The sequence below is a fragment of the Hyphomonas sp. GM-8P genome (assembly GCF_003263315.1).
In the GTDB taxonomy this organism is placed as follows: Bacteria; Pseudomonadota; Alphaproteobacteria; order Caulobacterales; family Hyphomonadaceae; genus Hyphomonas.
Map to the genome: position 1 here is coordinate 1 of NZ_AWFE01000057.1, position 54,757 is coordinate 54,757.

60 protein-coding genes and 1 tRNA gene (1 of these 61 cut by a window edge) are annotated in these 54,757 nt (G+C 59.0%); 39 read left to right on the forward strand and 22 right to left on the reverse strand.

The features are described 5' to 3' along the window. The 8 genes from HY26_RS04695 to HY26_RS04725 all read left to right on the forward strand — a co-directional run. The coding region (locus HY26_RS04695) for a DUF3987 domain-containing protein (RefSeq protein WP_146740181.1) at window positions 1-893 on the forward strand (893 nt) is incomplete at its 5' end. A 220-nt stretch (window positions 894-1,113) separates the two neighbouring features. Continuing rightward, entirely contained in the window at window positions 1,114-1,587 is a 474-nt protein-coding gene (locus tag HY26_RS04700; protein WP_233351540.1) for a DUF5681 domain-containing protein, read from the forward strand. Then, entirely contained in the window at window positions 1,584-1,826 is a 243-nt protein-coding gene (locus HY26_RS04705; protein ID WP_112073046.1) for a hypothetical protein, read from the forward strand. The genes HY26_RS04700 and HY26_RS04705 overlap by 4 nt, the downstream gene beginning before the upstream one ends. Continuing rightward, a complete protein-coding gene (locus HY26_RS18985) occupies window positions 1,823-2,065 on the forward strand; it encodes a hypothetical protein (protein WP_158531422.1) in 243 nt (80 codons plus the stop codon). The genes HY26_RS04705 and HY26_RS18985 overlap by 4 nt, the downstream gene beginning before the upstream one ends. Then, on the forward strand, window positions 2,062-2,274 hold the full coding sequence (locus HY26_RS04710; RefSeq protein ID WP_112073047.1) for a hypothetical protein: 213 nt from the start codon (window positions 2,062-2,064) through the stop codon (window positions 2,272-2,274). Before HY26_RS18985 ends, HY26_RS04710 begins: the two co-directional genes overlap by 4 nt. A 144-nt stretch (window positions 2,275-2,418) precedes the next feature. After that, complete coding sequence (locus tag HY26_RS04715) at window positions 2,419-2,721, forward strand: hypothetical protein (RefSeq protein WP_112073048.1); 303 nt, start codon at window positions 2,419-2,421, stop codon at window positions 2,719-2,721. Between the two features lie 52 nt (window positions 2,722-2,773). Next, window positions 2,774-3,820 (forward strand): hypothetical protein, encoded by a 1,047-nt coding sequence (locus HY26_RS04720; RefSeq protein WP_112073049.1) that lies wholly within the window; start codon window positions 2,774-2,776, stop codon window positions 3,818-3,820. Between the two features lie 123 nt (window positions 3,821-3,943). Beyond that, entirely contained in the window at window positions 3,944-4,168 is a 225-nt protein-coding gene (locus HY26_RS04725; protein WP_112073050.1) for a hypothetical protein, read from the forward strand. A gap of 107 nt (window positions 4,169-4,275) precedes the next feature. On the opposite strand, the gene HY26_RS04730 is transcribed toward HY26_RS04725, so the two are convergent. Continuing rightward, window positions 4,276-4,365: transfer RNA gene (locus tag HY26_RS04730), tRNA-Ser, on the reverse strand. 183 nt (window positions 4,366-4,548) lie between these two features. Here HY26_RS04730 and HY26_RS04735 point away from each other — a divergent pair. After that, window positions 4,549-5,490 (forward strand): isopenicillin N synthase family oxygenase, encoded by a 942-nt coding sequence (locus tag HY26_RS04735; RefSeq protein WP_034767928.1) that lies wholly within the window; start codon window positions 4,549-4,551, stop codon window positions 5,488-5,490. A 31-nt stretch (window positions 5,491-5,521) separates the two neighbouring features. Here HY26_RS04735 and HY26_RS04740 read toward each other — a convergent pair whose 3' ends face one another. Both HY26_RS04740 and thiS read right to left on the reverse strand, forming a co-directional pair. Continuing rightward, complete coding sequence (locus HY26_RS04740; RefSeq protein ID WP_199288540.1) at window positions 5,522-6,292, reverse strand: thiazole synthase; 771 nt, start codon at window positions 6,290-6,292, stop codon at window positions 5,522-5,524. A gap of 48 nt (window positions 6,293-6,340) precedes the next feature. Next, window positions 6,341-6,553, reverse strand: coding sequence for a sulfur carrier protein ThiS (gene thiS, locus HY26_RS04745; RefSeq protein WP_034767926.1), 213 nt, complete (start codon window positions 6,551-6,553; stop codon window positions 6,341-6,343). 65 nt (window positions 6,554-6,618) lie between these two features. On the opposite strand from thiS, the gene aroQ reads away from it, so the two are divergent. Genes aroQ through aat form a run of 4 tightly spaced genes read left to right on the forward strand, consistent with a single transcriptional unit; the run spans window position 6,619 to window position 9,660 of the window. Then, entirely contained in the window at window positions 6,619-7,053 is a 435-nt protein-coding gene (gene aroQ, locus HY26_RS04750; RefSeq protein ID WP_034767923.1) for a type II 3-dehydroquinate dehydratase, read from the forward strand. Between the two features lie 15 nt (window positions 7,054-7,068). Continuing rightward, window positions 7,069-7,545: an acetyl-CoA carboxylase biotin carboxyl carrier protein gene (accB, locus tag HY26_RS04755; protein ID WP_034767922.1), complete on the forward strand. Its 477-nt coding sequence runs from the start codon at window positions 7,069-7,071 to the stop codon at window positions 7,543-7,545. A gap of 1 nt (window position 7,546) precedes the next feature. Further along, the gene (accC, locus tag HY26_RS04760) at window positions 7,547-8,938 is read left to right on the forward strand and encodes an acetyl-CoA carboxylase biotin carboxylase subunit (protein WP_112073052.1); all 1,392 of its coding nucleotides are present in this window, start codon (window positions 7,547-7,549) and stop codon (window positions 8,936-8,938) included. Window positions 8,939-8,991: 53 nt separating this feature from the next. After that, window positions 8,992-9,660, forward strand: coding sequence for a leucyl/phenylalanyl-tRNA--protein transferase (gene aat, locus HY26_RS04765; protein WP_034767918.1), 669 nt, complete (start codon window positions 8,992-8,994; stop codon window positions 9,658-9,660). Here aat and HY26_RS04770 read toward each other — a convergent pair. From HY26_RS04770 to HY26_RS04780, 3 genes are read right to left on the reverse strand one after another with little or no spacing between them, the layout of a single operon-like run. Continuing rightward, window positions 9,585-10,049 carry a DUF2155 domain-containing protein gene (locus HY26_RS04770; RefSeq protein ID WP_112073053.1) on the reverse strand — a complete coding sequence of 155 codons (465 nt, stop codon included), beginning with the start codon at window positions 10,047-10,049 and terminating at the stop codon, window positions 9,585-9,587. The two genes, aat and HY26_RS04770, sit on opposite strands and share 76 nt — an antisense overlap. Next, window positions 10,049-10,579, reverse strand: coding sequence for an outer membrane lipid asymmetry maintenance protein MlaD (gene mlaD / locus HY26_RS04775; RefSeq protein ID WP_158531423.1), 531 nt, complete (start codon window positions 10,577-10,579; stop codon window positions 10,049-10,051). Before mlaD ends, HY26_RS04770 begins: the two co-directional genes overlap by 1 nt. Further along, the gene (locus HY26_RS04780) at window positions 10,572-10,964 is read right to left on the reverse strand and encodes an NADH:ubiquinone oxidoreductase subunit NDUFA12 (RefSeq protein ID WP_034767912.1); all 393 of its coding nucleotides are present in this window, start codon (window positions 10,962-10,964) and stop codon (window positions 10,572-10,574) included. The genes mlaD and HY26_RS04780 overlap by 8 nt, the downstream gene beginning before the upstream one ends. A gap of 190 nt (window positions 10,965-11,154) precedes the next feature. Here HY26_RS04780 and HY26_RS04785 point away from each other — a divergent pair, with 190 nt between their 5' ends. After that, a complete protein-coding gene (locus HY26_RS04785) occupies window positions 11,155-13,425 on the forward strand; it encodes a hypothetical protein (RefSeq protein WP_112073055.1) in 2,271 nt (756 codons plus the stop codon). Further along, the gene (locus HY26_RS04790) at window positions 13,373-14,260 is read left to right on the forward strand and encodes a pentapeptide repeat-containing protein (RefSeq protein ID WP_158531424.1); all 888 of its coding nucleotides are present in this window, start codon (window positions 13,373-13,375) and stop codon (window positions 14,258-14,260) included. The genes HY26_RS04785 and HY26_RS04790 overlap by 53 nt, the downstream gene beginning before the upstream one ends. A 57-nt stretch (window positions 14,261-14,317) precedes the next feature. Here the strand turns inward: HY26_RS04790 and aspS are convergent, their stop codons facing one another. Continuing rightward, on the reverse strand, window positions 14,318-16,150 hold the full coding sequence (gene aspS / locus HY26_RS04795; protein ID WP_034767910.1) for an aspartate--tRNA ligase: 1,833 nt from the start codon (window positions 16,148-16,150) through the stop codon (window positions 14,318-14,320). Window positions 16,151-16,243: 93 nt separating this feature from the next. Between aspS and rnd the strand changes: the two genes are divergently transcribed. Continuing rightward, a complete protein-coding gene (gene rnd / locus HY26_RS04800) occupies window positions 16,244-17,410 on the forward strand; it encodes a ribonuclease D (protein WP_034767908.1) in 1,167 nt (388 codons plus the stop codon). A gap of 1 nt (window position 17,411) precedes the next feature. On the opposite strand, the gene HY26_RS04805 is transcribed toward rnd, so the two are convergent. Genes HY26_RS04805 through HY26_RS04820 form a run of 4 tightly spaced genes read right to left on the reverse strand, consistent with a single transcriptional unit; the run spans window position 17,412 to window position 22,838 of the window. After that, window positions 17,412-18,893: a hypothetical protein gene (locus tag HY26_RS04805; RefSeq protein WP_034767905.1), complete on the reverse strand. Its 1,482-nt coding sequence runs from the start codon at window positions 18,891-18,893 to the stop codon at window positions 17,412-17,414. Beyond that, entirely contained in the window at window positions 18,893-21,070 is a 2,178-nt protein-coding gene (locus HY26_RS04810; RefSeq protein ID WP_199288541.1) for an RNA degradosome polyphosphate kinase, read from the reverse strand. Before HY26_RS04810 ends, HY26_RS04805 begins: the two co-directional genes overlap by 1 nt. 23 nt (window positions 21,071-21,093) lie before the next feature. Beyond that, the gene (locus tag HY26_RS04815; RefSeq protein WP_051600142.1) at window positions 21,094-21,777 is read right to left on the reverse strand and encodes a DnaA ATPase domain-containing protein; all 684 of its coding nucleotides are present in this window, start codon (window positions 21,775-21,777) and stop codon (window positions 21,094-21,096) included. A gap of 38 nt (window positions 21,778-21,815) precedes the next feature. Next, complete coding sequence (locus HY26_RS04820) at window positions 21,816-22,838, reverse strand: hypothetical protein (protein WP_034767901.1); 1,023 nt, start codon at window positions 22,836-22,838, stop codon at window positions 21,816-21,818. 107 nt (window positions 22,839-22,945) lie between these two features. Between HY26_RS04820 and purM the strand changes: the two genes are divergently transcribed. The 3 genes from purM (at window position 22,946) to HY26_RS04835 (ending at window position 25,520) form a co-directional block, all read left to right on the forward strand. Continuing rightward, the gene (gene purM, locus HY26_RS04825) at window positions 22,946-23,971 is read left to right on the forward strand and encodes a phosphoribosylformylglycinamidine cyclo-ligase (protein ID WP_112073057.1); all 1,026 of its coding nucleotides are present in this window, start codon (window positions 22,946-22,948) and stop codon (window positions 23,969-23,971) included. Then, window positions 23,968-24,561, forward strand: coding sequence for a phosphoribosylglycinamide formyltransferase (purN, locus tag HY26_RS04830; RefSeq protein WP_112073058.1), 594 nt, complete (start codon window positions 23,968-23,970; stop codon window positions 24,559-24,561). The genes purM and purN overlap by 4 nt, the downstream gene beginning before the upstream one ends. A gap of 158 nt (window positions 24,562-24,719) precedes the next feature. Then, window positions 24,720-25,520: a GNAT family N-acetyltransferase gene (locus HY26_RS04835; RefSeq protein ID WP_112073059.1), complete on the forward strand. Its 801-nt coding sequence runs from the start codon at window positions 24,720-24,722 to the stop codon at window positions 25,518-25,520. A 100-nt stretch (window positions 25,521-25,620) separates the two neighbouring features. On the opposite strand, the gene ndk is transcribed toward HY26_RS04835, so the two are convergent. After that, a complete protein-coding gene (gene ndk / locus HY26_RS04840; RefSeq protein ID WP_112073060.1) occupies window positions 25,621-26,043 on the reverse strand; it encodes a nucleoside-diphosphate kinase in 423 nt (140 codons plus the stop codon). A gap of 146 nt (window positions 26,044-26,189) precedes the next feature. Between ndk and HY26_RS04845 the strand changes: the two genes are divergently transcribed. Then, window positions 26,190-26,525, forward strand: a complete 336-nt coding sequence (locus HY26_RS04845) for a zinc ribbon domain-containing protein YjdM (protein ID WP_034767891.1) — start codon at window positions 26,190-26,192, stop codon at window positions 26,523-26,525. Here HY26_RS04845 and HY26_RS04850 read toward each other — a convergent pair. From HY26_RS04850 to HY26_RS04860, 3 genes are all read right to left on the reverse strand, one after another. Next, window positions 26,522-27,478, reverse strand: a complete 957-nt coding sequence (locus HY26_RS04850; RefSeq protein WP_112073061.1) for an IS481 family transposase — start codon at window positions 27,476-27,478, stop codon at window positions 26,522-26,524. The two genes, HY26_RS04845 and HY26_RS04850, sit on opposite strands and share 4 nt — an antisense overlap. 84 nt (window positions 27,479-27,562) lie before the next feature. Beyond that, complete coding sequence (locus HY26_RS04855; RefSeq protein ID WP_034767889.1) at window positions 27,563-28,036, reverse strand: DNA polymerase III subunit chi; 474 nt, start codon at window positions 28,034-28,036, stop codon at window positions 27,563-27,565. Between the two features lie 3 nt (window positions 28,037-28,039). After that, entirely contained in the window at window positions 28,040-29,503 is a 1,464-nt protein-coding gene (locus HY26_RS04860) for a leucyl aminopeptidase (protein ID WP_034767887.1), read from the reverse strand. Between the two features lie 121 nt (window positions 29,504-29,624). Here HY26_RS04860 and HY26_RS04865 point away from each other — a divergent pair, with 121 nt between their 5' ends. From HY26_RS04865 to rpmG, 7 genes are all read left to right on the forward strand, one after another. Further along, window positions 29,625-30,767 (forward strand): LptF/LptG family permease, encoded by a 1,143-nt coding sequence (locus HY26_RS04865; protein WP_051600141.1) that lies wholly within the window; start codon window positions 29,625-29,627, stop codon window positions 30,765-30,767. Continuing rightward, window positions 30,767-31,888, forward strand: coding sequence for an LPS export ABC transporter permease LptG (gene lptG, locus HY26_RS04870; protein ID WP_034768076.1), 1,122 nt, complete (start codon window positions 30,767-30,769; stop codon window positions 31,886-31,888). Before HY26_RS04865 ends, lptG begins: the two co-directional genes overlap by 1 nt. 68 nt (window positions 31,889-31,956) lie before the next feature. Continuing rightward, complete coding sequence (gene topA, locus HY26_RS04875; RefSeq protein WP_112073062.1) at window positions 31,957-34,527, forward strand: type I DNA topoisomerase; 2,571 nt, start codon at window positions 31,957-31,959, stop codon at window positions 34,525-34,527. Window positions 34,528-34,620: 93 nt separating this feature from the next. Next, window positions 34,621-35,337 carry a M23 family metallopeptidase gene (locus HY26_RS04880; RefSeq protein ID WP_112073063.1) on the forward strand — a complete coding sequence of 239 codons (717 nt, stop codon included), beginning with the start codon at window positions 34,621-34,623 and terminating at the stop codon, window positions 35,335-35,337. 58 nt (window positions 35,338-35,395) lie between these two features. After that, window positions 35,396-37,666 (forward strand): ribonuclease R, encoded by a 2,271-nt coding sequence (gene rnr / locus HY26_RS04885; RefSeq protein ID WP_112073086.1) that lies wholly within the window; start codon window positions 35,396-35,398, stop codon window positions 37,664-37,666. Continuing rightward, complete coding sequence (locus tag HY26_RS04890) at window positions 37,663-38,424, forward strand: NUDIX domain-containing protein (RefSeq protein ID WP_233348824.1); 762 nt, start codon at window positions 37,663-37,665, stop codon at window positions 38,422-38,424. The genes rnr and HY26_RS04890 overlap by 4 nt, the downstream gene beginning before the upstream one ends. Window positions 38,425-38,511: 87 nt before the next feature. Further along, window positions 38,512-38,679 carry a 50S ribosomal protein L33 gene (gene rpmG, locus HY26_RS04895; RefSeq protein WP_027836255.1) on the forward strand — a complete coding sequence of 56 codons (168 nt, stop codon included), beginning with the start codon at window positions 38,512-38,514 and terminating at the stop codon, window positions 38,677-38,679. Window positions 38,680-38,733: 54 nt separating this feature from the next. On the opposite strand, the gene HY26_RS04900 is transcribed toward rpmG, so the two are convergent. Genes HY26_RS04900 through HY26_RS04910 form a run of 3 tightly spaced genes read right to left on the reverse strand, consistent with a single transcriptional unit; the run spans window position 38,734 to window position 41,765 of the window. Next, entirely contained in the window at window positions 38,734-39,957 is a 1,224-nt protein-coding gene (locus tag HY26_RS04900) for an MFS transporter (protein WP_112073064.1), read from the reverse strand. Window positions 39,958-40,011: 54 nt separating this feature from the next. Continuing rightward, window positions 40,012-41,379 carry a PleD family two-component system response regulator gene (locus HY26_RS04905; RefSeq protein WP_034767878.1) on the reverse strand — a complete coding sequence of 456 codons (1,368 nt, stop codon included), beginning with the start codon at window positions 41,377-41,379 and terminating at the stop codon, window positions 40,012-40,014. Beyond that, window positions 41,376-41,765 carry a response regulator gene (locus tag HY26_RS04910; protein ID WP_034767877.1) on the reverse strand — a complete coding sequence of 130 codons (390 nt, stop codon included), beginning with the start codon at window positions 41,763-41,765 and terminating at the stop codon, window positions 41,376-41,378. Before HY26_RS04910 ends, HY26_RS04905 begins: the two co-directional genes overlap by 4 nt. 133 nt (window positions 41,766-41,898) lie before the next feature. Here HY26_RS04910 and HY26_RS04915 point away from each other — a divergent pair, with 133 nt between their 5' ends. The 5 genes from HY26_RS04915 (at window position 41,899) to HY26_RS04935 (ending at window position 46,102) form a co-directional block, all read left to right on the forward strand. Beyond that, the gene (locus HY26_RS04915; protein ID WP_034767874.1) at window positions 41,899-43,173 is read left to right on the forward strand and encodes a DNA polymerase IV; all 1,275 of its coding nucleotides are present in this window, start codon (window positions 41,899-41,901) and stop codon (window positions 43,171-43,173) included. A 73-nt stretch (window positions 43,174-43,246) separates the two neighbouring features. Further along, window positions 43,247-43,708 (forward strand): RidA family protein, encoded by a 462-nt coding sequence (locus tag HY26_RS04920; RefSeq protein ID WP_112073065.1) that lies wholly within the window; start codon window positions 43,247-43,249, stop codon window positions 43,706-43,708. 2 nt (window positions 43,709-43,710) lie between these two features. Beyond that, the gene (locus tag HY26_RS04925) at window positions 43,711-44,445 is read left to right on the forward strand and encodes a glycerophosphodiester phosphodiesterase family protein (RefSeq protein WP_034767871.1); all 735 of its coding nucleotides are present in this window, start codon (window positions 43,711-43,713) and stop codon (window positions 44,443-44,445) included. A gap of 10 nt (window positions 44,446-44,455) precedes the next feature. Continuing rightward, a complete protein-coding gene (locus HY26_RS04930) occupies window positions 44,456-45,625 on the forward strand; it encodes a GNAT family N-acetyltransferase (protein ID WP_112073066.1) in 1,170 nt (389 codons plus the stop codon). Window positions 45,626-45,667: 42 nt separating this feature from the next. Then, the gene (locus HY26_RS04935; RefSeq protein ID WP_034767868.1) at window positions 45,668-46,102 is read left to right on the forward strand and encodes an HIT family protein; all 435 of its coding nucleotides are present in this window, start codon (window positions 45,668-45,670) and stop codon (window positions 46,100-46,102) included. Between the two features lie 3 nt (window positions 46,103-46,105). Here the strand turns inward: HY26_RS04935 and gatB are convergent, their stop codons facing one another. Beyond that, on the reverse strand, window positions 46,106-47,617 hold the full coding sequence (gene gatB / locus HY26_RS04940) for an Asp-tRNA(Asn)/Glu-tRNA(Gln) amidotransferase subunit GatB (protein ID WP_034767866.1): 1,512 nt from the start codon (window positions 47,615-47,617) through the stop codon (window positions 46,106-46,108). Window positions 47,618-47,819: 202 nt separating this feature from the next. Between gatB and HY26_RS04945 the strand changes: the two genes are divergently transcribed. Next, window positions 47,820-48,209 carry a hypothetical protein gene (locus tag HY26_RS04945; protein ID WP_112073067.1) on the forward strand — a complete coding sequence of 130 codons (390 nt, stop codon included), beginning with the start codon at window positions 47,820-47,822 and terminating at the stop codon, window positions 48,207-48,209. On the opposite strand, the gene HY26_RS04950 is transcribed toward HY26_RS04945, so the two are convergent. Beyond that, window positions 48,178-48,630, reverse strand: a complete 453-nt coding sequence (locus HY26_RS04950; RefSeq protein ID WP_112073068.1) for a hypothetical protein — start codon at window positions 48,628-48,630, stop codon at window positions 48,178-48,180. The two genes, HY26_RS04945 and HY26_RS04950, sit on opposite strands and share 32 nt — an antisense overlap. A 10-nt stretch (window positions 48,631-48,640) precedes the next feature. Then, a complete protein-coding gene (gatA, locus tag HY26_RS04955) occupies window positions 48,641-50,113 on the reverse strand; it encodes an Asp-tRNA(Asn)/Glu-tRNA(Gln) amidotransferase subunit GatA (protein WP_034767859.1) in 1,473 nt (490 codons plus the stop codon). 139 nt (window positions 50,114-50,252) lie between these two features. Between gatA and HY26_RS04960 the strand changes: the two genes are divergently transcribed. Beyond that, complete coding sequence (locus HY26_RS04960; RefSeq protein ID WP_112073069.1) at window positions 50,253-50,723, forward strand: DUF6491 family protein; 471 nt, start codon at window positions 50,253-50,255, stop codon at window positions 50,721-50,723. After that, window positions 50,668-51,141 carry an SET domain-containing protein gene (locus HY26_RS04965; RefSeq protein ID WP_081813176.1) on the forward strand — a complete coding sequence of 158 codons (474 nt, stop codon included), beginning with the start codon at window positions 50,668-50,670 and terminating at the stop codon, window positions 51,139-51,141. Before HY26_RS04960 ends, HY26_RS04965 begins: the two co-directional genes overlap by 56 nt. Before the next feature lie 3 nt (window positions 51,142-51,144). Here the strand turns inward: HY26_RS04965 and gatC are convergent, their stop codons facing one another. Further along, the gene (gatC, locus tag HY26_RS04970) at window positions 51,145-51,432 is read right to left on the reverse strand and encodes an Asp-tRNA(Asn)/Glu-tRNA(Gln) amidotransferase subunit GatC (protein ID WP_034767854.1); all 288 of its coding nucleotides are present in this window, start codon (window positions 51,430-51,432) and stop codon (window positions 51,145-51,147) included. 74 nt (window positions 51,433-51,506) lie between these two features. Between gatC and ruvX the strand changes: the two genes are divergently transcribed. The 4 genes in view from ruvX to HY26_RS04990 are tightly spaced (at most 55 nt apart) and all read left to right on the forward strand, a layout consistent with a single transcriptional unit that may run on beyond the window. Then, window positions 51,507-51,965 carry a Holliday junction resolvase RuvX gene (gene ruvX / locus HY26_RS04975; protein ID WP_034767851.1) on the forward strand — a complete coding sequence of 153 codons (459 nt, stop codon included), beginning with the start codon at window positions 51,507-51,509 and terminating at the stop codon, window positions 51,963-51,965. Beyond that, window positions 51,962-52,888 (forward strand): AEC family transporter, encoded by a 927-nt coding sequence (locus HY26_RS04980; protein WP_034767846.1) that lies wholly within the window; start codon window positions 51,962-51,964, stop codon window positions 52,886-52,888. The genes ruvX and HY26_RS04980 overlap by 4 nt, the downstream gene beginning before the upstream one ends. 55 nt (window positions 52,889-52,943) lie before the next feature. Further along, window positions 52,944-53,891 carry an aspartate carbamoyltransferase catalytic subunit gene (locus HY26_RS04985; protein ID WP_112073070.1) on the forward strand — a complete coding sequence of 316 codons (948 nt, stop codon included), beginning with the start codon at window positions 52,944-52,946 and terminating at the stop codon, window positions 53,889-53,891. Further along, window positions 53,888-54,757, forward strand: the 5' portion of a protein-coding gene (locus tag HY26_RS04990; protein ID WP_112073071.1) for an amidohydrolase family protein. 423 nt of this gene lie beyond the right edge of the window; only the first 870 of its 1,293 coding nucleotides appear in the window; it begins with the start codon at window positions 53,888-53,890; the stop codon falls past the right edge of the window. The genes HY26_RS04985 and HY26_RS04990 overlap by 4 nt, the downstream gene beginning before the upstream one ends.

Here is a 54,757-nt window from a genome sequence, read left to right on the forward strand (position 1 = left end):
GGCATTCGATGAAAGCAGAGAACCGCCTCGGTTCCCTGGCGGGGCTTTCAAAGTTCTGGGATGGCGGCCTGCAGGCTTACAAGCTGAGGGGCTCAAAAGACAAATCCGAGACGCTGACCGCCAACGATTGCCGCCTTGCCGTTCACCTGCAGGCCCAGCCCGTCGCCTTGCAGCCTTTCCTTGCTGACCCGATGGCAAAGGGACAAGGCCTCCTCGCGCGCTGCCTGATACACAAACCGGCTTCCACGATTGGCACGCGGATTATGACACTGGAGGAATGGCAGACGGATGGCATGACAGTCGAAGTGCAGTCGTTTGCCATGCGCGTTAAGGCCCTCCTTGGGCGGCCTGTGAGCCGCGATGACGGCGCTGTCGAGCGCGACCTGCTGCCCCTCACTCCAGATGCGATGCAAGCACTTGTAGACTACGCGAACGGGGTTGAGCGGTCCCTTGCCCCTGCAGGCGACCTGGAAGGCATGAGCGACCTGGTGAACAAGGTACAGGAACAGGCCGCCCGCATTGCAGGAACGTTTGCCGCCTTTGACAACCAGACCGAGGTGTCAGGCCGCACAATGGAAGACGCTATTCGCATCGCCCGCTATTTCCTTTCCGAGACTGTCCGGCTTGCAAGGATTGGCCCCCAGGATGTTACAGCAAAGGATGCAATTACCATTGCTGCATGGCTGCATGAGCGCGGCGGCAATGTACCCTGCAAGACCTTTTCCAAATGTGGCCCAAAATACCTGCGGAGGGTAACGGACCGCCGGGACGCATTCAGCCTGCTGAAGGATGCAAACTGGATGCGGGAAGCCAACGGCCTACTGGAACTCAATCCAAAATGTGCGGCGCGAGGTATGCTGGGAAGGCATCCATCAGGCGAACGGGGCGAATGAGGCGAACGATGAACAAATCGGAATCCTATCAACATCCTACTGTTCGCCCCATGCAGGCGAACGCTGGGCGAATGACTGCCCCATTCGCCCCTGTTCGCCCCGCGTTCGCCCTGAAGCATGCTGGCGACAACGGCAATAACTACGGGAATACTGGCGAACCGTTCGCCCTGTTCGCCCCATTCGCCCCCACTTCACGATTGGATACGAAAGGAGCCAACTCATGACTAAGATGGAAAAAGGACATCCCGAAAATACGGGAAAGAAACGGGATGCTGTTGGTCGCGGCAAGCCGCCCAAGGAACACCAGTTCAAGCCCGGCAATCCTGGAAGGCCCAGAGGCTCACGTCACAAGACCACCCTGGCCATCCAGGCCTTGCTTGATGGCGAGGGCGAGGAGCTAACCCGCAAAGCAATTGAAGCCGCAAAGGGTGGCGACATGGTGGCTTTGCGGCTTTGCCTCGAACGGATCCTCCCGCCGCGCAAGGATACGCCGGTATCATTTGATCTGACGCCTATGACAGGGGCGGAAAGTGCAGCCCAGGCGATGCGTGCGCTGCTGGAGGGCGTGGCGATAGGCAACCTAACACCCTCCGAGGCGGGAGCATTGGCCGGTATTGTTGAAGGCTATCGAAAGACGCTGGAGCTGACCGAGTTGGAAGCGCGCATTCAGGCATTAGAGGAGCGAAACCTATGAAGGGTATGAAACGCCGCCTGAAGGCTGTCGAGAAGGCCTCGACGGAGCGTGGGAACGAGGTTGCCCGGATGCGTGAGCGCAGCGAACGCCTCGCCCGCGCGAGGGAGCGGTCGGGACTTCCTGAGCGACCATCCATCTGGGAGAATGATCCGCCACCGCAGGGGTTGAACCTTGCGGAATTGATGGATCTTGCTCGGCGCAAGCATAAGGAGCGCGAAGCAGAGGAGCGGAAACAATGAACGGCTTTGCGCGCCGACTGAAAGCACTGGAAGGACAGACCGCGCCTCGCGGACCACAACCTGGCGTCATCTACATCTGTTCCGTTGCTCCGAGTCCGGACGGGCCGTTTAACCTGGGACCGAAATTGGCTTACATTCTCAAAGGGCCGCACGCCGGGACGCAGCAATCGTGCGGAGAGGGTGAAAGCGGCGATGCCTTTCAGGCACGCTGTCGCGCCATGGTGGAGGACAGCTTATGACCCTCAAGACCCGCTTGTATCGCCTCGAAAGCAAGACCCCATCTTTTTATGCCAGCGTAGACGAAATCCCGACGCCGGTGCTGGAGGCGATGGTCCGGACGGCTTACCGGGAAGGAAACTACACGCCGGAGGAGGCTGCGTTGTTTCGCCTGCTGGGGCAGGACGGGTTTCAAGTTTGCGGGTTGAAGGACCTAAACACTTCAAGCTAATGTGCAATCCATGCGCGAAAACAGGGGGGCTGGATGAGAATTTTAGCAATACTGGCAGTTGCCACGCTGACGGGGTGCGCACATCAAATTTCGTTGGTTCCCAGAGACGATGGACCAATTGGCAAAGGGACAGCCCCTGCAAGTATGGGTGATAGTGGCAAATTGAGTGTGGAACTGGGTGGGAAGACCTATACCGGCGAATGGGTGTTCGTACGGGATGGCGGATCCGTCGGCACAGCATTTGGCTCCGCCTGGTCGGGCGGCAGTTCTGCTTATGCCAATTCCACTTTCTTCGGCGCGAGTTCCACCGGTAACGGTCGGGCAATTCTGTCAGCCCCCGATGGCAGCCGTATCCGATGTGTGTTCCGATACAACGCCATGGGTGGCACCGGCGTAGGCGAATGCATCGATGATGAGGACCACCTGTATGACATGTTCATCAAATAAATCGGCGCCTTTCCCTCGATAAGAGGGACTGCATCGAACATCGGGAGCACTCATGTGGGTTGGGACGATATTTCGCTATTGGCAAGCTCTGACACGTTGGGCCGCATGCACGCTTATTGGCTACCTGTGGCTACTTAATCCACAAACGGTAAGCGCTGCAGAAGTTCAAATTGTTTCCTTTGACCCGAATGCCGACATCTTTGGAATCCCTTTCTCAGAACAAGCGGACAAAAATTTTGGCCAGCCATTTATTGTTATCAAAGGCGAAATCGTTCTAGGCGATTTTGAGCATGTCCAATCTGCCGCCCAGGAGCTCGCAAACGCCAATCGAGAAATCGTAATCGCCCTTGAAAGCCCTGGAGGAAACGTAGTTGAGGCGCTTAAAATAGCCCAACTCGTTCGAGAAAACTGGATTACAACTTGGATTTATGGTCGCACTGCAGGCGTGAATGACACGGATCGTTCGTTGATTGTTTGTGATAGTGCGTGTGCATACATCTTTTTTGCGGGTGTAGAGCGCCGGTACTCCAGTTCGAACATGTTGGCTTTTGCTCCCGACGACCCTCACTACATCGCCCCCGAAAATCGTGTGAGCAATGACTTCTCCACAGCGATGTTCGGCGCCATTCTTGGAACTCCTGTCGATCCCGAAAGCATGAACCGATACGAGGCCATTCCTCCATTAGGATTGCACCGTCCCTATTTGGACCCGTCATTAAACCGGACCTTATCTGGTTCTGAAGCACAACAAGCTTACAAAGAACTCGAAAGCATGGTCCGCAGCGAGCTTTCAGGGTTTGGCGTTCCCGCGTCCTTGATCGACCGGATGATGAAAGCCAGTTCGAGCCAAATTATCCGAATAGGAAGTGACGAATTGCGAGAACTAATGCCTTCGTATGATCCGTGGTTCGAGGAGTGGCAGCTTTCCAAGTGCGGAGTGTTGAGTTTAGACGAACGACTCGACCTGACGGCAATAAAAAACCCCTCAGATTCTAGATTCTCCGAGTCCTATCGGGCCTACCTTCTGGAGAAGGAAGCCTCGATTGAATCATGCGAAGTGGAATTAAGGCTGCAGCGGCAGAAGCAGATCGCGAAGTAGATCCGCTCCGCTTTAGAACTCTAGTATCGTGGTCGGCCTGAACTAGAAGGAATTGGGATAGAGAGGCTCTCTAGTTAAAACCACAAAGCCTTTTGGATCCTAGGCGAGAAAGAGAAAGAAGCCATGAGCATTAAAGCCCGCCTTGCTCGCCTAGAACGGAACGCACCCGAGTACCAGGCCGACGTGGACGCATGGCTTGCCGATGTGACCGCGCAAACCCTCCGGGCAGCTTTAGAGCTTTGGCCTGATTATGTGGTTGAGGGCCTGACCGATAGCGAGCGCCGGATCCTTAGCGAGAACGACCCAGCCTTGTTTGCAGAGATCGGCGCCCAAATTGTCCATGCCTGACCGTCCAAAAACGCCCTTCACCAGAACCCTTGGATGGGTACATGGGTGGGTAGAAAAGATCTATTAAGATAATATTTCAGTATTTTCAAATACATGACAGAATAAGCTGGCGGAGAGGAAGGGATTCGAACCCTCGATACGCGTTAACGTATACGCCCTTAGCAGGGGCGCGCCTTCAGCCACTCGGCCACCTCTCCAGCGCGGACTGCCGGTCTATTGAATGGATGAGATAACCGCAAGCCCCCATCGTCTTATAGGCTGCGGTTGTTGGGGTTTCGCCCTGATCGCCCGGCACCTGGAAGTGCCTTTGCCTGTATCAAGTCACCCGTCCTGTGGTAGTTACCTATTCCAGCATGAATCCAGCCGGTTAGGCAGAACAAATGACCGAATATTTCAAACCCGTCCCGTTCCCCCTGTGGGCAGAAGACAAGCTCGCATTCGCTGATGCACTTGGACGTTCGTTCCGCGAAACCGGCTTTGCTGTTATTTCCGAACATCCGGTTTCCCAAACCGTGATTGATGCAAACCTCAAGGCGACCAAAGACTTCTTTGCCTTGCCGGAGGAGACGAAGCTGAAATATGACGGTCGCGCCGGTGGCGGCCAGCGTGGTTATACTGCGTTTGGAACAGAGAATGCCAAAGGCAAAGCCGAAGCCGATCTCAAAGAGTTCTGGCACACCGGCCGGGCCCTTCCAGCCGACTCCCCCTACCGGGAAACCATGGCAGATACTCCGTCTGTTCCGGAGGTACCTTCGTTCGATACGGCAACCCGCGGGCTGTATGATGCGCTCGACACATTCGGCCGCCAGTTGCTGCGCGCGGTCGCGCTTCATCTCAAGCTGGAGGAATCCTGGTTCGAAGACAAAGTGAATGTCGGAAACTCGATCCTTCGTCTGCTCCATTATCCGCCCCAGACCAACCCACCGCCGGAAGGTTCCGTGCGGGCTGGCGCGCACGAAGACATCAATGTCATCACTTTGCTGCTGGGCGCCGAAGAAGCCGGCCTCGAGGTCAAGCATCGCTCCGGAAAGTGGCTTGCCGTCAGCCCGCCGCCGAATGCGCTGGTGATCAATTGTGGAGACATGCTGCAGAGGCTGACAGCGGGCGTGCTGCCATCGACAACCCACCGGGTCGTGAATCCGTCGCCGGAACGCTCCCGGTTCCCACGCTACTCAACGCCCTTCTTCCTGCACTTCAATCAGGATGTCATGATCGAAGCATTGCCCGGCTGTGTCGCGGAAGGCGGCAAGGCCGAACCGCCGGTCACCGCGCAGGACTACCTGATGGAACGCCTCCGCGAGATCGGACTCGTGAAGGCCTGACTGGCCTGGTAGTTCGCAAACTGAACTTGTCTCAGATGAGGCCGGCGAGCGGTGAGCTCGGATCGGCATACATTTTCTTCGGCATGCGTCCGGCGAGGTAGGCTTCACGGCCAGCGATAACGGCATGCTTCATGGCGGACGCCATCAGGATAGGATCCTTGGCCGCGGCAATGGCCGTGTTCATCAGAACGCCATCGCAGCCGAGCTCCATCGCGATCGCAGCATCAGACGCCGTGCCGACACCGGCATCGACGATCACCGGTACACGGCTCTGCTCTACGATGAGCCGGATGTTGACCGGGTTCATGATGCCCAGTCCTGAACCGATGAGGGAGCCAAGCGGCATGATCGCGCAGCACCCTGCCTCTTCCAGCATTTTTGCGTAAACCGGATCATCGGAACAGTAGACCATGACCTCGAACCCATCCGCGATGAGCGCCTCGGCAGCTTTCAGCGTCTCCGGCATGTTCGGATAGAGCGTTTTCTGATCCGCCAGCACTTCCAGCTTCACCAGATTCCAGCCGCCCGCCTCACGCGCGAGCCGTAGGGTGCGTACGGCTTCATCCGCGGTAAAGCAGCCCGCCGTGTTGGGCAGGTAGGTAAATTCGTCAGGCTTCACAAAATCGGTAAGGCGTTCCTCATTCGGATTCGACAGGTTTACCCGCCGAAGCGCGACCGTGACGATCTCTGCGCCGGCCGCACGAGCGGCGTCCGCATTCTGCTGGTAGGAGGCGTATTTCCCGGTGCCCACGATAAGGCGCGAGGCATAGGATTTTCCGGCAATGATCAGTGGGTCGTTCAAGAGACTGTTCCAATTCTGCAGAGGGGCCTTTCGTACAGGACAGCCTTGTCAGCCGCCACCAACAAACTGCACCACTTCGATGCGGTCGCCGTCTTCAATGACGGTCGAGGCGTGCTCGGATTTGGGAACAATTTCAAGGTTCCGCTCGATGGCGACACCGCGCGAATCCCGACCGTCGTCCGCTGACACCATGGCGACAAGCATCGCCACAGTCGTACCGGCGTCAATTTCGCAGGCTTCCCCGTTCAGCGTTATATTCATCCACTGCAACTCCGCGCATCAGCAGGCCTTGCCTTGCCCGGCGTTACAGCGCAAGACAACACCCCATGGTGAAGCCGATATATGTCCTCGGGGGCCCGAACCTCAACCTGCTCGGAACGCGGGAACCGGATATTTATGGCCGTGACACACTTGAAGATATCCACAATCGCCTGAAGGCACGGTCTGGTGATACGCCGATCGAGGCGCGTCAGACCAATTCTGAAGGCGAATTGGTGACCTGGATACAAGAGGCGTCCCGAGAGGCTTCGGCCGTAATCCTCAACGCCGGTGCCTATACGCACACATCCGTCGCGCTTCATGACGCGCTGCGGGCCTGTAGCGTGCCGGTTGTCGAAGTACACTTGTCGAATCCCGCCGCGCGCGAGTCATTCCGGCATGTGAATTATGTCGCGCCTGCAGTGAACGCATCGATTGCGGGCCTTGGCGCCTATGGTTATGAGCTTGCCCTGATGGCCGCGCTAAAGCTGTCGGGAACATAAGGGACGATAGAATCCATGAGCACTGGCAAGAACAAGCTTGATACCGGACTTGTCCGGGAACTCGCCGCCATCCTGCGTGAGGCAGATCTTGGTGAAATTGAAGTTGAACATGAGGGCCTGCGGGTCCGCGTGAGTAAACCCGCACCAACCGTGGTGCAGGCCGCTGTTGCCGCTCCGGCGCCCGTGGCCACAGCAGCCGCGCCTGCAGCGGCTGCTCCCGCTGCTGCAGCCCCTGCTGAAGCTGCCGTGGAAACGCCCGACAATGCCATCAAATCGCCGATGGTGGGCACCGCTTACCTCTCTCCGGAACCCGGCGCCAAAGCGTTCGTTTCAATTGGTGACAAGGTGAAAAAGGGCGACACGCTGATGCTGGTCGAGGCCATGAAGACCTTCAATCCAGTCGAAGCAGACCGGGCCGGCACGGTGAAGGCAATTTATGTCACCGATTCCCAGCCCGTAGAATTTGGCGAGCCGCTCATTCTGATCGAATAGCATGACCGAACAACGCACCATCCAGAAGGTCCTCATCGCGAACCGCGGTGAGATCGCACTGCGCATTCACCGCGCCTGTAAAGAAATGGGCCTGTCCACCGTTGTCGTGCACTCCGAGGCCGACCGGGACGCCATGGCCGTCCGGCTGGCTGACGAAAGCGTCTGCATTGGACCTGCGCCCTCCTCACAGAGCTATCTGAAGAAGTCTCAGATCCTGGCCGCGGCGGAAATTACGGGCGCTGATGCCATTCATCCCGGCTATGGCTTCCTTTCGGAAAATGCCCAGTTCGCCGAAATGGTGGAAGCACATGGCCTCGCCTTCATTGGACCAACGGCTGAGCATATCCGGATCATGGGCGACAAGATCGCTGCCAAACAGGCCATGATCGATGCGGGCGTGCCCTGCGTGCCCGGCTCGGACGGCGCCATCACGTCCATCGCTGACGCCAAGAAATCTGCCAAGAAGATCGGCTTCCCCGTGCTGGTGAAAGCGTCAGCCGGCGGCGGTGGCCGAGGCATGAAGCTGGCCAAGACCGAGGCGGATCTCGAAAACGCTGTCCGCACCGCAAAGACAGAGGCGAAAGCCGCCTTCGGTGATGATGCGGTCTATCTGGAAAAATACCTTCAGGGTCCGCGCCACATCGAAGTTCAGGTGATCGCGGATACGCACGGCAATGTCGCCCATCTCTGGGAACGTGATTGTTCTTTGCAGCGCCGGAATCAGAAAGTCTTCGAGGAAGCCCCCTCACCGGAGCTCAATCAAGCCCAGCGCGAAGAGATCGGCATGATCTGCGCCAAGGCCATGGAAAAGCTGGGCTATCGCGGCGCCGGCACGATTGAATTCCTTTACGAAGATGGCCGGTTCTATTTCATCGAGATGAACACGCGTCTTCAAGTGGAGCATCCCGTCACGGAGATGATCACCGGGATTGACCTCGTCCGCGAACAAATCCGCATTGCCGAAGGCAAGAAGCTTTCCTTCAGCCAGGAAGATGTCCTGCTCGTCGGTCACGCGATCGAGTGCCGTATCAACGCCGAGCATCCGGAAACCTTCGTGCCCTCACCCGGCCTGATCTCTGACTTCCATGCCCCCGGCGGCCCGGACGTGCGTCTCGACAGTGCCGCCTATGCCGGATACCGCATCCCGCCGCATTACGACTCCCTGATCGGTAAACTGATCGTGCATGGCCGCACGCGCCGGGAATGCCTGATGCGCCTTAGACGTGCGTTGTCCGAAATGGTTGTTGGCGGCGTGCACACCACCCTCGACCTGCACCGGCGACTGGTAGAGAACGAAGACGTCCAGAACGGCAACTACAACATTCACTGGCTGGAAAAATTCCTCGCGGACAACAAGATCGTCGAGGAAGACGCAGCTGACGAAAAAGCCTGACGCGGCGCACCGTCCAATAGACAGCCGACCTGCTCCGTCTCCATATAGGGGCCATGTCTGCACGGTTCGGTACAAATGATCTTCTTGCCTGCTATCGCCGGGGTGTATTCCCCATGGGCGATGCGCGGGATGATCCGAACCTGTTCCTGGTTGACCCCGACATGCGGGGCATCCTGCCTCTGGATGACTTCCACATACCAAAACGGCTGAGACGCAGGGTGAAGCAGGAGCCGTATCGCGTATCCGCCGACACGGCTTTCACACGCGTCATGGAGATGTGTGCGGAGAGTTCCGATGGGCGTGAGACCACCTGGATCAATTCGACAATCCTGAACCTCTACAGCGCGCTTCACCGCGAAGGATACGCACATTCGATTGAATGCTGGGACGAAACTGGAGCCCTGGTGGGCGGACTGTACGGTGTCGCCCTTGGTGGGGCGTTCTTTGGCGAAAGCATGTTCTCCCGCGCGACCGACGCTTCAAAAATTGCGCTTGTGCACTTGGTGGCAAGATTGATCGAGGGCGGCTTTACCCTGCTGGACGCGCAGTTTCATAACCCGCACCTGGAACAATTCGGCCTGATCGAAATCCCACGGGCTGACTTCAAGCGCCGCCTCAAGGCCGCACTGGAAGTGAAAGCGGACTTTTACTGCGGGCGTTCCGGGCCGTCTGGCAGCTTCACCGGGTCTGGTGCGGTGCACCGGATCACCCAGATGTCGTAAACGGGGTGCTCTAGCGCGCTCAACCCCGGCGACGAGGCGAACATCCAGCCGGAGAACAGTTCCGGGTTTTCCTCGCTCACCGTGTCCACATCATTCGCGTCCACCGCAGCATCCATGGTTTCAACGGCGACGGGTTGGGTGGAGAATATCTTGAGGAAAGCAGCGCTTTCGGGGGCCTCTTCAGGGGGCGTCTGGTAGCAGACTTCCAGCTCTACCCTGAGCGATCCGAATACAACCGGCTGCCCTACGAAGACTTCAATATCAGTAGACCGGCCGGTGATCTTGTCGAGCGCGCGCAGGGTCGCCTTGTCTTTCTGGACATAGGTCGCAGCATGCGCCGCCCCTACCAGTCCGGCAACAAGGGCAACCGCAGCAAGCGCTCGAAACATCACTGATCTCCATCCAGAGGGTATGCATCCTCCGCGGCGGTATCGGGCTCAGACGCCGCTGCGGCATCTCCAACACCATTGCCACCGCCGGAGGCGAAGGACGCGAACAGAGTCAGCAGGTCCACGCTACCGCGTGTATACTGGATCTCACCTGAACCATCTTGCGGAATGTTGTCGAAGCTACCGCCTGGTTCCAGGGCCACATAGGCACCACCGAGCAAGCCGTCCGTCGAGATGCGCGCATCCGTATCATCCGGCAGTTGCCACTTTTTATCGAGGCTCATGGTCATGACCGCTTCGAAGCGCTGAGGGTCCCCCTCTATCGCTTTGACGACGCCGGCCTTCACACCTGCGATACGGACATCGGACCCACGCTCAATACCACTGATATTGTTGAAACGGGCTGTCAGTTCATACCTGTCAGGTCCGGCAGATGCTTCCCCGCCGCGCGCGATCGCGAACCAGAGGAAAACACCGGCAACGGCAACGACAAGCGCGCCAACCAGGGTTTCAAACATCGACTCACGCATCAGGAGACCACGCCTCATAGTCGCCCGCCGCTTTCTGGCGATGGCTGTGACCTGAAAGGCTTCCCTTGGGCTTGGTGGCCCAAGGCGTCCCGGTCATGTTCGGCTTGTGATCGGTTTCCCATTCCCGCCGAGTGAGCGGGGATTTGGTCGGTGGCTCATCGACCGTGTGATGCAGCCACCCGTGCCAGTCGGCCGGTACCTTGGACGGTTCTGCGAGGCCTTTGTACATAACATAGCGGCGGCGGCGGCCTTCGATCGACGGTTTCCGTTCCTCGAAGTAACGGTTGCCGTATTCATCCGTGCCGACGAACGTGGAGCGCCGTCCGATATCGAACGCCGCGCCGAGCGTGTGGCCGCTCCACCAGGTAAAAAGTGTCTTCAGCATCGTAAGGCCTGTCCTGCCGTGTGTTGGTGGCCGCAATATGGCGGCTCAGGGGCAACTAATCCATAGCCCCGCCGCAGGCAATGCGCCGCAATTTCCCTTATGCGCAAAGGACCGCAATTGCTTCGCACCGCTTGCCCCAAACGGGTTCAAAGGTCACGCTTGTTCAAGTGATTCGCTGGGGAGACACGGCATGGATAAGACGCGGGCAACCGAAATCCTGACTGCGGCCGAATCGGATGGCCTTTTTTCGGAGCAGACCACACTGTCCGAGCTGTTCCGGGGCGCTGGCAGGAAAGCCCGGCCAATGACACCGGAATCACTAAAGGCCACAGCAGCTGCCTGTTCGGCTGCAGCACTGGTTAGCGTGTCACAACTCGCGTCTGCGGAGATTCTTGAGCGATTCGGCGATGCCCCTCGTAATGCCGATCTGGCTGAAGCACTTGCAGCTGGATTGCCTCAAGATGTGCTGGAGGAGGCTTTGAGGCAGCCGGGCGGTTTCCAGCGGACAGCGGATGCCCTGCGCGCAGCAGCAGTGGGTGGCGCAGCGCCCGCGCCCGCCGTGTTCCACCCCCAAACGCTTGATCCGGTGCTGGAACAGCTCATGGTTGAAGCGCTTTTGGAGGGGGCGGAGATCATTCTCACGGAAGAAGCGCCCCTTCCGACCGGCACTGCAGCCCGAATTGTCGATGTCGCCATGGCCGTCGGTCCAGACGGAATTGAAGCGGACTATCTCTGTGAAGCACTGGAAGCGGCTGCTGAGGAGATGCCGGATGGTGCGGTCATCATTGCCGGCTTGTCTGCCGCAATCATGTCGCTGGGGGTCGATTACGCCTCTTCCGACGGCGCCGCCATTGCGGCAGCACTCTGCGGACTGGTCCGTTCTGGTGTGACCGGAGCGGCTTTCACGGCCGCTCATGCGAAGGCTCTGAACCTCGCGGCACGAAAGGCATCGGGCAAGCGAACCTGCAATGTCCTGCTGTTGCCTGTCGCGGATCTTGGCGCGTTTCTGCCCGATTGCGAAAGTCATGGCACAGCACCCTTGGCGACGGTGCTCGCCTATGGTGACGAAACCCCAACCCTGTCACGCGCCGCACGTCTTGGTATTGCGCATCATGCTCCCGAACGCCTGCCGATGGCCTTGCAGCGTATCGCGGCTTCGGCCGAGTCTGATCTCGACCGCGCGCTCGGACTCGACCGGCTGCGTGATCGCGGTTTCACCGATGACGCGCTCGACAAAGTCTCCCGGGCATTGGGTGAAGGCCTGCCGCTGAACGCTGCTTTTTCACGCTGGGTACTGGGTGATGAGATCATATCGAGCGATTTGAAGCTCGCGCCGGAAGAGTTTGACGCCGATGGTGGCGGCCTCCTCTCGGCCATCGGCTTTTCGCGCAAGGACATCCTGGCAGCCGAGACAACCATTTCTGGAGAGAACGGAGATGCCACCGCCGAAATCATGGCAGATTGCGGCCTTCAGGTAGGCGCATCTCCGAAAGCGGAAGTCGCTTTGGCTGCTGCATGCGCCAAAGCGCTTGGCGGACATGTCATGATCTCGGTGGACGGCCGGGGTGGACTGGACATGGCTGAAGCCGCGCTGTCTGCAGGGCTTTCGGTTCAACTGATCGGACACCGCGCGCCGCCGGACGATGACGTGCAGGACCGCATGGAGCATATTACGGCTCTGGCGGAAGAAATTGCAGCAGAGGCAGATGCACCCCCGGTCCCCACTCAAAACATCATGTCCGGGGATGGCGCTGCCCGAACCCGCCTGCCCGATCGCCGGAAAGGTTACATCCAGAAAGCGTCAGTCGGTGGCCATAAGGTCTATCTGCACACGGGCGAATTCGAAGACGGATCGCTGGGCGAGATTTTTATCGACATGCACAAGGAAGGCGCCGCTTTCCGGAGCCTGATGAACAATTTCGCAATCGCGACCTCCATCGGTCTGCAATACGGCGTGCCGTTGGAGGAATTCGTCGATGCATTTGTGTTCACCCGGTTTGAACCAGCTGGGGCTGTCACCGGGAATGACCGCATTACACGCGCCACTTCGATTCTCGACTATATTTTCCGCGAATTGGCCGTCTCCTATTTGGGACGCGACGATCTGGCCGAAGTCGATGTGACTCATGACGGCCTTGGCCGGGGCGCAGCTGATGGAACCCGAACCGAACCCGCTCCCTTCACCGAAGAAGCTGCTCAGATCATTTCTCGCGGTTTCTCCAGGGGGCAATTGCCGGACAATATCGTGATCCTGGACAGGAAACGGGCTCAAAAACTTGCGGACGAAGAAGCCGAAGCCGCGGAAGCCGCAGCGGAATCAGAGGAAACAGAAGAGCTCAACGCCCCCGACTATCTCGGCGATGCGTGTCCCGTTTGCGGGAGTTTCACCCTATTCGAGATCAGCGACGATGGTGACATCGAGTGCGATACTTGTGGCGAAGAAGGTCGAAAACAGAAGTAACTACGACAGATCCCGTGCCTTCTGCGCTCATGGCAATTCTGCAACACCTGTGACTTTGAAACAGTCGTTACAGCTTGTTCAGTTTTGGCACGCGAAACAAAACGGTATCCAAAATGCCATGAACCGAGTTTTGCTCAGCCTTGCCACGCTTGCTTCTGCGACTGCCTTTGATGCATTCGCTCAGGAGCAAACCCAGCCGAGTCAACCGGTTGCCTGGGCACCGAGCTATGTCGGATCGTGCGGCGGCTGTAATCTTTCAGGCCGTAATCTGACCGGATGGACGCTCAGCGGCGCCAACTACCGTGAAGCGAACCTCGAATACGCGTTCATGCGCGGAGCGCAGGCGAAGGAAACCAACTTCGAAGGCATTCAGGCCACTGGCGCAGACATGCGCTCAGCTGTCCTGACGTCCGCAAAATTGTCCGGCGCCAATCTCGTAAACGCCCGTTTGCAGGCCATTCAGGCGTCTGGAGCCGAGTTCAAGCAGAGTGTTCTCGTCGGCACAAATCTTCAAAGAGCCATGCTGGTCGGCGCGAATTTCGCAGCTGCAAATCTTGCCACTGCATCCCTTGAAGGGGCGGACTTTTCCGGTGCCAATCTGACAAGTGCCGACCTGAGCGGGACGATCTTGATGTCCGCCATATTCAATGGCGCCAACCTGACGATGTCAAAGTTTGATGGCGCGAATGCTCAAGGCGCCTCCTTCAAAGATGCAAGGTTCGTCGACGCCAATCTGACTGGCCTTCACGGCTGGCGGGAAGCCGACTTTGAAGGCGCATGTGTGTCTCAGAGCACGCTACTCCCCAGCGGACTTCACCTGCCAGATTGCGAATAAGTCCGATGTTTTTGATGACAGAAAAGCCCCGGGATCATGAACCCGGGGCATTCTGATTCAGGATTTCACCTGAGGCGCGAGCCGGATATTCAGTTCACGCAGCTGGCGGTCGTCAACAGGGCTGGGCGCGCCCATCATGAGGTCGCGCGCCTGACCGTTCATCGGGAAGAGCGTCACGTCGCGAATATTCTCCGCATCCGCAAGAAGCATCACGATGCGATCCACCCCCGGCGCGATTCCGCCGTGCGGCGGTGCGCCGTGACGGAAAGCGTTCAACATGCCCCCAAACTCGGCCTCCACCACTTCCGGACCATAACCGGCGATTTCGAATGCTTTCAGCATCAGTTCGGGGCGGTGGTTCCGGATAGCGCCAGATGACAGCTCGATACCATTGCAGACGATGTCGTACTGGAACGCCTTGATATCGAGGACCTCCTCATCCGTCTTGGCGGCCTCCAGCGCCTCCATCCCCCCCTGAGGCATCGAGAACGGGTTGTGGCTGAAGTCGATTTTCTTGTTGTCCTCATCCCATTCATACATCGGGAAGTCCACGATCCAGCAAAAGCGGAACACGTCCTTTTCGATCAGATCCAGTTCGGCGCCAATCTTGTTTCGGGCGGCGCCGGCCAGCTTGTAGGCATCGCCTTTCTTGCCGGCCGAGAAGAACACGCCGTCACCAGCCCCAAGGCCCAGTTTTTCCAGCAGGGCGGCCAGATGATCCGGGGCGAAACCTTTCAAGGCAGGGTCCTGGCTATCGACGCCACCGGCATCGGACTCCTTCAATCGCGCATAGCCAAGGCCGGGCGCCTGCATTTCCTTCTTTGCCCATTTGTCCATGTCGTCGAAGAATTTGCGGGACTTCTCAGCCGTTGCTTTCGGAGCCGGAATGGCGATCACCTTGCCGCCACCCTTGATGATCTTGGCGAAGATCCCAAAGCCGGTCTTTTCTTCGTCGACAAAGAATTCAGTGACGTCGACAAGCTCCAGCGGGTTGCGCAGGTCCGGCTTGTCAGACCCGTATTTCTCCATCGCTTCGGCGTAGGGAATGTGCGGGAACGGCTCCGATGGCACTGCCCGGCCTTTCCCATCCCAGTCAGCAAATTCCTCAAACACGCCGCGCATGACCGGCTCGATCGCGTTAAATACGTCGTCCTGGGTCACAAAGCTCATCTCGATATCGAGCTGGTAGAATTCCCCCGGCGAACGGTCTGCCCGGGCATCTTCGTCGCGGAAGCAGGGCGCAATCTGGAAGTAGCGGTCGAAGCCGGACACCATAAGCAGCTGTTTGAACTGCTGTGGGGCCTGCGGCAGAGCATAGAACTCACCTGGGTGCAGTCGAGACGGGACCAGAAAGTCCCGCGCGCCTTCCGGACTCGAAGCCGTCAGAATCGGCGTCTGGTATTCGGTGAAGCCCTGCGCGACCATCCTGCTGCGCAGGCTCGCTATGACGTCGCTGCGCAAAGTCATGTTCTTGTGAAGCGTTTCCCGGCGCAGGTCGAGATAGCGGTATTTCAGACGAATGTCTTCCGGATAGTCCGGTTCGGCGAAGACCGGCAGAGGCAGCTTTTCGGCCGCGCTTTCGATCACGAGCGACTCAGCCGGGAGTTCAACTTCACCTGTCGGAAGGTCGGGGTTCACCGCCTCGGCATCCCGGGCGATAAGCTTGCCCGTCACCGTCATCACGCTCTCGGCGGAGGCACGCTTCGCGTCCTCGTAGAAAGCCGCGTTCGGATACACGACGACCTGCGTCAGACCGTAGTGATCGCGCAGGTCAATAAACAGGGCACCAGCATGCTCACGGCGGCGGTGCAGCCAGCCGGAAAGCTTGACGGTTTCACCAACGTGGGATTTGCGAAGCTCCCCACAGGTATGGGTGCGATAGGCGTGCATCGGATCAGTCTCCGGAAAGGTCAGTCCAGTAAATGTTTGCGGGAGGTAATAGACTCTCGCATTTGTTCTGGCGATGCGATACGCAAGCCCGCGATGACTGACAACACCCTGACTCCCATTACTGAGCAGTCGGCCCTCGAAGATTTCTGCGGGAAGCTGGCCGAAAGCGACTTTATCTGCGTCGACACCGAGTTTCATCGGGAAACGACTTATTGGCCGGAACTCTGCCTCGTGCAGGCGTCTTCCCCTGATGTGGAAGGCCTGATCGATCCACTCGCCGAAGATCTGGACATCGGTCCGTTCCTTAATCTCATCGCCGCGGACAACCGCGTAAAAGTCTTTCATGCGGCCCGACAGGACATCGAGATCTTCAATCGCCTGATCGGCCACCCCCCCGGCCCGATATTCGATACCCAGGTGGCAGCCATGGCGCTTGGCTATGGGGACTCAATTTCCTACGACAATCTGGTCCAGCGGGTCCTCAGGCGCCAGATCGACAAGTCGAGCCAGTTCACAGACTGGATGCGCCGTCCCCTGTCTCAGAAGCAGCTGGTTTACGCGCTTGGCGATGTCACGCACTTGCGCGACGCCTACCTCATCATGCGGGAAAAGCTTGAATCGAGTGGCCGGCTCACATGGGTTCAGGAGGAAATGGCGGATCTGGAAGATCCGGCGAAATACGACACGGACCCAGACAAGGCCTGGCAACGCCTGAAGCTTCGGAATCAGAAGAAGGATTATGCAGCGCTCGTTGTTGCTGTAGCGGCCTGGCGCGAACAGCTCGCTCAGGAGCTCGACAAACCGCGCCGCCGGATCCTTAAGGACGACGCCATTCAGGAAATCGCCAGCCAGAAGCCTCGCAGCGAGAATGACTACAATCAGCTTCGTGCCGTCCCGAACGGATTCATCCGCTCAAAGCACGGACAAGGACTGATGGATGCCGTGCAGGCCGCGCTCGACAATCCGGGCGAATTCGCACCGGAGCTGGAACCACGCCGTCAGAATGCACAAATCCCGGCTGGCGCGCCTGAACTGCTGAAAGTCCTGCTGAAGCACGTTTCAGAAGAAAATGATGTCGTTCCGCGCCTGATCGCCAATGCTGCAGATATCGACCGGATTGCCCGCGGCGAGACATCAGAAGATATCGCGGCCATGAATGGCTGGCGCTACGAAATGTTCGGCCGAAAGGCACAGGCTCTGCTGTCGGGCAAACTGGCAGTCTCGTTTGAAGGCGGCCAGGTTCGTCTGTTCGACGTCTGATCTAACCGACAAGGATTTCCGGCTGCAGCCGCAGGGCATTCGCCGTCTGCGCAAGGCGCCGCGAAACCGTTTCAGAGATCATCGCCTGATCAGCTTTTCCGACGCTGAGACAAAGCTTGTCGCCATCTCTCGATAACTTGGCTCTGCGCAGGATCGGACCGGACCGTCCTGAAAATACCGCGCCCAAGCGCATGGCGCTGCCGAGTTGCTTGGCGCGCTCGGCCTGAGGCTCGGAGGTGAGGGCGACATATTCGCTCGGGCGCTTGAAGTCCTTCTGATAGCGGCATCCGACAGCATAGGCGATCATCGCCCGCTCCGCATGCGTCACACCGGCATACGGCGCACGCAACGCCTGATCATAAGCCATTTGCGCGCGGTGATCCGGATGGAAGCGACCGGCACTGTCCGACATCATGCAAGCGGCCTGCTCTATTCGAACATCAGCCGCAGGCGAGCCGAATAGATCCTCTTCCGGAGCAAAGGCTGGCGCAATGAATTCGTGGAGCGCCTGTCCGAAGGCGATCTGGTTGTGATCCAGACGGACAAATGCGATCACGCCATCCAGCAACGGATCGGACACCGCGGCGCCCGTAAGATCCGTCAACACACCTTCTCTCAATCCGGCTGACGATATCGATACGCCATCGAGCTTGCTGACCGACAGCAGCTCTTCCAACACGATCGCAGCAATCGGCATGTGCTTCGCCCGGCGCTTGTCGATCGACTCCAGCATGGAACGGGATGTCGAATTCGTGAGGGAGTCTATGCAAAGCTTTGCGGTCCGGGCGATCTGCCCCTGGTTCATCTGGTAGCCGTGCAGAACCTGAAGCGCATAGTTTTCCATCTCCATGTTCACTTTTGCGAAGGTTCGCCAGGCGCCACCCACGGCAAAGAAGCGCCCCTTCGCGCCAGAAAGCACTTCGGATTTCTTCAGCTCAGAGCGAATGGCCTTGCGGAGTTCCTTGGCGTCGCTTGCCACCTCCATCAAAGATAATGGACCGAGCATCAGGCTTTCACCTTTGCCCTTGCCTTTGCCCACCTGCATGAACTCAAGGCTGGAGCCGCCGAGATCGCCGATGACCCCCTGTGGTTCATGGAAGCTGGATTCGACGCCGAGGGCTGAAAGACGCGCTTCATCTTCGCCGGAAAGAACCGAAATCGGCCGGCCGAGAACCCGATTGGCCTTGCGGATAAACTCAGGTCCGTCTTCTGCAGCCCGCACAGCAGCGGTTGCCACAGCCACGAAATTCCTGAGATTCAATGCTTTCAGGATTGCCCGGTACCGCGCCAGTGCTGACAATGCGGATTCACGCCCTGGACCTGAAAGCTTGCCTGTTTTGGAGAGTCCGACGCCTAGGCCAGCCATCACCTTCTCATTAAAGGTTGGCAGGATCGAAGCGCCCAACACATCAAAAATGACAAGGCGCACCGAATTGGAACCAATATCGATGATCGCAGCCCGATGCGTGTTCGGGAACGGCATCAGCCCTTGCTCCCCTTGGGCTGCAGCCGCGGAGGCAGACTGACTTCAAGCGCGCTGCCCCGCCCTGACAGGCTGGGATTGTCCATGAAGTAGCGGTGGGCCGAGAATCCGTTTCCGTCTCCTTCAGGTTTCGCCCGCACATAAGAACCGTCTTCCCGCATCAGCCAGCTCTGCAATTCGTCGTTCAGGTTGGCGACCATGATCTGATTCAGAACCTGACGGTGTACCGTTGGGTTTTCGACAGGCACCAGCGCCTCGACCCGCCTATCCAGATTACGGGGCATCCAGTCAGCGGAAGAAATGAATACTTTCGCATTCGGCGACGGCAGCGCTTCTCCATTTGCGCAGCAAAGAATTCGTGAATGCTCAAGGAAACGACCTACGATACTTTTTACACTGATGTTTTCCGATATTCCAGCCACTCCAGGCCGCAGGCAGCATATGCCGCGAACAACAAGGTCGATTGGAACTCCGGCCTGACTGGCTTTGTAGAGCGCATCGATCACATCCCCGTCCACCAGCGAATTCATCTTGGCCCAGATGCCGCTCGGCCTACCTTTCTTGGCTGCAGCCGCCTCTGCCTCGATCAACTTAATGAGATTTGATTTCAGATTCAGGGGAGACATCGAAATCTTTTCGAGTTCCGGCCCGACTTCAGGCGGTTCCCGATACGCCGTGACGAAATTGAACAGGCGGTTCGCATCGCGCCCAAGCGCGGGATCAGCCGTGAACAAGGACAAGTCGGTGTATATCTTCGCATTGACCGGGTGATAGTTACCCGTTCCGAAATGCGTATAGGTTCGCAGCTCACTCCCTTCGCGCCGAACCACAAGCGATACCTTCGCGTGTGTTTTGTATTCAATAAATCCGTATACGACCTGTACTCCAGCGCGTTCCAGATCACGAGCCAGCCTCAGATTGGCCTCCTCATCAAAGCGGGCCTTGATCTCCACCAGCACAGTGACGTTCTTGCCATTTTCAGCCGCCTCAACAAGCGCCGCAACGATTGGGGAATTGTTCGTGGTGCGGTAAAGCGTTTGCTTGATCGCAACCACCTGCGGGTCCGCAGCGGCCTGCCGGATAAATTCAACAACGACATCGAAACTTTCAAATGGATGGTGGACCAGTATGTCCTTCATCCGGACGGCAGCAAAGCAGTCTCCACCCATTTCCCGAATCCGCTCGGGATACCGAGGATCATATGGCGGGAACTTCAGGTCGGGCCGGTCATCAACGATCAGTTCCGAAAGCTGGGCCATACCCAGAATACCGTCATACAGAACGACATCTGCATTCTCGGTACCAATTTCACGGGTGATGAATTCCCGAAGATGCTTTGGTGCGCTCGATTGCATACGCAGCCTGACAATACGGCCACGCCGGCGTTGCTTCAGCAGCACTTCGAACTCACGAATGAGGTCTTCTGCTTCTTCCTCAATCTCAATATCGCTGTCACGGACGATGCGGAAAAGGCAGCGGCTTTTCTCCTTGTAACCGGGGAACAGATCCCCGATGAACAGGCCGATCACATCTTCAAGAGGGATGAACCTTAGCACCCCCTTCTGCTTGCTCGGCAGACGGATGAAGCGACGCACAAAGGCTGGTAATGGAACAATGCCGATATGGCCTTCGTCGCCATACTTGGAAACAAGGTCGAGTGCGACAGAAAAACCAAGGTTCGGAATGAATGGAAACGGATGCGCCGGATCGACGGCGAGCGGCGTGAGAACCGGAAAGATGTGGCTGCGGAAAAAATCGTCCAGATCTGACAAGTCTTTCTTGCTGAGGTCTCCTGCCGCAAGCACATGAATATTTTCAGATTCGAGCTCATCTTTGAGCTGCCGCCAACGCATCTGTTGTTCGGCGATCAGCTTCAGCGACAGTTCTTCAATTTGCTCGACCTGCACAGCAGGTGTCAGGCCTTCCTGGCTCGTTTTGGTCACCCCAGCACGAACCTGCTCCCTCAGCCCCGCATAGCGAACCATTTCGAATTCATCGAGATTGCTTGCAGAAATCGACAGAAACCGCAGGCGTTCGAGCAGTGGATGGTTCGGATTGGCCGCCTCTTCCAGAACGCGGCGATTGAATTCCAGCCAGGACAGCTCCCGGTTCAGGAATCGTTCCGGTGACGCCATCAATTGTTTCGCCGTTCTGGCGACTCCATCAGCCATGGACATCCCCTTTGTTGGCCCCGGTCGTGTCAACTCGATGACGGCTCATCAGGGGCCGCCAGCCCCATTGCCTCCAATACCTCTTTTGCCAGAGGAACAGAAGGTGCGCGTCCTGTCGTTGTGACACCGTGACTTAGCTTCTCCGCGAACGCCTCAATGGCTTCGTAAGTAAGGTCAAGGCGCGGTGCGAGATAAGAGACCAATTCCGGCTCAAGCTTGAGATAATGCCTCGCAGCAGAAGCCCTGAGCCGCCCGGTCAGCATCGCCTCATCTGGTGGCAAGATTTCCACGATGGACATGGAGTTGAGGCGCGATTTCAGGTCCGCCGATTTCACGGGCCACTGAGACGGACTGCTCGAGGACGAAAGAAGCAACCGGCCCTCTTCCTTGGAGATCTGATTGATGAGGGTGAGTAACTTTTCGTTCGCTGCAACTTTGTCTGCGTTGTCGACCGCAACGAATTTCCCGGCAAGTTCGTCCAGCTGAGCTGATTTCAATTTGGTAAATCGGTTCGCGTCGAAATAAACGCCACCGGTTTCCTCGCACCATGCCTGCAACAACGTAGTCAATCCGCAACGGAGTGGCCCGGTCACGCAGAACACAGGCGTGGGCCACTTGGACGGCTGGCGAACAATGCTGACGGCGGCCTGATTGGCAGGAGTAACAACCAGTTGGCCAAACCGCAGCGGCCCTGCCGGAAAGGCGAAGCTCATCTGGTCTGGTTGTCCGGTCGATAGGGGTGGCCGCTTGCTCACGGAACTCCTGCAGCTGAAACGGCCGAACGGAGCACCCAGCCCGCGCGCGGCTCATCTCCAAGTGCCACACCCCGCTGCAACAGGTCGTTCTGCAAACGCTGCGGATCGCCCAGATATGCAAATGTCACGACGGCACCATCGCGAGCGACTGCCGTCGTCCGGAAGTCGGAAACGAGTGGTGACCTGGCGAGGGCGCCACGCAACGTGTTCCACTCCGCCAGCGATGTGTAGCGAACAGTTGCCTTGGCCTGTGTCCGGTCGCCGCCACGGATGATGGACGCGCGCTTCCAGTTTTCCTCAAGCAGTTTGACGGTCGCATTCACAGCCCCCTCAAGTGTGGGCGCCGGGAGCGTAATCCCAACCACTTCCGTTCCGGCTGTTGTGACAATGGAAACGCTGACGCGCCATGCACCTTCCCGGCCGATCAGTTCTGCCAGAATTGCACGGCGGGCGCGCAGGCTGCCCGCTTCCGGCGAAAGCGCATACCAGTCGCTATAGCTGGTATAACCCGTCAGGTTTGAAGTCACATAAGGCGCGAGGGCACCGGGGTTTTCGGCTCCCAAGGCTTCATGCCAGTCTTCCTCCAATTGTGCGGAAGACGCCAATGGGACCATCAGGCTCAGAGGGGCTTGAGTATCAACATACGGCACTTTCAGCGCATCCAGATGCGCCCGCACCATCAGGGGATTGTAGACCACCCGCAGGATTCCCCTATAGCGGCCCGCACCAGCCGTTTCTTCCTGCACATCGACTGCGGCAGACAGCCTGTTTGCCAATTCGCCATCTATCGGAACGCCTCCCGCAGCAATGCGGTCCTCTGCCAGCGTAATCTTGTCGATCAGTTGCCGGGCGCCATCAAGCCGGGCGGCAGCCATGGCCTGCTCACGCGCCTGGATCAGGGTTGGCGCAACTTCATCCACCTCAAGGTTTGGGATCGTGTAGACATCCTGCGTATCCGCGGCAGCACTGAAAACCGCAAACATGGCTGCGAGCGTGGAAGCAAGAAGCATACGAATCATGGTCAGAGACCTCCTCGGTTGGCGACCTTGTAGCAAGTCCGGTGCGGGGCTGGAACCGCGCTCGGCACTGGCAGAGTCGAATTCCCCATGCTAACGCGCGAGTCATCATGAGCGACCCTTCCAAGACTTCTCTTTCTTACCGCGACGCTGGTGTCGATATTGAGGCAGGCGAGCGTCTCGTTGACGCGATTGGCCCCCTCGCCAAAGCGACCCGTCGCGCTGGCGTCATGGGAGGCCTGGGCGGCTTCGGCGCCCTGTTTGACCTCAAGGCCGCAGGCTATTCAGACCCGATCCTAGTCTCCGGCACAGACGGTGTCGGCACCAAGCTTATGCTGGCTTTTGAAACCGGCATCCATAACACGGTGGGTATCGACCTTGTGGCGATGTGCGCCAATGACGTTCTGGCACAAGGCGCTGAACCCCTGTTTTTCCTGGACTATTTCGCAACGGGCAAGCTTGAAGAAGGCATTGCTGAAGCGGTTGTCTCTGGTATTGCAGAAGGCTGCCGCCAGTCCGGCTGCGCGCTGGTGGGCGGTGAAACGGCCGAAATGCCGGGTATGTACCCGCCGGGACATTACGACCTTGCAGGTTTTGTCGTGGGCGCAGTTGATCGGGATAAAGTGCTGCCTCGCATGGTCACGATGGCGGCAGGCGACCTGCTTATTGGCATTGGCTCGTCCGGTCCGCACTCGAATGGCTATTCACTGATCCGCCGGATCGTGGAACGAGAAGGCTTGTCCTATGACAGTGCTTCGCCGTTTTCGAACGTTACCCTTGGCGAAGCACTGCTGACACCTACCCGGTTGTACGCAAGCGTTGCCTTGCCGCTGATCCGCAAAGGGCTCGTAAAAGGCCTCGCTCACATTACCGGCGGCGGCCTGACCGAGAACACGCCGCGCATGTGCCCGGACCATCTGGTACCCGTCATCGAGCGGAAGGCCTGGACGCCTCCGCCGGTGTTCGAATGGCTGCAATCTGCAGGTAATGTTACAGAAGACGAAATGCACCGGACGTTCAATATGGGCATCGGCGTCGTCTTCGCCGTCGCGCTTGAGGACGCAGATACGGTCTGCGCCGCACTACAAACAGCAGGTGAAGCGCCGGTCATTCTGGGGCGCCTTGCCGACGCATGAGACGCCTGAAACTTGCCATCCTGATCTCCGGACGCGGCTCGAACATGGAAGCGTTGCTGGAGGCAGCGGCCGACCCATCCTACCCAGCCGAGCCCGTTCTGGTGGCCTCCAATCGGCCGGATGCCAAGGGGCTCGAAACGGCGGCTTCTGCTGGCATTGCTACAGCATCCGTCGATCACAAGCTCTACGGCAAGGACCGGGAATCCTTTGAACGAGCCCTGAATGCCGAACTCGAAAAGGCCGGAACCGAGATCATAGCCCTTGCCGGCTTCATGCGCGTGCTGACGCCCTGGTTCGTGACCAGGTGGAAAGGCCGGATGATCAATATTCACCCCTCACTTCTCCCTAAATACAAGGGGTTACACACGCATCTGCGGGCCATCGAGGCGGGCGATGCCGAGGGAGGTTGCTCGGTTCATTGGGTTTCGGCCGGGGTGGACGAGGGCAAGGTCATCGCTCAAGCGGCGGTGCCCATCCTGCCGGGCGATACCGAGGACAGCCTCGCGGCGAGGGTCCTGGTTGAGGAACACAAGCTCTACCCGCGCGCTTTGGCGCTGGCCTGCGAGCAGGTGTTGGCATCCAATCGATAGTGAATGGGCATGAACGCCCATACTGCTGACCCGCTATCTCGCTTGACGAGAACTCAGTTTCAACCTGCTCTTCTCGTTTTGAGAATTCGGGTTCATTTTGCGCTGTTTTCTACAAGTAAACATCGCTCACGAGAACTCAGAACCAATCGGGGGATCAGATGACGTCCATCCATGACCTCGCGAAGCGAGCCTGCGAAACCTATCAATTTCATGCCTCCATCGGGATGGATGTAATTGAAGAGAACTTCTGTTCGTCGCTGCAGGATACGGAAAGAGCCGAAGTTTGGGATCGCAACCGAATTATTGATATGACAGCCCGGACTGCTGCTGAGATTGATCAGATGATGGAGTTTGCCTCGTCTAGAACGAAGCTGGTGGGCTACTCTTACATCTTCGCAACACCGTTCACGTCACCTGCCGTCATCGCCCGACTTTTGCTTGATGACTATCAGGAACAGACGCCCATCATTCAGATGGTGCTCCAAAGTGAGGTCTCCATGAGGCGTCCCGCCGGCTTTAGAATTAAGCCGGTTTCAACAGATGGCGATTGGCGATATCTGCATGATCTCGTTCGTGCAGATCACACAGAGGGCGCTCGAACGCAGGGACATATCCTTGATGCCGAGGTCACCCGAGGAATTGTAGAAGGATACCGTGGAAAGTCAGGCCCTTGTCAGTTCTTCCTGGGCTTTCTCGATGATGCACTTTGCGCCTATGGCTCAGCCACCATAGCTCCAAATGGCATGGGAATGATCGAAGATCTGTTTACGCTACCTGCATTCAGACGGCGAGGGATCGCTACAGCCTTGATTTCCGCGTTTGCTGAACGCCTCCGGCAAGCATCCTGTGAGGAAATTCTCATTGGTAGTATGGCGACAGAACCTCCCAAAGTGCTCTATCAAAAGATCGGCTTTCATCCGGTCTGCGTTACGAGGTCCTTCCTAAAGCGCAGCGAATAGGGTGCGCCATTTTGCAGCGCAGGCAACCAATAAAAAGGGCCCAACCATCTGGCTGGACCCCTATTATTTCTTCACTGCCAAGAAGGGCTTGTTGCCAGCCTTAGCCGGCGATGTCGGCTTCGGAGAAGAATTGCACGATTTCGATCGCAGCGTTTTCTTCGGAGTCAGAGCCGTGAACCGAGTTCTCGCCGATCGATTTTGCGTAGAGCTTGCGGATGGTGCCTTCAGCAGCGTCTGCCGGGTTCGTGGCGCCCATCACTTCGCGGTATTTTGCGACAGCGTTCTCGCCTTCGAGCACCTGGACGACGACCGGGCCGGAGGTCATGAATTCGACCAGCTCACCAAAGAAAGGACGCTCGCTGTGGACAGCGTAGAAACGCTCGGCCTGTTCCTGGGTCATCTTGATGCGGCGCTGGCCGATGATGCGCAGGCCGGCCTTCTCGATGACGGCGTTGACGGCGCCGGTCAGGTTACGCTCGGTCGCGTCGGGCTTGATGATGGAAAAAGTGCGCTGGACAGCCATGGGAGGGTTCCTGTTGTGCGGAAATTGGAGTGTTGGCGGGCCTATAGCGGCGCCCGCCCGCAGGGGCAAGGACAGAGCGCCGCGCTTGCGCACACTTTCATCAGGGCGTAGGGCCGGACAGGTCCTTCAACCGGAAAGTTGCCCCAATGAGCACCCTGCCACCTTGTCCGAAATGCCAGTCCGAATTCACATATGAGGACGGCGCCCTGCTGATCTGCCCGGAATGCGGACATGAATGGTCAGCGGATGCGGAAGCCAATTCGGACGAAAAAGTGGTGAAGGATTCCAATGGCAATCCGTTGGCGGATGGTGATACGGTCACCGTGATCAAGGACCTGAAGATCAAAGGCAGTTCGCAGGTCGTGAAGCGCGGCACCAAGGTCAAGAATATCCGCCTCGTCGATGGTGATCACGATATCGACTGCAAGATCGATGGCATTGGCCAGATGGGCCTGAAGTCCGAGTTCGTGAAGAAGGCCTAGGTGTGGACTCTCAACAGGTTGTCCTCGGAGAGACCGAGTCGACTGATGGGTGTTTGATTTTTAATGCCGCCATGGGGTCGATGGAAGTTGTATCGATGCGTCCAGTCATGGAGGCATGCGGCTCTCTGGTCTGATGTATCGTAGGATTTTGCGTAGGCCCATTCCCTGAGCGCGGTCTGGATAAAGCGTTCGGCCTTTCCATTGGTTCTGGGCGTGTAGGGCCTGGTGCGGACATGTCTGAGGCCGAGCTCACGGCAGGCATGTCTGAAGGCGTCAGAGCGATAGCAGGCGCCATTGTCTGTCATCACGCGGCGGACGATGATGCCGAGGCGATTGTAGTAAGCCACACAGGCCTTCAGGTGATCGACGGCACTGGGGGCTTTTTCGTCAGGATGGATCTGGTTGAAGGCGACGCGGGAGGTATCGTCCACGGCGACATGGACGTACTCCCAGCCGACACCGCGATGGAGAGACTTGCTCTTCCGGCTTCCGGTGATGCGATGCCCGGGGCGCCCGAAGCGGCCGAGCTTCTTTATGTCGATATGGATCATGTCACCGGGACTTGGGTGCTCGTAGCGGCGGGACGGTTCAGGCGGATCGAGATCCCGGGCCCGGCTGAGCTTTGCGGCGCGGAGGATGCGACTGACTGTGGCTGGCGAGACCTTGCATCGGTGGGCGATCTCGTGTCCCGGCAAGCGTTGACGACGCAACTCGAGGATCCTCTCCACGATCGTATCGGGCGTGGGGCGATACAGCCGGTGTGGACGTGAGGAACGCTCCCGGAGACCTTCGGGCCCCTCCGTGAGGAAGCGGTCCACCCACTTGCTGACCGTCTTGCAACAGACGCCGAAGGCCTGGGCGACGCGGCTTCGGCTTTCTCCTTCCTCGATCACACGCCGGACGATCTCGGCTCGACTATGAGGCGTGGTGCGGGCATTCTCATGGATGTCCATTCGGTGTCCTTTCCGGGAATTGACGTCTCGCAACCTCAATCTCACCGGTCAGGCCCGAATGGACAACCTATTGAAAGATCACACCTAGGCGCCTGCCTCTTTCCAACCGCCGCTGCTGGTCTGCTGGAAATAGCGAGTGACGAGACCCCCGTCCTTGGCGGCCTTGAATGCTTCGCGAGCGGCGCCGCGTGCATCCATATCGCCATCGTCGAACATCATCATGCAGCGCGTGTAAGGCGCATCGACGGGGGCCTTCACGCCATCCATCAGGAACAAGGCTGCTGCACCGTTCACATTGTCCGCCTTGCCTGAAATGAGCACAGGCTGGCGTGACGCTTCGAGGCCCGGCGCTTCGGCCTGGCCATGCGGCAGGAAAGACTGGTCATCGAAGGTCCAGAGGGCCGCATCGAGCGCGGCCCGCCGGTCTGCATTCGGGCTGACTGCGAGCACACGCCACCCGACTTCAAGGCATTTGGACATGAGAGGCGCCGCCGCCTGCTCCAGCGTGGTGCGGGAGAGGTGGTAAAACCACCATTCCGGCTTCGGCGCCTCGCTCAAATCCTAACCCTCGTAATTGTCGGCGATCCAGCGATCCAGCAGGCGCGGACCAAAGCCGGATGCCCAGCTCACATCCAGTGCCGGCTTCTCGCTTTCAAGCCAGGCAGCCCCGGCAATGTCGAGGTGAGCCCATTTCACACCGTCCTTCACGAAGCGCTTCAGGAACTGCGCCGCCGTGATGGAGCCTGCTGCCCGGCCACCGATATTGCGCATGTCGGCGAATTTTGACTTCAGCAGCGCGTCGTATTCCGGCCCCATCGGCAGGCGCCAGACGCGCTCGCCTTCGGTCAGGCCCGCCTTGGTCAGCTCCTCGGAGAGCTCGTCGCTGTTGGTGAACAGGCCGGCATGATGGTGGCCAAGCGAAATCACGATGGCGCCGGTCAGTGTGGCGAGGTCCACGATGGCCTTCGGCTTGAAATGCTCCTGCGCATACCAGAGCACGTCACAGAGGACGAGGCGGCCCTCAGCATCAGTATTCTGGACTTCGATCGTCTGCCCCGACGCCGACTTGAGGATGTCGCCCGGGCGGATGGCGTTGCCGTCCGGCATGTTTTCGACAAGGCCGATCAGGCCAACGACATTCACCTTGGCCTTGCGCTCAGCCAGCGCCTTGATCGTGCCGGTCACAGCGGCTGCGCCGCCCATATCGCCACGCATGTCTTCCATGCCCGGGCCCGGCTTCAGCGAGATGCCGCCAGTGTCGAAGCAGACACCCTTGCCGACAAGGATCACCGGATCCTCACCTTCCTTGCCGCCGTTCCATTTCATGATGCCAAGCTGGCTTTCGCGGACAGAGCCCTGCCCGACGCCCAGCATGGAATTCATGCCGAGCTTGGCCAGTTGCTTCTCACCGAGAACTTCAACCTCGACGCCGATCTCGGCCAGTTCCTTGATTTTTGCCGCAAAGCTTTCGGGGTGAAGATCGTTCGGCGGCATGTTGACCAGGTCGCGCGCCAGCATCGTGCCTTCGGCGGCGGCACCCAGCGGTGCGAAGGCCGCCTTGGCGGCTCTGGTGTCGTCCACAACGAAGGAAACCGCGGTGAGGCTCGGCTTCTGGTCTGGCTTGAGTTTGGTGAAATAGGTGTCGAACCGATAGGCAGCGAGTTTTGCGCCGAGGCCCATGCGAGCTGCATCCTCGGCAGAACCGGCATGGATCGCCATGGATTTGAAGCCGCTCGTGTTGAACGCCTTCACCAGATTGGCACCCAGGCCTTCCAGGACACGGGCATCTCGCTTCTTCGGCTTGCCGCCGCCGATCAGCACGGCACGGCGCGCTTCGGCGCCTTTCGGCAGCACAATCACGGCCTGCTGGTCTTTCTTGCCGGTGAACCGGCCATCAATGGCGGCCGAAAGCAGCCCGCCGGTCGATTCGTCTAAAGAGGCCGCTGCCGTAGGCAGGCCGCCGTCTTCGTCGACGATGAATGCAAATACGTCAGCCTTGGCGGCGTCAGTGAAGGTGATTTTCATGTGAGGAATCTCCGTTTGAGACGGAAACTAAGCATCGACGCGCGCAGCGCAACTCGTTAGGCAGGGAAAATATGCCCGTTAACTGCCAGTTTCTGCTTTATTTCCCGGCACGTGACACACGATGACGAAAGTCCAGTCGTACCTGTTTTATGAAGTCTTGCGCGCGGTCCTGATTATCGTCGGGGGGCTCGCATTGCTTGCGCTTCTGGCACAAGGCCTCTCTCGCACTGACCTGATCCTTGAAAATCGACAGTCTGCGCTGACTTATTTCTACATCGTCATGCTGGGTTCCCCCCAGATCATCGCGCTACTGATGCCTCTAGCCCTGTTCGTGGCAGGGGTCTGGTCGCTCAACCGGATCCACAAGGACAGTGAGATTGTCGTGGCGCAGGCCGCCGGCATGACGCGTTGGCAGATCGCTTCGCCCATCATGCGGCTGGCGGTGCTCTGCGCTATTGCGCATCTCGGTGTGAATTTGTGGGTGCAGCCGCTGGCCCAGCGAGCCATGCGAGAGACTGTTGCTGTGGCACGGGCCGATCTTGCCGCCGCCCTGATCCGCCCAGGCCAGTTCACCACCAATGGCGAGCGGCTGACCTTCTATGCCCGCGAACAGGTCGCTGGTGAACTGCGCGGGGTCCTCATCTCGGACATGACAGACCCGGTCTATCCGACGGACATCCTCGCCCGCAGTGCCGCCCTGGTGCAGATCGATGACAAGCCGACCCTGCTGCTGCGAGACGCGATCAGCATGCAGCTGGACGAAAACCAGCAACTTTCCATTCTTGAATTCGCGCAATATCCGTTCGACCTGAGTGAATACATGAAGGAAGATTCCGACCTCGCCTTGAAGGCATCGGACAAATTCCTGCATGAGCTCTTCTTCGTTGACAGGACGAACTACTTTGAACTGAAGGATGCAGACACTTTGCTGGCCGAAGCGAACACGCGCCTGACCTCTCCGCTGCTGAATATCGTGATGGCGCTGATTGCCATCGTCGCGGTGCTGGGCGGGGATTTCAGCCGGAAAGGCTATGCCAAGCGGATCGCCATCTCCTCCAGCGCAGCCATTACGGTCCTGATCGTGCAACTGACCGCTCAATCCGCCGCGGCGGACGATCCGGCCATGAATGTGCTCCAATGGGTCCTGCCGATCAGCATCATGGTGGGCCTCAGCTATGTCTACTTCTCCCGCGGACGACACCTCGGCGCCATAGAGCGTCCCCAGATCGACCTGTTCCGCGGCGCAGGGGGAGCGAGCGCCTGATGCCGTTCGGATCCCGTATCCAGTTCTATATCCTGCGCGAATGCCTGTCCGGCCTGGCGCTGGTATTGGGCATTCTGCTGATCGCAATCCTGATGATCGACGTAGTGGAACAGCTCCGCACCGTCGGCGGCGATGTCAGCCTAAGCCTGCTTGGCGCGCTGCAGCTCTCCCTGATGAAACTGCCGCAGATCATGGAACAGACGCTGCCATTTGCGCTGCTGGTAGCGTCGATGATGGCCTTCACCCGGCTCAATCGCCGGTCAGAACTTTCGATCATCCGCGCCAGCGGGATCTCGGCCTGGCGCTTCCTGACGCCGGTCATCGTCCTCGGCCTGGTCGTAGGGATCGCCACCACAACGCTGCTCAATCCTATATCGGCGAGACTCACCGAGTCTTTCGAAGTCACCCGTGCCCAGATCCTGGACAAGGGCCGCACGGCGATGGCCGTTTCGGATACGGGCGTCTGGCTACGCCAGGGTGACGATACCAGCCAGATCGTGATCCACGCCCAGCATGTCGATCAGGGCGGCGTCGTGCTGCGGAACGTCAAAATGATCGAGGAAGAGCGCCTCTATTCCGGCAGCCAGCCGACCAGCGATTTCGCCTTCGCCCGGCGCATCGATGCCGAGCGCGCAACATTGCGCGACGGGTTCTGGCAGCTGGAAAACGTCATTGAAAACATCCCGAACCAGCCACCGGAGCGGAAACCAAACCTCGCCATTCCTTCTCCGCTGGACGCTGTCACACTGTTCGACAAATTTGCCTCCCCCAACACGATTGGCTTTTGGCGCCTGCCCCGCTTCATCCGCCAGACTCAAGCGGCTGGCCTTGATGCATCGCGCTACCGGATGCGCTGGCACGCATTGATGGCCACGCCGGCCCTGTTTGTTGCCATGGGCCTCATTGGTGCCGTTGTGTGCCTGCGGCTTCAACGGATGGGCGGCACATCGCAGCTGCTGGCGATCGGTGCCCTGGCGGCCATCGGCCTCTATTTCTTCACCCAGTTTTCGACCAGCCTAGGAGCCACAGGTGCAGCACCGCCTATAGTTGCAGCCTGGAGTCCACCGCTTTTTGTGCTCTTCTGCACATTGTCTTACATCGCCTACCGGGAAGACGGCTGACACGCATCCAGCCTTGACATGGCCTCGTCGACGCGGCCATCACTCGCGCCCTTGGAGAGGTACCCCGCATGAAACTTGTCGTCGTCGAGTCGCCCGCGAAGGCCAAAACGATCAACAAATACCTCGGCAAGGACTATAAAGTCCTGGCCTCCTACGGTCATATCCGGGACCTACCTTCGAAGAATGGTTCGGTCGATCCCGACAATGATTTCGAAATGGTCTGGGAGGCTGACTCGAAATCCTCCAAGCGTATTTCAGACATCGCCAACGCGCTGAAAGAAGCTGACACGCTGATCCTCGCGACCGACCCGGATCGCGAAGGCGAGGCCATCTCCTGGCACCTGATCGAAGCGCTGAAGAAGCGCCGCGCCCTCAAAAAGGATGTCGCCGTCGAACGTGTGGTCTTCAACGCCATCACAAAGAGTGCCGTTACTTCGGCCATGGAGCAGCCACGCCAGATCGACGCCGAACTGGTCGATGCCTACCTCGCCCGCCGGGCGCTGGATTATCTCGTGGGGTTCAATCTCTCTCCCGTCCTTTGGCGCAAGCTGCCGGGCTCCCGCTCAGCCGGCCGCGTGCAGTCGGTTGCCCTGCGCATCGTCTGCGACCGCGAGAACGAGATCGAGATGTTCAAGCCGCAGGAATACTGGACAGTCGCAGCTGACTTGCGAGCACCTGACGGCACGGACTTCCAGGCGCGCCTCCATGCCCTGGACGGCAAGACGCTCAAGAAATTCACGCTGGGCGACAAGGGCGACGCCGACAAGGCGCTCGAAGCGGTTCGCGTCGGCGGCTATTCCGTCAGCTCGGTCGAAGCCAAACCGGTCAAGCGGAACCCCGCCCCACCCTTCATAACCTCGACGCTACAGCAGGAAGCCTCCCGCAAGCTAGGCTTCACGGCCAAGCGCACCATGCAGGCCGCCCAGAAGCTCTACGAAGAAGGCCGCATCACCTATATGCGTACCGACGGCGTCAATATGGCCGAGGAGGCCTATGTCGCGGCGCGCTCGATGATCCAGTCGAACTATGGCGCCCGCTACCTGCCTGAAAAGACCCGCTATTATTCCTCCAAAGCGAAGAACGCCCAGGAAGCGCACGAAGCTATCCGCCCGACGGACTTCAATCTGCGTCCGGAGCAGTACAGCGGCGATGACGATCTGCGGAAGCTCTACACGCTGGTGTGGCGCCGGGCCGTCGCCTCCCAGATGGAAGCTGCCATCTTTGAGCGTACCACTATCGACATGTTGTCCAAGGACCAGCGCGCCCAACTCCGGGCCAGCGGCCAGGTTCTCGTCTTCGACGGCTTCATCAAGCTCTACACCGAAGGCCATGATGCCGGGGACGATGATGACGATTCCGAAAATCGCCTGCCGAAAATGGCTGAAGGTCAGCATGCAGACCTTCTGAAAGCGGACTCGACCCAGCACTTCACCACGCCGCCACCGCGCTATACCGAGGCCTCCCTCGTCAAGCGGCTTGAAGAACTGGGCATTGGCCGCCCGTCCACTTACGCCTCAACGCTTTCGACGCTGGAAGACCGCGGTTATGTGCGCCTCGAGAACAAGGCTCTGATCCCGGAAGACAAGGGCCGCCTCGTTACGGCGTTCCTGGAGAACTTCTTCCAGCGCTATGTGGAATATGACTTCACGGCTGGCCTTGAGGAAAAGCTGGACATCATTTCCGACGGCAAGCTCGACTGGAAAAGCTTCCTGCGGGAATTCTGGCAACAGTTCGCAAGCGATATTGGCGAGACGAAAGACCTGCGCGTCAGCGAAGTACTAGACGCCCTCAACGAAGCCCTCGCAGCACACGTCTTTCCGGACCATGATTCCGACGGAAACGTGATTGAACAGCCCCGCTTATGCCCGCTCTGCAAGGAAGGCGAATTGTCCATCAAGGTCGGCCGGTTCGGCGCCTTTGTCGGTTGTTCGCGCCACCCGGATTGCAAATATACTCGACAGTTCTCGTCCGATGGCGAGGAAGCCGGCTTTATCGATCCGGACGGGAACGAACTCGGCGTGCACCCGGAAACGGGCGAAACCATCTGGCTGAAGAGCGGGCGTTTCGGCCCTTATGTCGAGATGGCCAATGGCGAGAAGCCGAAACGCTCATCATTGACCAAGAATGACACGCCGCAGACGCTGACGCTGGAGCGCGCTGTCGAGCTTCTTTCCCTGCCCCGCGAAGTCGGTCCGCACCCGGAAGACGGCGAGATGATCTATGCGAACTTCGGCCGCTTCGGGCCTTATGTTCAGCATCACAAGACGTATGCGAACCTGAAAGATCCTGCCGATGTTTTCAATATTGGCCTCAACCGCGCTGTGGCGCTGATCGAAGACAAGAAAGCCCGCGGCTCCAAACGGGGTGGCGCGACGCCGCTGAAAACGCTGGGCGACCACCCGGACGGCGGCGCCATCGAAGTCTATGAAGGCCGCTACGGCCCTTATGTGAAGCATGCCAAGACCAATGCGACCCTTCCAAAGGATGTCACACCGGATGCCGTGACGCTGGAACAGGCCATTGAGCTGATCAACGCCAAGGCGACGAAAGGCGGCAAGAAGAAAGCTCCGGCCAAGAAAAAGGCGCCGGCGAAGAAGAAGGCGCCTGCCAAGAAGGCTGCAAAGTCGGACGAAGGCTAACCGCACCTCACATAAACTTCGCGTTTGCGCCCCTTGCGGCCCCTTCGTTTCGGTAGCTCAATAATCCGTGTTGTCAAAACACGGACGCTTGGCATGTCCGGAACGGAAAAATTCTTGTTTCTTGGCGCGGTGACGCTGGCCTCTCTCGTGATGTCGCAGGCAGCGCAGGACAGCGCCGTGCTGGCGTCGAACACGGCATTAACGCTCACCAACGATGCGCCTTTGGCTGAAGCTGTCACAACGCCCCCGGTCATCCTGGCCATCACGCCTTCCCGCTCCGGCTTCCTCGATCACCTGTCCGCCTGCCCCGGCCTTTCCACGGCAACGGCATCAGACGTCGGGCCGGATCTTCAAGTCCAGGACTACAAGCCTTTCGTACTGGTGAACAACAAGGTGCGCCTCGCCACGGCGCCTGTCGGCGGCGGCTGCTGGTCATCCGCCTTCGGCATGCGGAACGGCCGCCTGCACAAGGGCGTCGACTATTACAGCGACAGCCCGGTGCCTGTTTACGCCGCTGCAGCAGGCCGGGTTCGTACCCGCTCCTATCGTAGCGATTATGGCAACATGCTCGTCATCGACCATGGCGATGGCGTCTATACGCGCTATGCCCACCTTGAGTCCTTCGCCGGGCCGGACGTTGGCGACCTTGTGGGCCCCGGCGACGTGCTCGGGATCATGGGCAACACGGCAGATCACACCATCCCGCGCCACCTGCATTACGAAGTGCTGACAGGCATGTGGAAGCCTCGCCTTGGCTCGTTCGCGTTGACGCCAATCGATTTAATGACCCTGCCCGCGGCGAACGACTAAAAGGCGGGAACCGTAAATCCCACGCGCAATCCGGCGCGATTCGTCCTATATGGCGGTCATGACTTTCCCTGACCGCCAGACTGTTCTGGACTTTCTTCGCGAAAACCCAAGCGCTACCACCAAGCAGGAAATCGCCCGCGGCTTGAAGCTGAAGGGCAAGGAACGCACCACCTTGCGCGAAATCCTCAAGGAAATGGAGGCTGATGGCACGCTGGCGCGTACCGGCAAGCGCGCCTGGGCGCAGGCTGACCGGCCGCCGCCCACGGGCGTTGTTGAATTCACCCATCTGGATGAGGATGGCGAGCTGATCGGCAAATCTGTCGGCGACAATGGCCTGTTCGGGCCGGAGATCCGCTATGCGGGCCCATCCGGCAAGCCAAAGGCCAAGGCGCCCGCCGTGGGTGATCGCGCGCTCTGCAAGATCTCCGAGCGCGACGATGAATGGCTAGCCCGCGCCATCACCGTGTTCGAGAAGAAGCTCTCCGACAAGTTGGTCGGCCTCTACAGTCAGACCACGCGCGGCGGGAAGGTCGTTCCCTCCTCCCGGAAGGAAAAGCGCGAATTCGTCATTCAGGAAGCTGACCGGAACGGCGCAGAAGAAGGCGATCTCGTCATCGCCGAGCCGAAGCCCGTCAGCCGACGGCAATACGGCCCGGCCTATGGCATCGTTACCGAAGTCATCGGCCACATCACTGATCCGCGGTCTGCCAGCCTTCTGGCCATCCATGCCCACGATATTCCGACAGAATTCCCCGAAGAGGCACTGGAACAAGCGCGGGACCCGAAACCGGCTGCAGCAGAACGCGAAGACCTGACAGCCGTCCAGCTGATCACCATCGACCCGCACGATGCGCGCGACCATGACGACGCCGTCTGGGCCGAACAGCTGGACGATGGCTGGCGCGTGATCGTCGCCATCGCGGACGTGGCGGCTTACGTCACCGAAGGCTCCCCGCTTGACAAGGAAGCGCTGAAGCGCGGCAACTCCACCTATTTCCCGGACCGCGTCGTGCCGATGCTGCCGTTCGAACTGTCGGCGGACGAGTGTTCCCTGCGCGAAAATGAGTTGCGCCGCTGCATGGCGGTAGAGATGATCTTCGACAAATCCGGCACCAAGCGCTCGCACCGCTTCATCCGTGGCATGATGAAATCGGCTGCGAAGCTCTCTTATGAGGAAGCACAGGCCGCCATCGATGGCAAACCGGGCGGCAAGGCTGAAGAACTGCTGGAAAGCGTCCTGAAGCCGCTTTGGGGCGCCTACGCAGCGCTCTCGAAGGCGCGCGACAAACGCAGTCCGCTGGATCTGGACCTGCCCGAACGCCGGATCGTCTTCGATGCGGAAGGCGAGATTCAGGGCATCATCGCCAAGGAGCGGCTGGACGCTCACCGCCTGATCGAAGAATTCATGATCCAGGCGAACGTGGCCGCCGCGGAGACGCTGGAGAAGGCCAACAGCCCGCTTGTCTACCGCGTCCACGACGTGCCGACGGAAGCCAAGATTGCCGCCTTTGCAGAGTTCCTGCAGACCCTCGACATCAAATGGCACATCGGTGAACGCCCACAGACACACAAATTCAACAAGCTGCTGGAAGACATTCGCGGCGGCGTCTATGACGAGATGGTCACCCAGATGGTACTGCGCTCCCAGGCGCAGGCGATCTATTCCGAGGAAAATCTAGGACACTTCGGCCTGAACCTGGCCAAGTATGCGCACTTCACCTCCCCGATCCGGCGGTATGCCGACCTGATCGTCCATCGCGCCCTGATCCGCGCGTTGAAGCTCGGACCGGACGGCCTGAGCGACCAGAATGCTGTTCGGCTAGAAGAGATTGCGGAGCACATCACAACGACTGAGCGCCGCTCCATGGCAGCTGAGCGCGAAGCAACGGACCGCTATCTGGCCATCTTCCTGGCAGACCGGGTGGGCGCCGAGTTCGAAGGCCGGATCATGGGCGTCACCGGCTCAGGCCTGTTCGTGGCCCTGGCCGGCTCTGGTGCAGACGGCTTCGTCCCGATCTCGTCCATCTCGGATGACTATTGGGTTCTCGATCAGGCGGCGATGGAGATTTACGCGCGCGGCAGCGGCAAGACCTATTCCATGGGTCAGACAGTGCGGGTGCGCCTGAAAGAGGTGACGCCGCTTCAGGGCGGCCTCTTGCTGGAAATGCTATCGGAGCCCGCACCCGCGCCGAAAGGCCGCGCCGCGGCTCGCAAGGCGGCAGATGCCAGCTCTCGTTCACCTCGCGGCAGGGGTGGACCTCCCCGCCGGGGCAAGCCCAAATTCAATAAAAAAACGCTGCCCAAGCATAAGCGGAGGAGCCGGAAGTGATCCCTGACGGCGAAAAACACAGTTCCGACAAAGGCAATCAGCTGATCGGTACGGCTTTCGACAAGGAAAGCGACGACGAAGTCATTCTGAAGAATCAGCGCTCCCCGCGCCCTAAGGATGCGGCGACGCTGATTCTGATCCGGCGAGATGCTGCGAAGCCAAGAGTCCTGATGGGCAAGCGTTCCGGCGGGCATGTCTTCATGCCGGATAAATACGTCTTCCCCGGCGGCCGTGTGGACCCTGATGACGGCCGGGCCGTGTCATGGTGTGAACTGAAGCCGGACGTCGAAGCGAAACTCCGCATCAACGCGCGGCGCCAGCCGAGGGCTTTCGCCCTCACCGCCATCCGCGAAACCTTTGAAGAAACGGGTCTTCTGGTGGCAAGGCCCGCCGAAATGCCAGTCTCCGCGCCAAAAGGCTGGGACCGGTTCCACGAACTGGATGCCGCCCCGCACCTTTCTCCGCTCACCTTTATTGGCCGGGCCGTCACCCCGCCCTACCGTCCGCGCCGCTTCGACGCGCGATTCTTCATGGCAGACGCTGAAGAAGCCCTGATTGACGAGCGCCCGCCAGTGGACGGCGCCGAGCTCTCCGACCTTCAATGGGTGACGCTGGACGATGCTCAGGCACTCGACCTACCGAGCGTGACACGCTTCATGCTGGGTGAGATTGATGCCCGTCTGAAAGCAAGAGATTACAAGGAAGGCCCGCCTTTCCTGCGCTGGACCCGTTCCGGCCACAGCACCGAGCGGCTGTAGTACAGCAACGGGTGCTTGACTTGAGCCCCGCACCCCGCCATTAAGCCGCTTTCCGATTTCAGACGCTAGCACAAGCGAGCCCGCGCCATGGCAAAACCAGCCACCATCAAGATCCGCCTCAACTCGACGGCTGACACCGGCTTCTTCTATGTGACCAAGAAGAACCCGCGCAACATGACCGAGAAAATGGTCAAGCGGAAGTACGATCCGATTGCCAAGAAGCACGTCGAGTTCAAGGAAGGAAAAATCAAGTAATTACTTGATCCTTTTGAACTTTTGAAGAGCCCGCCCCTCACGGAGCGGGCTTTTTCATTGGATCTCATCCCGGTGCAGGTAGCGCGTTCTTCGGATCGCAGGAAACAGGAATGACCAGGCCGCTGCCACCCCGATTGCAGCTGCGCCACCCGCCACCACGGTGAATACGGCGCCGTAGAAATGCGCCATGAAACCGGCTCTTGCTTCGCCGAGTTCGTTCGACGCGCCAAGGAACACTGAATTCACTGCATTCACGCGGCCGCGGACATCATCGGGCGTCCATAGCTGCAGTAGAATCTCGCGGATATAGACCGACACCATGTCGAATGCGCCAACGAGCGCAAGGGCCAGGATCGACAGCCAGGCAAGCGTCGACGCGCCGAACACCATGGTCGCAAGGCCGAACAGCGCCACGCAGACGAAAAGGATGATTCCGGCATGGTTTCGTATCGGAAATGCCGTGATGATTCCGATCATGATCACGGCGCCGACACCGGGTGCTGCCCGAAGCAGGCCGAGGCCGGATGGCCCAAGTTCCAGGATGTCCCGCGCATAGATCGGCAACAGTGCGACTGCTCCGCCCAGAAGGACAGCGAACAGATCGAGTGAGATGGCCCCCAGAACGACCTTCTCTTTCCAGACATAGGAGAAGCCACCCAGCAGAGTTTTGAGCGTCGTCGGCTCTTTGGAGCTTTTCTGGGCAGGCTTCGGGATGGTGAGAATGATCGATCCGGACAGCAGGAACAGGGAAACCGCCGTGCCATAGGCAATCGGAGCTCCAATCCCATAGATCAGGCCGCCGAGCACCGGTCCGAGAATGGAAGCGAGCTGCCAAGACGCCGTGATCCACCCCACAGCATTGGCGAAGTCTTCCTTGGGCACGAGATTGACCGCGAGACTGGAGGAAGCAGGAGAGTAGAACGCCCGCGCAACGCCGAAGATCGTCAGCGTTCCCAGCACCAGGATCGGATCAAAATGGCCGGAGAGCGCGAGAGCAAGAATGGCCAGCGCGCAGGCCATTTCGACGAACACGGCCAGCCCCATAACATTTCTGCGCCCGAACCGGTCTGCGGTGACACCGGTGACCACCACCAGCACCAATGCCGGAAGGAACTGCACCAGTCCGATCCAGCCCAGCAGGGCCGCATTTTGTGTCTGATCATAGATCTGCCAGCCGACCGAGACCGAAACGATCTGCACGCCGAGCGACGTGCAGAACCGCGAGAAGAAATAGCGGCTATAGGCTGAATGCCGGAACGCGGAAAACCTGTCGGTCACGCCTTATCCCCTGAGCTGAGCGCCGTCTGTGCGGACAGCCGACGGCCAAGTCAATCAGGCGGCTGTGCTCTCGACCCTGTTCCGGCCAGTTGTCTTGGCCTGGTACAATGCCTGGTCGGCTCGTTTCGTCAGGTCTGCGATCGTGTCCTGTTCACCAGCAATCGTGGAGACCCCCACGCTGACGGTGATCTGGATTCTGAGCCCGGCCTTACCCACAATAAAGGGCGCGACCGCAATAGCGCGGCGAATCCGTTCAGCGGCTGCACAGGCCAGATCACCTGGTGTTTCAGGCATGATGACCAGGAATTCCTCGCCACCTGGACGACAGACAATGTCCATCGGGCGAACATTCTCGCGCAGGCGGTTTGCGATTTCCTGAAGCACCTCATCCCCGGCATCGTGACCATAGGTGTCGTTCACGGATTTGAAGTGATCGACATCCGCCATCATGACAGACACAGGGCGCCCGCCCATGACCGAACGCTGCATGAACTGGTGCAGCTGGCTCATCATGTAGCGGCGATTGTAGAGGCCGGTCAGCTGGTCGATGACTGACAGCTCCAGCCCTTTGTCCACACGGTTACGGAGCATCTCGATATAGCGCGCCCGGCGTGCCTGCGTACGCACGCGCACCAGCAGCTCCTGCTTGTCGACAGGCGTCAGGATCACGTCGCTCGCGCCGATCTCGAGGCCCTTGGCGGCCCGGGCGCGATCGTCAGGATCACAGATCAAAAGGATAGAAACTGCGCGTGTGGACTCGGTCACTTTGAAATGCGCGCAGAGCTTCAGCGCATCGAAGGACTTGCTAGGCAGCGACAGGATCATCAGGTCCACGCCAAGACGGGACAGATTGCTCATCGTGCCGGCTTCAGCCAGTGTCACGACCGTATGGCCTGCCTCACGGAGCACTGCCGCCAACCTTGCAGATGCCCGGGGATTGTCATCCACGATGAAGATGCGGGCGGGCTGGTCGGATTCTTCTTTTGCGGTCTCCAGATCGAGTCCGCCTCCGAGACCGTTGGCTTGCCTCTGGCGGAGTTCCGAGGCGACCGCGTTGTAGCGCATCAGCGCGCCGACGCGCGACATGAGCGCAAAATCATCCACCGGTTTGGTAAGGAAGTCCTCGGCGCCAGCCTCAAGCCCTCGGACGCGGTCTTCCGTGTCGCTCAGCGCCGTGACCATGACGACGGGAATGAAAGCTGTCGCCGGATCTTCCTTGAGTCGACGGCAAACCTCATAGCCATCCATGCCTGGCATCATTACGTCCAGCAGGATGATGTCCGGCAATTCATTCTTCGCGACCTCAAGCGCCTGAGGTCCGTTCTCCGCCTGGATGACCGTGTAATATTGAGCTTCCAGCTTGGCTTGCAGAAGCCGTCGGTTGGCTTCGATGTCGTCTACAACCAGGATGCGCGCGCTCATGCTGCCTCCTTCGGCATGAGCGACTCCACGGCCTTGATGAAGGTCATGATCTGAATCGGCTTCGAGAGGTAGCCCTCACACCCGGCTTCCCGCACGCGCTGCTCGTCAGCGCGCATGGCAAAAGCAGTGACAGCAAGCACAGGAATGTGGGCGACTTTCTCGTCATCCTTCAGCCAGCGCGTGATATCGAGGCCGGAAACTTCCGGCAGCTGGATGTCCATGATGATGAGGTCGGGCTGTTCCCTGCGGGCGATCTCAACCGCCTTGGCGCCATCCCGGCACTGGTAAGTTTCATAACCGTAAGCGTCCAACAGGTCGCAAAACAGGCGCATGTTGAGTTCATTGTCCTCAACAACCAGTACTTTTCTGGCTTTTGCGTCTGTCATTTTTCCCCACGATTACGAGCGATTCGCGACGGACCTTACCGTACTAGACCAGCTATACGGCAAAAGCTTAACGGGTGTTTACGGGTCACTTCAGATTGCCGCCAGCCCCGGAACATGGCATGAACGTATGACTATGAGCCTGTTGTGCCGGGACTGTTTTCATTTCGATCAGACGGATGGTGATTCCTGCCCCAGCTGCAGCAGCCGCCGTATTGTCAGCCACCCGGCACTCCACCGGCTGGGCGTCGCACACATCGATTGTGACGCCTTCTTCGCGGCGATCGAAAAAAGAGACAACCCAGACCTGAAGGATAAGCCCATCATCGTCGGCGGAGGCGAACGCGGCGTGGTCCTGACTTGCTGCTATATCGCCCGCCTGTATGGTGTGCGGTCGGCCATGCCCATGTTCCAGGCCCTGAAGCTGTGCCCGGAAGCGACCGTAGTGAAGCCTAGCCGCAACAAATATTCAGAAGCTGCGGCTATTGTCCGGGAAAAGATGGAGGCGCTCACGCCGCTTGTGCAGCCCGTATCGATTGATGAGGCCTATCTGGATCTCACGGGAACCGAAGCGATCCACAAAGCGCCCCCCGCCGCTTCCCTCGCCCGCCTCGCAGCCGAAATCGAAGACGAACTCCAGATCACCGTTTCGGTCGGCCTGTCGTCCAACAAGTTCCTCGCGAAAACCGCCAGCGAGCTCGACAAGCCGAGGGGGTTTGCGATCATCGCTCCGGAAGAAGCTGAAACACTTCTGGCACCTCGCCCCGTGGGTTTCCTGCATGGTGTTGGGCCGAAATTCGCGGCCAAGCTGGAACGGGACGGTTTTGAAACGGTCGGAGACCTCCAGAAAGCCGACCTCAAAGCGTTGCTTGGCCGGTATGGCGAGACCGGCATGTGGCTGAAGCGCGTCGCACACGGTCAGGACAATCGCCCTGTCCGCACCGATGAAGAACGCAAATCCGTCTCAACTGAAACGACCTTCCGATCAGATATCGCAGACCATGCAGCGCTTGAAGACCAACTCTGGAAGCTGTGCGTGAAAACGTCTGACCGGGCCAAGCAGATCGGTGTGGTCGGCGCCGTTATCACGCTGAAACTCAAGACATCCGACTTTAAGCCCCTCACCCGTCGCGTCTCCCTGCCCGAGCCCACCCAGATCGCGCAATCGATCTTCCGGGCTGCCCGCCCGCTCCTGGCCCGGGAAACTGATGGGCGCCGGAAATACCGGTTGATCGGTATTGGACTTTCCGAACTTTCAGATCACCGCGCAGACGAAGTGGACCTGCTGGACCCTCGTATCGCCCGGCGTGCCGCCGCTGAACGCGCCTCGGATGCCGCGCGGGCGAAGTTCGGAAAAGACGCAGTCATGACCGGCCGCGCGGCCCGCATGGATCATGAACCGAAGGAATAGGTGCACAACGCTTGCGGCCAGACGCTGTGTGCGGCAAGTCTTCGACAGCTGATACCAATCCGGAGCCAAATACATGAGTACCCCAGAAGCCCGCCTTGACGCCCTCGGCATCGCCCTTCCGGAACCGATGAAACCGGTCGCCACCTATGTTCCCTATGTCATCACAGGAAATCTGCTCTTCATCTCCGGCCAGGTCAGCGCGACTGCGGAAGGCCGGATGCTGGGCCGCCTCGGCGAGCACATGGAACTCTCCGCCGGCCAGCAGGCTGCGCGGCAGTGTGGGATCAATATCATTTCCCAGTGCAAGGCAGCCCTGGGAGACCTTTCACGTGTAAAGCAAGTCGTGAAACTGGGCGGCTTCGTAAATGCGCATCCCGATTTCAAGGACATCCCGCAAGTGATCAATGGATGCTCCGACCTGATGGTCGAAGTCTTTGGCGATGCCGGCCGTCACGCCCGCTCTGCCGTCGCATGCCCCGTGCTTCCACTTGGTGTCGCTGTTGAAGTGGACGCCGTCATCGAGTTTACCGACTAGTCATGGCCACGCCGTTCGACCCCCGCAAGTTCCGCTATGCGCACCGCGGTCTGTGGTCGGCGAACGGCCCGCCTGAAAACTCGCTTGAGGCCTTTCGGCAAGCCCGCGCAGCCGGACTGGGAGTCGAATTCGATGTCCGCCCGGCACGTGATGGCACGCCAGTCGTCTTTCACGACGACACACTCGACCGGATGACAAAACGGTCCGGAAAGACCGAAGAGCTGAACGCAAAAGAGTTGGGCCGGCTTTCGCTTGCCGGCTCATCGGAACACCTTCCGACATTTCTCGAACTCCTGCGCATCTGGCCTTATCAGCTTCCTCTGCTGACCGAGCTGAAGATCGATGGGAAAACTGATCCAGAGGCGTTTGCCCGGCGAGTCGGTGATCGACTGGCGCACTGGAAAGGCTTCGCTGCTGCGATGAGCTTTTCCGAAAAAGCCGTCCGCGCCTTGCCGATGGGATTGATGCGCGGCCAGCTGATCGGGTCGACGGCAAAGGTTGGTGAAAACGCGTTCGACTCAGTGCTTGAACGCGCGGTAACGGACGGGGTTGATTATCTCGCCGTGCATACATCCGACATCGAACGCGCGGCGCTGAAGTCCCAGGGCAGCAATCTCCCCATCGTTATCTGGACCGTCCGCAGTGAGGATGAACTCGACCGCTGCAAGGACCATGAGGCCGCGGTCATCTTCGAACATATGGACCCGGAGCTGGTTTCACGGCGCCTTAGCACCTAGATTGGGAGCCATGGACGAAACGAATTTCCGCGTCGATATCGTCACAGGGCTCGAAAACGTCGCCCCGGATGAGTGGAATGCCGTTGCCAACCCGCCGGGGTTTCGCAGGGATCCGTTCCTGAGCTGGGAGTTCCTGGAGGCTCTGGAAAGTTCAGGCGCCGCAACGCCGGAAACAGGCTGGATCCCGCGGCACATCCTCGTGAAAGATGCGAACGACGTGCTGCGCGGGGCGATGCCGCTCTACGGCAAGACGCATTCGCGCGGAGAGTTCGTCTTCGATCATTCCTGGGCCGATGCGTTCGAACGTGCAGGCGGATCATACTATCCAAAGCTTCTGAGCGCTGTGCCGTTCACGCCCGTTACCGGCCGGCGGCGCCTTGCCGCGCCTGGACCGGACGAGGCCCGGATCAAGTCTCTGCTGCTCAGCGCGGCGGTAGGCTTCGCTGAACAAAACAAGCTTTCCTCCCTTCACATCAATTTTCTCGAAGAAGAGGATTCCCAGTCCCTCATGCTCAACGGCATGCTGACCCGAACGGATCAACAATTCCATTGGTTCAATGATGGGTATGGAGACTTCGGCGACTTCCTGGCGGCCTTGTCATCTTCGAAACGCAAGAACCTGCGTAAGGAACGCGCCAGAGCACAAGAAGGGCTCGACTTCGTCCATGTGCGCGGCGACGAGATTACCGAAGACCATCTGGATCGGTTCTTCGAATTCTACATGGATACAGGCAGCCGCAAATGGGGCTCCCCCTACCTCAATCGTAAGACCTTCTCGCTTCTACGTGAGCGGATGGCGGACGATATGCTGTTCGTATTCGCGATGGAAAGTGGCGAAGCGATTGCAGGCGCGCTGAACATGATCGGCTCTGATACCCTTTACGGCCGCTACTGGGGGACGATTGATCCGCGGCCGATGCTGCATTTCGAAACCTGTTACTATCAGGCCATCGACTATGCGATTGCGAACGGCCTCAGCGTCGTCGAAGCGGGTGCCCAGGGCGGGCACAAGCTGGCGCGAGGTTACGTCCCGGTACTGACGTATTCAGCACACTGGATTGCCCACCCCGGTCTGCGGGATGCCGTCGCAGACTATCTGGAACGCGAACGCGCCGCTGTGGAGCACGATAAAGACTACCTGACCGAACGGACCCCCTTTAAAAAGGGTGAGCAGACCTAATCTCTTTCAGCATCATCAATTCCAAAGAACGAAGAATTCAACATGACCCTCCACGACAGCTATGATCCCAACAACATCTTCGCGAAAATTGTTCGCGGCGAGATGCCAAGCATCAAAGTCTACGAGGACGACATCGCACTCGCCTTTATGGATGTTTTTCCGCAGAGCGAAGGCCACACGCTGGTCATTCCGAAACTGGTAAAAGCGCGGAACTTTCTCGACATGCCGTCCGACTATCTCGGCCTATATATGCTGAAAGTGCAGAAAGTGGCACGCGCCGTTGAGAAAGCCCTTAAGCCTGAGGGCTTGATGGTCAGCCAGTTCAACGGTGCACCGGCGGGGCAGACCGTTTATCACCTGCACTTCCACATCATCCCGCGATGGGAAGGCAAGCCTCTCGGCCGCCATGCCGAAGGTGGCATGGCGAAGCCGGAAGAACTCGAGCCGATCGCAGAAAAAATCCGCGCAGCGCTCTGACGCTTAAAGGCCGAGTTTTGCTTTCAGGATATCGTTGACGGCTTTCGGGTTGGCCTTGCCGCCCGAAGCCTTCATCACCTGCCCGACGAACCAACCCATGGTCTTCGGCTTTTCCTTCACCTGAGCCACCTGTTCGGGGTTTGCGGCGATGATATCGTCGACGACCTTTTCGATAGCGCTGGTATCGGTCACCTGCTTCAGGCCGTGTTTCTCGACGATATCGGCCGGCTTGCCTTCACCGGAAATCATCCGCCCAAAGACATCCTTGGCGATCTTGCCGCTGATCGTATCATTGGAAATGAGCTCGATCAGACCGCCTAGGTCAGCGGCAGAGACCGGGCTGTCTGCCAGCTCCAGGCCTTCCTTGTTCAAGTAACCGAACAGTTCCTGCGTCACCCAGTTCGCGGCAAGCTTTGCATCACGTCCATTGGCGACTTCCTCGAAGAAGGCGGCCTTGTCGGCTTCCGCCGTCAACACGCCCGCATCGTAGCGTGAGAGGCCATAGTCCGCCTCAAAACGCGCGCGCTTTTCGTCCGGTAGTTCCGGCAGGGTAGACCGGATTTCCTCAATCCAGGCTTCTTCCACTTCCAGCGGCAGAAGATCCGGGTCCGGGAAATAGCGATAGTCATGCGCATCTTCCTTGGAACGCATGGACCGCGTCTCGCCTTTGTTCGGATCGAACAGACGGGTCTCCTGATCGACCTTGCCACCAGCTTCGATAATTTCGATCTGGCGGCGGGCTTCGTACTCGATGGCCTGCTGGATGAAGCGGAACGAGTTCATATTCTTGATCTCGCAACGCGTGCCGAGATGGCCAAAGTCACCAGTCTCGCGGTACTTCTCGTACTGCCCCGGCCGGCAGACCGATACGTTCACGTCAGCGCGAAGGTTGCCCTTCTCCATGTCGCCGTCGCAGGTGCCGAGCGCGATCACGATGGCACGCAGCTTCTTCACATAAGCCGCCGCCTCCGCCGGCGTGCGTACATCCGGCCGAGACACGATTTCCATCAGCGCCACGCCGGATCGGTTCAGGTCCACATAGGTGGAATTCGGATCCATGTCGTGGATGGATTTGCCGGCATCCTGTTCCAGGTGCAGGCGCTCGATCCGGCACGGAAAGGTATAAGCTTCACCACCGTGAGCTGGTTCCACGTCCACCTCGATCTCACCCTCGCCCACAATCGGGTGCGCGAACTGGCTGATCTGATAGCCCTGCGGCAGGTCAGGATAGAAATAGTTCTTCCGGTCAAACCGGCTGTAGTGATTGATCTGCGCCTTTAGGCCCAGTCCCGTCCGGATCGCCTGTTCCACGCAGAACTTGTTGATGACCGGCAGCATCCCGGGCATGGCCGCGTCGACCAGCGAAACATTGCAATTCGGATCGGCGCCAAAAACCGTGGCAGCCCCGGAAAACAGTTTCGCGTTGGAAGAAACCTGAGCGTGGACTTCGAGGCCCATCACCAGTTCCCAGTCACCTGTGTCGCCCTTGATCGTGTAGGGGGTGCGTACAGACATGCTTTCCTCGATTGGTCACAGCAGAATCCGGACCTTTTACCCCCCAGCGGATGGCCCTGTCGAGCCGCGCTGACACCGCATAGCGCACTGAAATATCCGGTTTTATGGACTTACCGAAAACTATGGGGTTTTCCTTAGTCGCGATGTGCGGCAAATTTGCACGACTGCTTCGGGAGGAAGCGCGAAGGGGAAAACAAAGAAAATGCTCTTCAAAATGATCCTTGATGGCGCAAGCGACGATGAACGCCACATCGCGCAAGGCTTTCTGCGTCACATCATAGCCGGGTTTGCCATCGGCCTCATCTTCGGCGGCACCATGTTTGGCGCCCTGTTCCTGACGCTTGGCAATCTGGATATGAACATTCCGATCCTGTTCATTCTCGCCATGCTGCTTCAGTTCGGTCCGATCGGCGGACTGATCGGCGCCGGCGTCCATGTGACCAGGATTGCGGATCGCGGTGAAAGAGCAGCGGATGATGAGGATGGGCCGCGCGGTGGCACGAAAGCCCCAGCAGTCAGCGCGACGGACGTGTCGCCTTCCAGCAAACGCAAGAAAGCCCCTAAAGCTTCCCCTGTTCCTTCGCTTGCCTGACACGCTCTGCCCGGGCGGCCATGCGATCCTTGATCGGGGCAGCCTGGGAGACACGCGTGGACGGGGCTTCATTCTCAGCCTCCGGCTTGGCCTCTGGTTCGGGTTCCGCTTCCAGCTTGCCTTCAGCAATAAGCTTTTTGCGGCGCGCCGCGACGCGTGAGGCCCTTGCCGATTGCGCAGGTGAGACTTTCGCTTTCAGGAAGCTGCGCCCCCCACTGACGGATGCATCCTGTCGCCGCTCACGGCGTTTCAGCACGCCATCGATACGCCAAGCGACATATGCCGCCACTGCCACAGCTGCGAGCCAAAGCGGGGTGGCTTTCGAATCCAGAAGACTGAAATCAGCCTGCATCGTTGCCGTCGCGATCATCCCGATCGAGATGACGAGCATGATGCCAAACAATACAAGAAAGCGGTTCATGGCGTGAAGCCTACCACCACTTCTCCGGTCTGGCCACGAATCCGGCTGCACGTTCCAGTTCACCACCAACGCGGAAACAGGCTGACTCGTCCAGCGCCTTGCCGATTACCTGCAAGCCCAGTGGCAAGCCATCGGATGAAAGACCAGCGGGTATGGAAATGCCCGGAAGGCCAGCAAGGTTCGTCGTCACCGTGAACACGTCGTTGAGATACATCTCGACCGGATCACCGCTCTTTTCGCCGAATGCGAAGGCCGGCGACGGGCAAGTCGGTGTCAGGATCGCATCGCAGCTTTCGAACGCATTGACGAAGTCGTTCAGGATCTTGGTACGAACCTTCTGGGCGCGCAGGTAGTAGGCGTCATAGTAGCCTGATGACAGAACATACGTCCCGATCATGAGGCGACGCTGAACTTCCCGGCCAAAACCGTTGGCGCGGGTTGCTTCGTAAGTTTGGGTCAGATTGTTGCCATCCACCCGGGTTCCGTAGCGCATGCCGTCATAGCGCGCGAGATTAGAAGACGCTTCGGCTGGAGCAACGATGTAATATGCCGGCAAGGCGTACTTCGTATGCGGCAGGCTGATGTCGACGATCTTGGCGCCAGCGGCCTTCAGCCACTCGATACCTTGGTTCCAGAGGGCATCGATCTCTTCGGACATGCCATCCATCCGGTACTCCTTGGGAATACCGATGCGCATGCCTTTGACACCTCTGGAAACGTCTGCGCGCCAGTCAGGCTGATCGACCTGAAGCGATGTGGAATCCTTCGGGTCATGACTGCACATGACGTCCAGAAGAATCGCAGAGTCTTCAACCGTCTTCGCGATCGGGCCAGCCTGGTCCAGCGACGACGCAAATGCCACCATGCCCCAGCGGCTTGCGCGGCCGTAGGTTGGCTTGATGCCGACTGTGCCAGTGAACGCCGCAGGCTGGCGGATCGAGCCTCCCGTATCGGATGCCGTCGCTGCGAGGCAAAGGTCGCCCGAAACAGCGGTAGCTGATCCACCAGACGAACCGCCCGGTGTCAGGCCGGCATTGTCGCCCTTTCGGCGCCACGGGTTAATCGGCGGACCGAACCGGGACGTCTCGTTTGAGGAGCCCATGGCGAATTCGTCCATGTTAAGCTTGCCGAGCATAACGGCGCCTTCGTCCCACAAATTCTGCGTGACGGTCGACTCGTAAGTCGGCGTGAATTCGCCGAGGATATTGCTGCAGGCCGTCGTGCGAACGCCCTTGGTGCAATAGAGATCCTTCACCCCAAGGGGAGCGCCTTCTAGCTTGCCGCCCTCGCCTTTTGCGAGACGCACATCGGCATTGTCTGCCATTTCCAACGCCTTCTCCGGCGTTTCAACGACATAGGCATTAAGGACCCGCGAGCCCTCAATGGTCTGAATAAACTCCTGCGTGATCTCCCGGGACGAGAATTTCTTCGCCTTCAGGCCATCTAGGGCGTCTGCAAGGGTCAGCTTCGTCAGATCGGTCATCGTAGCGGGTCTCCGGCTATTCTGCTCGCCTGCTATGACGGCTTGTGCTGAAAGTTCAAGTCTCTGTGAGAGTGCTTGTCAGGCAGATATCAGTTCGTCACACCATTGTGAGACTGGATTTGCCCAGAAGGAGATTGCCATGCGCCTTAGTCTCACCCTTGCCACCGCCATGATTGCCCTGGCCGGCTGCGCCTCCACCGAAGGTTCGGAACGAGACCCTACTGGCGTCGCGAAATATGCTGACGATCCTCGCCTCGGCGAAAAAGTCGACCGGATCTGTTTTGCCGGCAACATCGACAGTTTCGGGGACAATACCCGGGACACGTTCACCGTGAGAGAAGGTCGGGATCACTACCTGATCGAAGTGTTCGGCACATGTACACCGCTTGAACATGCCGTCACAATGAAGATCGACGCATCCACCAGCTGCCTGACCAATGGCGACAGAATCGTTGTTTCCGACTCGCTGATGCCTCAACGTAACCAGCCTTTCAGCACAGCCCGTTGCGTGGTGAAATCCATGTACAAGTGGGATCCCAAAGCAGAAAATTCTGATGGTGACCCGGAAGAGGATTCAATGGAATCAGAAGTTTCTTCCGAAGAATCCTGATGCCGGGTTTTGCCGGTCATGGTATGTGACCGGCATGTCCCCCAACAATCAGGCCTCGTTGGTCGAAGTGAAGCAATCTCCCCTGCACGGCCGCGGCTTGTACGCGGCCGTCGAAATTGCTGTAGGAACCAAGATTGGCACTTGGCCTGCGCTTATACTCAGCACTGAAGACACCGCGCACGTGAAGGCGACGCGCCTGTACCACTACATATTCTACGTGGATGAAAATGCTGAAGGCGCGATGCGCGCCGCAGTCGCATTTGGCCCCATCTCCATGTGCAACCATTCCCCTGACGCTAATGCGACCTTCAATGTCGATGCCACAACGGCAACCGTCACGCTTTGCGCCTCGCGCGACATAGCCGCTGGCGAAGAAGTCCTGATCGATTATGGAGATTTTGCCGCCGAAGCGGTGTGAAGCCTACTCGACCGACTTCGGCACCACGAAGAACCCGTCCTCGGTCCGAGGTGCGTTAGCCAGTACCTGATCCGGAATGTTGCCGTCTGTGACAACATCTTCCCGCATCGGCAATTTGGTCTCGACCACGGAAGTAAGCGGTTCCACATCCGAGATGTCGACTTCGTTCAGCTGGTCGATCCAGCCGAGAATGCTGTTCAATTCACCCGCCAGCTCCTCCAGGTGAGCTTCATCAACGGCGATCCGCGACAAACGCGCGACCTTGCGAACATCATCCTTGGTGACACTCATGGAAATTCTCCGGAACTGCTGCCGCCCGAATACGCCATAGGCAACGCCCCATCAAGGCGCTATGTGGGCAGCCTATGCCTGTCGTTGACGTCGCCGATTTCCCTTCCACCGGTCCTCTCCTCGGGCTCGACCCCGGGACGAAGACCGTGGGTGTGGCTTCCTGCGATGCCCTTCGCATGATTGCCAGTCCTGTCGAGACCATTCCGAAAGGACGGAAACTGGCTCCCGTCCTGGACCGCCTGTTCCACCTGTATGATGATCGCAAGGCAGTGGGACTGGTCGTTGGCCTGCCGCTGAACATGGATGGCAGCGAAGGCCCTAGGGCGCAGTCGGTCCGGGCATTCGCCTGGAACATCCTGAAATATCGCGATGTGCCGATTCTTTTCCAGGATGAGCGTCTCTCCACCGCTGAAGCCGAATGGGCGATGCTGGAGGCGGATTTGTCCAGGAAGAAGCGCGCAGAACGGATCGACGCCTCTGCGGCAGCAATCATTCTCAAATCGGCACTGGAACGCCTGGAGCGAGACGCATGAGCGGATTTCTGTATGCCCTGCTTCCGGTCATCGCCATCGTCACGCTCGGCCATGTCCTGTCGGTCCGCAAATGGATCCCCACCGAGAGCTGGCGAGCCATTGAGCGCCTTTCTTATGTCGTGCTGTTTCCGGCGCTGATCATTCGGACTCTGGCGAACGCACCTTTTGAGACGGCGCCATGGCGTCTGGCTGGCGCGTTGATCCTGGCGCAGTTTGCTCTTGCCGGTGTTGGCCTGCTGGGACGCTTCCTACCCGGTATGCCCGGCCCGGCCGTCGGATCCGTCATCCAGTCGAACGTGCGCTGGAACACGATGATTGGCCTTTCGATCGGTAGCCTCCTGTTCGGGCAGGAAGGCCTCGCCCTTGTGACCATTGCAGCTGCCGCCATGATCCCGACGGCAAATGTACTCTCCGTCTATGCATTGATTGCCCACGCGGAACGGCCGCATGGACCCGCCCCCAAGCCACTGCTGGCTTTGGTCAAAAACCCGATCGTCATCGCGTGTGTGGCAGGGCTCGGTCTGGCAACGGCGAATATCGAGCTGCCGGAACTGCTGGATGACAGCCTCGGAATTCTGGGCGACGCGGCACTCGCACTGGGTCTCCTGTCTGCAGGCGCCGGTGTGGATCTGTCCGCCCTCCGCCGCGCCGGCCCGCGCACCTTCGGCTGGTCGCTGGTAAGGTTGGTGGGCCTTCCGGCATTCGCGGTTGGATTTGGCCTACTCCTTGGAATTTCGGGCATACCCCTCACGATTGCGGTAATCTGTGCGGCCACACCGACGGCCACATCATCCTACATCCTCGCTCGCGAACTCGGCGGAGACGCGCCACTCGCGGCGAACCTGATTGCAGTCGAGACGGTCCTGGCCATGCTCACCATGCCCCTGCTCTACCTCGCGGTTACACAGCTTCCCGTCGTCTGAGGGCTTGAAGCCCGACGGAATCGGGCCTAAACCGCCAAAAATCGAAAGGGCCTCCATGACCCGGGCGGCATATCACTACAGCTTCGATCATGAGCACTTGCTCAGTATTGAAGGGCTTTCTCCTCTCGATATCACCCACATCCTGGACCTCGCAGACAGATATGCCGAGGCAACACGCGCTGGCATCCGGCCCGACCCGGTGCTGAAGGGCAAAGTGGTCGTGAACCTGTTCTTCGAGAACTCCACACGGACAATGAGCAGCTTCGAAATCGCAGCCCGCCGCCTCGGAGCTGACGTCATCTCGATGCCGGTCGCCGCCTCCAGCGTGAAAAAGGGCGAGACGCTGATCGACACAGCAATGACGCTGAACGCGATGAAGCCGGATGCGCTGATCGTGCGCCACTCTGCCTCTGGCGGACCGAAACTGCTGTCGCGCAAAGTCGATTGCGCCGTGATAAATGCAGGTGACGGAACGCACCAGCATCCCACCCAGGGCCTGCTCGACACCTTGACCATCCGCCGCGCCAAAGGCCGGATCGAGGGCCTGAAAGTCGTGATTTGCGGTGACATTGCGCATTCCCGCGTCGCCCGCTCGACAACGCAAGTGCTGCACCTGATGGGGGCTGAAGTGCATCTTTGTGCCCCGCGCACACTGCTACCCTCTGGCACCGAAACCTGGGGCGCAGCCAGCGCGACCACCGACTTCGACAAAGCACTGAAAGGCGCAGACATCGTCATGATGCTGCGCTTGCAACTGGAGCGCATGGATGGGGCTTTTTTGCCCAGCCGGCGCGAATATTTCAGCTTCTTCGGCCTCACCAAGGATCGGCTGGCCCTCGCCAAGCCGGACGCCACTGTCATGCATCCCGGTCCGATGAACCGGGGCATCGAAATCGAAAGCGCCATTGCAGACGGCGAACAATCCGTCATCACGGAACAGGTCGAAATGGGTGTCGCTGTGCGTGAAGCTGTGCTCCATCTTCTTGCGGGAGGCCGCACATGAGCCTCAGCATTTACAATGCCCGCCTGCTCGACCCGGCGAGCAATCTCGACGAGGTCGGCGCGATCTATGTCGATCGCGGCAAGTTCAAAGAGATCTCCGCGGGGCAGACCACGCCTCACGAGGACGCCAAGGCGTCGATCGACGCAGGCGGCTTGTGTCTTGCGCCTGGCCTTGTTGATCTGCGTGTCAAAACCGGAGAGCCCGGCATTGAACAGAAAGAAACTCTGGCCACAGCATCGCGCTCAGCCGTGGCGGGCGGCATCACAAGTCTTGTGGTGATGCCGGACACAAAGCCGGTCATCGATGACATGGCGCTTGTCCGTTTCATCACCGAGCGGGCCAAATCGAGTGCCGCCGCCCGGATTTATCCGGCTGGTGCTCTGACAACCGGTCTGAAAGGCGAAGCGATGGCTGAGATTGGCCTCATGGCCAATTCCGGCGCAATCATATTCACAAACGGTGATCTTCCTGTCACCAATGCCTCGATCCTGAAGCGCGCCATGGCATACGCAGGCAGCCTCGGCGCGACGATCATGTCCCGGCCGGACGAGCGGGCACTGTCAGGATCAGGTGTCATGAATGCTGGTAAGTTGGCCGGACGTATGGGGCTTTCAGGTATTCCGGTTGAAGCAGAATGGATCGGCGCCATGCGGGATACCGTACTTGCCGAGGCAACCGGCTGTACGCTGATCATGGATCAGGTTTCGACAACGCGGACGATCGAAATCGCGAAGGCTGCACGTGCACGCGGCGCAAAGATCTTCACCACCGCCGCCGCTCACAGCTTCTTCTTCAACGAATTGGATGTCGGCGACTACCTGACCTATTGCAAAGTCAATCCGCCCTTCCGGGACGAGGAAACGAGG

Bases quoted from the DNA above. Each gene is read 5' to 3' on its own strand.
- HY26_RS04700 (WP_233351540.1), top strand. From the start codon at position 1,114: ATGACTAAGATGGAAAAAGGACATCCCGAAAATACGGGAAAGAAACGG.
- HY26_RS04705 (WP_112073046.1), top strand. From the start codon at position 1,584: ATGAAGGGTATGAAACGCCGCCTGAAGGCTGTCGAGAAGGCCTCGACG.
- HY26_RS18985 (WP_158531422.1), top strand. From the start codon at position 1,823: ATGAACGGCTTTGCGCGCCGACTGAAAGCACTGGAAGGACAGACCGCG.
- HY26_RS04710 (WP_112073047.1), top strand. From the start codon at position 2,062: ATGACCCTCAAGACCCGCTTGTATCGCCTCGAAAGCAAGACCCCATCT.
- HY26_RS04715 (WP_112073048.1), top strand. From the start codon at position 2,419: ATGGGTGATAGTGGCAAATTGAGTGTGGAACTGGGTGGGAAGACCTAT.
- HY26_RS04720 (WP_112073049.1), top strand. From the start codon at position 2,774: ATGTGGGTTGGGACGATATTTCGCTATTGGCAAGCTCTGACACGTTGG.
- HY26_RS04725 (WP_112073050.1), top strand. From the start codon at position 3,944: ATGAGCATTAAAGCCCGCCTTGCTCGCCTAGAACGGAACGCACCCGAG.
- HY26_RS04735 (WP_034767928.1), top strand. From the start codon at position 4,549: ATGACCGAATATTTCAAACCCGTCCCGTTCCCCCTGTGGGCAGAAGAC.
- thiS (WP_034767926.1), bottom strand. From the start codon at position 6,553: ATGAATATAACGCTGAACGGGGAAGCCTGCGAAATTGACGCCGGTACG.
- aroQ (WP_034767923.1), top strand. From the start codon at position 6,619: ATGGTGAAGCCGATATATGTCCTCGGGGGCCCGAACCTCAACCTGCTC.
- accB (WP_034767922.1), top strand. From the start codon at position 7,069: ATGAGCACTGGCAAGAACAAGCTTGATACCGGACTTGTCCGGGAACTC.
- accC (WP_112073052.1), top strand. From the start codon at position 7,547: ATGACCGAACAACGCACCATCCAGAAGGTCCTCATCGCGAACCGCGGT.
- aat (WP_034767918.1), top strand. From the start codon at position 8,992: ATGTCTGCACGGTTCGGTACAAATGATCTTCTTGCCTGCTATCGCCGG.
- HY26_RS04770 (WP_112073053.1), bottom strand. From the start codon at position 10,049: ATGTTTCGAGCGCTTGCTGCGGTTGCCCTTGTTGCCGGACTGGTAGGG.
- mlaD (WP_158531423.1), bottom strand. From the start codon at position 10,579: ATGCGTGAGTCGATGTTTGAAACCCTGGTTGGCGCGCTTGTCGTTGCC.
- HY26_RS04780 (WP_034767912.1), bottom strand. From the start codon at position 10,964: ATGCTGAAGACACTTTTTACCTGGTGGAGCGGCCACACGCTCGGCGCG.
- HY26_RS04785 (WP_112073055.1), top strand. From the start codon at position 11,155: ATGGATAAGACGCGGGCAACCGAAATCCTGACTGCGGCCGAATCGGAT.
- HY26_RS04790 (WP_158531424.1), top strand. From the start codon at position 13,373: ATGGTGACATCGAGTGCGATACTTGTGGCGAAGAAGGTCGAAAACAGA.
- aspS (WP_034767910.1), bottom strand. From the start codon at position 16,150: ATGCACGCCTATCGCACCCATACCTGTGGGGAGCTTCGCAAATCCCAC.
- rnd (WP_034767908.1), top strand. From the start codon at position 16,244: ATGACTGACAACACCCTGACTCCCATTACTGAGCAGTCGGCCCTCGAA.
- HY26_RS04805 (WP_034767905.1), bottom strand. From the start codon at position 18,893: ATGCCGTTCCCGAACACGCATCGGGCTGCGATCATCGATATTGGTTCC.
- HY26_RS04810 (WP_199288541.1), bottom strand. From the start codon at position 21,070: ATGTCCATGGCTGATGGAGTCGCCAGAACGGCGAAACAATTGATGGCG.
- HY26_RS04815 (WP_051600142.1), bottom strand. From the start codon at position 21,777: ATGAGCTTCGCCTTTCCGGCAGGGCCGCTGCGGTTTGGCCAACTGGTT.
- HY26_RS04820 (WP_034767901.1), bottom strand. From the start codon at position 22,838: ATGATTCGTATGCTTCTTGCTTCCACGCTCGCAGCCATGTTTGCGGTT.
- purM (WP_112073057.1), top strand. From the start codon at position 22,946: ATGAGCGACCCTTCCAAGACTTCTCTTTCTTACCGCGACGCTGGTGTC.
- purN (WP_112073058.1), top strand. From the start codon at position 23,968: ATGAGACGCCTGAAACTTGCCATCCTGATCTCCGGACGCGGCTCGAAC.
- HY26_RS04835 (WP_112073059.1), top strand. From the start codon at position 24,720: ATGACGTCCATCCATGACCTCGCGAAGCGAGCCTGCGAAACCTATCAA.
- ndk (WP_112073060.1), bottom strand. From the start codon at position 26,043: ATGGCTGTCCAGCGCACTTTTTCCATCATCAAGCCCGACGCGACCGAG.
- HY26_RS04845 (WP_034767891.1), top strand. From the start codon at position 26,190: ATGAGCACCCTGCCACCTTGTCCGAAATGCCAGTCCGAATTCACATAT.
- HY26_RS04850 (WP_112073061.1), bottom strand. From the start codon at position 27,478: ATGGACATCCATGAGAATGCCCGCACCACGCCTCATAGTCGAGCCGAG.
- HY26_RS04860 (WP_034767887.1), bottom strand. From the start codon at position 29,503: ATGAAAATCACCTTCACTGACGCCGCCAAGGCTGACGTATTTGCATTC.
- HY26_RS04865 (WP_051600141.1), top strand. From the start codon at position 29,625: ATGACGAAAGTCCAGTCGTACCTGTTTTATGAAGTCTTGCGCGCGGTC.
- lptG (WP_034768076.1), top strand. From the start codon at position 30,767: ATGCCGTTCGGATCCCGTATCCAGTTCTATATCCTGCGCGAATGCCTG.
- topA (WP_112073062.1), top strand. From the start codon at position 31,957: ATGAAACTTGTCGTCGTCGAGTCGCCCGCGAAGGCCAAAACGATCAAC.
- HY26_RS04880 (WP_112073063.1), top strand. From the start codon at position 34,621: ATGTCCGGAACGGAAAAATTCTTGTTTCTTGGCGCGGTGACGCTGGCC.
- rnr (WP_112073086.1), top strand. From the start codon at position 35,396: ATGACTTTCCCTGACCGCCAGACTGTTCTGGACTTTCTTCGCGAAAAC.
- rpmG (WP_027836255.1), top strand. From the start codon at position 38,512: ATGGCAAAACCAGCCACCATCAAGATCCGCCTCAACTCGACGGCTGAC.
- HY26_RS04905 (WP_034767878.1), bottom strand. From the start codon at position 41,379: ATGAGCGCGCGCATCCTGGTTGTAGACGACATCGAAGCCAACCGACGG.
- HY26_RS04910 (WP_034767877.1), bottom strand. From the start codon at position 41,765: ATGACAGACGCAAAAGCCAGAAAAGTACTGGTTGTTGAGGACAATGAA.
- HY26_RS04915 (WP_034767874.1), top strand. From the start codon at position 41,899: ATGAGCCTGTTGTGCCGGGACTGTTTTCATTTCGATCAGACGGATGGT.
- HY26_RS04920 (WP_112073065.1), top strand. From the start codon at position 43,247: ATGAGTACCCCAGAAGCCCGCCTTGACGCCCTCGGCATCGCCCTTCCG.
- HY26_RS04925 (WP_034767871.1), top strand. From the start codon at position 43,711: ATGGCCACGCCGTTCGACCCCCGCAAGTTCCGCTATGCGCACCGCGGT.
- HY26_RS04930 (WP_112073066.1), top strand. From the start codon at position 44,456: ATGGACGAAACGAATTTCCGCGTCGATATCGTCACAGGGCTCGAAAAC.
- HY26_RS04935 (WP_034767868.1), top strand. From the start codon at position 45,668: ATGACCCTCCACGACAGCTATGATCCCAACAACATCTTCGCGAAAATT.
- gatB (WP_034767866.1), bottom strand. From the start codon at position 47,617: ATGTCTGTACGCACCCCCTACACGATCAAGGGCGACACAGGTGACTGG.
- HY26_RS04945 (WP_112073067.1), top strand. From the start codon at position 47,820: ATGCTCTTCAAAATGATCCTTGATGGCGCAAGCGACGATGAACGCCAC.
- HY26_RS04950 (WP_112073068.1), bottom strand. From the start codon at position 48,630: ATGAACCGCTTTCTTGTATTGTTTGGCATCATGCTCGTCATCTCGATC.
- gatA (WP_034767859.1), bottom strand. From the start codon at position 50,113: ATGACCGATCTGACGAAGCTGACCCTTGCAGACGCCCTAGATGGCCTG.
- HY26_RS04960 (WP_112073069.1), top strand. From the start codon at position 50,253: ATGCGCCTTAGTCTCACCCTTGCCACCGCCATGATTGCCCTGGCCGGC.
- HY26_RS04965 (WP_081813176.1), top strand. From the start codon at position 50,668: ATGGTGACCCGGAAGAGGATTCAATGGAATCAGAAGTTTCTTCCGAAG.
- gatC (WP_034767854.1), bottom strand. From the start codon at position 51,432: ATGAGTGTCACCAAGGATGATGTTCGCAAGGTCGCGCGTTTGTCGCGG.
- ruvX (WP_034767851.1), top strand. From the start codon at position 51,507: ATGCCTGTCGTTGACGTCGCCGATTTCCCTTCCACCGGTCCTCTCCTC.
- HY26_RS04980 (WP_034767846.1), top strand. From the start codon at position 51,962: ATGAGCGGATTTCTGTATGCCCTGCTTCCGGTCATCGCCATCGTCACG.
- HY26_RS04985 (WP_112073070.1), top strand. From the start codon at position 52,944: ATGACCCGGGCGGCATATCACTACAGCTTCGATCATGAGCACTTGCTC.